Source organism: Salmonella sp. 32100201201700099SM, from assembly GCF_017572645.1.
Classification (GTDB): Bacteria; Pseudomonadota; Gammaproteobacteria; order Enterobacterales; family Enterobacteriaceae; genus Salmonella; species Salmonella enterica.
In genome coordinates, this window is the sequence record NZ_JAGERQ010000014.1 from 1 (window position 1) to 52,919 (window position 52,919).

Consider the following 52,919-nt stretch of genomic DNA (forward strand, 5'->3'; position numbering starts at 1 on the left):
AGAAGTGGCAGGCTGGCGCGGATATGGTGCTGGCTAAGCGCTCAGACCGCTCAACTGACGGGCGCATGAAGCGTAAGACAGCTGAATGGTTTTATAAGCTGCATAATAAAATCAGCAATCCAAAAATCGAAGAAAATGTTGGCGACTTTAGGTTAATGAGCCGTGCGGTTGTCGAGAACATCAAACAAATGCCAGAACGCAACTTGTTTATGAAGGGTGTGCTCAGTTGGGTTGGCGGAAAAACGGATGTTGTTAAATATGCCCGTGCCGAACGCGTGGCCGGTGATTCGAAATTCAACGGCTGGAAATTATGGAACCTGGCGCTGGAGGGAATAACTTCTTTCTCAACATTTCCGCTCCGCATATGGACTTACATTGGATTGTTTATTGCAGGTATGTCATTCCTTTACGGTGCATGGATGATTATTGATAAATTAATATTTGGAAATAATGTTCCTGGCTACCCGTCTCTTCTTGTTTCTGTTCTTTTCCTGGGTGGCGTTCAATTGATAGGAATAGGTATTCTTGGAGAATATATTGGTAGAATTTACATAGAAACCAAACAGCGGCCTAAATACATATTAAAGCGTAAGGGTTTTAAAAGTGAAATTTAATAGTAATGACAGGATATTTATATCAATCTTTCTTGGATTGGCGATTATATATACATTTCCTTTATTGACACATCAATCATTTTTCGTTGATGACTTGGGTAGGTCTTTATATGGCGGGTTGGGTTGGTCAGGCAATGGTCGCCCACTTTCCGACTTTATTTTCTATATCATTAATTTTGGAACCCCAATTATAGATGCTTCTCCGCTACCTTTAATGCTAGGGATAGTTATTTTAGCATTGGCACTATCCTGCGTCAGGGAAAAGCTGTTTGGAGATGACTACATCACAGCATCTCTTTGTTTTATGATGATTTTGGCAAACCCATTCTTTATTGAAAATCTATCATATAGATATGATTCATTAACAATGTGTATGAGTGTGGCAATATCTATTATCTCATCGTATGTCGCTTATCAATACAAGCCTATAAATATCATAATATCATCCATTTTAACCATTGCATTCCTTAGTCTTTATCAGGCTGCGCTGAATACTTACGCAATATTCTTGTTGGCCTTTATAATTTCAGATGTGGTTAAGAAAAACTCAATTTCAAATATCACAAAAAATACAGCATCTTCTGTCGCTGGTTTAATAATAGGATATTTTTCCTATTCTTACTTTATTGCAAAAAGACTTGTAACAGGTTCTTACAATATCGAACATAGTAAGATTATAGAGATAAACTCAAGTTTATTTGAAGGGATAATTTCTAACGTCTTATCATTTTATAGAATGTTTAGCACGATCTTGAATGGCGATAATTACTTAATCTACTACTCGCTATTCTTTGCGCTAATCATTTCTTTGATAGTCATAGTTTTAAAAGTAATCAAAAGAGATGAAAATAAGAAAACAAAGTTCTTGCTAGTAGTTTTAATTTTATTAGCATCAATGTTTTTCATCATTGGACCAATGATTTTTCTAAAATCACCAATATACGCACCGAGGGTATTGATTGGTATGGGTGGCTTTATGTTTTTTTGTTGCCTATGCGTATTCTATGCTTTTGAAGATAAGCAGTTAATATCAAGAATATATTTTTCTTTTATTCTTTTAATATCAACAATATTTTCTTATGGTGCTTACAATGCCATAAATGCACAGTTTCAGCTTGAGGAAAGCATTGTAAATAGAATATCTCAAGACATAGATTATCTTGGATTTGGAAGAGACAAGAAAAATATAAAATTCATTGGCACAGAACCGTATGCATCAATAAATGAAAACATAGTAATAAAGCATCCTTTAATGAGAGAGTTAATACCACGCATTATTAACAATAATTGGATATGGTCAGAGGTGTTAATGCAAAGAAATGTGTTCTCCAGAAATTACAGACTATATGACAAAGAGGTGAAACTTGAAAATGGGTGGAAAAAATCTGGTAATAACGTATACGATATTGGTGTTGTAGGGGAAACCATAGTTGTTAGGTTTAATTAGCTATAGAACATTTACCATAAAATAAAAATGGGTGTTTACACCCATTTTTATTACATATCTAAAGTGTTGCTAAGGTTAATCTAACTAATTCTCCATTGGGTTTTTTCACTAAAGCCTTTAAAGAAGTAGAATTATTTTCCCAATATGGCAAAAAACATGAGGAATCCTTTATAAAATCATCTGACGCGATGTCAGGGACAAATGGTATCTCTGCCCCCCTGCAATCTTTGTGGTTAACTTTTAATGATACAGCGTCAGGTGTGTTACCTGAAATAGCAGTAAGTTGAGTCCACGCTGAGCCAGAACCGGGCCCCCCGTTAATGTGGGAGTACAATGCTCCGCTATCTAAGGTCTTTGATAACTTATGAATCCGCAGTTTAATCGCTGCGCTATCATAGCCGAAACTATTAGCGCGGATATTACCTAACCCTTCTTCTGCCAAATTAGCAACATTAATTCTAGAGGGGTCTACCATCCCGGTGATACCGCTTACGGTAGAGTTAGGGGCGTCTATGGTTAGACCCTGCCCATCGGTTGAGCGGATCCCAATTAAACGTAAACCGTTCACACGGCAAGCCCCAGATATATAAATCTGATTAGCCTGGAAATCCTTAGTATTGGTGTCAATTATGGCTATATTGGTAAATACTGATTCATGGGTGAGTAGGTACGCGCCAGAGCCAGCGCAATCTTCTACGGTAATATTAGACACATACATGCCCTTACCATCCATACCAAAACCTACACCTAACGCCCCGCGAACCAGAAGATTATCAATCAGGTGATTTAGGGGTAACTGATGCAGTGGGTATTGGGTTATAGGGTAGTCCCCAGGCCTGTCCAACTCCGGATTCATGTCAGTGTCAGCACCTAAATCGAATCCGTCCCATACGGGGTAAATAACGACCGAGTCGCGGAATTGCAGATTATAGTTGCGAGAGGTTGTCGAGCCCACAGTACCTTGCCAAGTTTTAACACCACTCTCCCCAGCGCGATATGAAGTAAACCCAATAACTCCACCATCACGTTCAAAGCCACCATTATTACGTAAAAATTGGGCGCTACTTACTGATCCATAGCTGGTTCGTCCGCCAATGACATAGTTACCCTTACCCCAATCGCCGCTAAGGTTTTCGAAGGTTATAATGCCATCTTTACCTCCGCTTGGATTATTGGCGTCTACCATCTTGCAGAAGTGACACCCTCTAAACAAAAAACCAGCCATTAGACCGCTAGCCCGATGAACTTCGACCCCTATACATTCTCTAATTTCTAACGTAGACGTTATATTTTGCCCTTTTGCATTAGGTGGGAGTAACGTTTCTATTCCTGGGAATTTAACGTAATCGCTTACGGTTGGCTGATACCCATCGGTTTTCGATTGTTTTAAAGTGGCAACGACCGCTGCGGCATCCGTTAGCCACTGATTGTCATCCGTCCAAGGCTTGATAACCCATGGTGTTGTAGTGCTTTCCATAAAAACCCCGGCAATGCGGGAACCTTTGCCTAATTTCGTAAAAATAAGATTTCCATCTCCTATAAACTTAGCTTTACATTCTATAGTCAGAACCTTACCACCAAAATCAACTTTCTCTCCATTATAAAAATGATAATCAACATCGATAAGAAGGCCATCAACCGCAGCAGATGCTGCATCCTGCAATGTTGGATAATCTGATAATTTTACTGAATACTTAAATTTTTTATCAGCTTCTATTGAATATTGATCTGGATCGTACTTCAATACGTTAGCAATATAGTCAACCTGAGAACCATTGGCATCATAGATAGCCATGCTATGACCCTGAACGGTGACAATTTTCACCAGTTGGCCGTTGTATACGATTTTACCGGCTGCGTTGATAATTAGCGGCTGAGCAATCTGGACGTGAGAGCCATCCTCATTTTCAATGTATACGGGTATCTGATTGGCAGGATTAACCGGATCGGTATCAATCTGACCAATGTAAATTTTCCCATTAGCAACAGCTTTAAACGAACGGGATTCAGTAAAGATTGGACGAGGGTTAGAAACAACTACGTTGGCAGTGATATCTGTCATTTAATGTGCTCCAGATGCAAGGAATCGCCGCAGCGTGGCTACGGCAATGCGTCATTAAGACCACGGTGGTCTTATTGTGGATACAACCAGTAGATCATATGATGCCGATCCACTTACAAAAGTGAGGCATCAGAAATGGGAAGAGATGACCCGCAATTTAACCTCAGGCTACCCTACGAGCTGAAAGAAAAGGTTAAGCAGAGGGCAAAGGCAAACGGAAGGTCACTAAATGCAGAGCTAGTGCAGATAGTGGCTGATTCACTTGAAAAGCCTACGCCTGTAATCGGATACAGGGATGATGCTGAACGCGAAGCAGACATCGTATCCAGAGAAATTCAAGAATTAGTATTCGAAAAGTTGAAAGATTTCTATCGAAAAAAATAGCCCGGCGAACCGGGCTTTACTCATTTTTTGCAAGCTATATACATGCTTCTTGATATGGTGTTTGTTGCAAATGCGTTGCCAGTACTTCCGTCAATGTTTGCAATAGCTCCCTGATCACTACCAGTGCTAATCAGGTCATAGCCTTTTGAACCACAAAGATCTCCGGCCTTGGCCTGACACATAGCCCATGAACCACCTACTCCAGAGCATTCTATGGTATATGCCTCTCTTCCATCTGGAGCATACGTTTTTGTTGCTGTAGCGCACCCAGCGAGAAATACACAAAAACAGCCAACCATCACACCTTTTTTCATTATCATCACCCAATTAAGTAAGGGATTCAGATAATATATAGATCAAAGAATGATCTCTATTGGTTCCTACGAGGATTTATGAACAGAGACTTATTGAACTTTGCATTCCTTATCTTCGGCATCGTAGTTGGTAGACTGCTATTCGCTTAATGCATCTGATTTAGCGCCTTGAGCAACAGAGTTAACAGCCCGCTCAACTTCGGCTAACGCTTTCTCGAATGCGGTAGAACCACGTGGAGTATTAGCCAGGCGAAGCATTGCATTACGTGCTGGTTCACTCTCATACATTCTTGCCAGCAAACCATACCCGCCACCAACACCTACCAGTGCAGGGTTAGTTACTGTTCCAATACCTAGGATGAACGGTATAGTTTGCTGACCTGTAGGCGTTGTTACTCCTGCCTGACCGGCACGCTTGGTTGCCTCAAGATAATTCTTAATCCCCTTCAGATACGCAGCATCACGGCCTTTGAATGCTATACCGGTCTGGTTAGACATCAGGTTAACCTGTCTCAGGAACTGGTCAGGTGAGCCTCCTGATTTCTCCATGGCCTTTCCGATTATGCCGTTGCGCATCTGAGCGCGCCCCACCTGACCGACTGACCGGTACAGATTCTGAACTTCTGATTTGTTCTTGCTGAATAGCATGTTGTTGACCACTTCAGGGGTCAGGTCTCCTTTCATGATCACGTTCTTAAGGCGCGTATTCTGTAGCTTATTTGCTTCGTCAGCGTAGATGGCGTTAGCTTGCTTATAGCGACGCAGTGTGTCATTACCAAGATTCTGTCCGATGGCGCTATCGATATCACTAGTCATTGCGTTGTAAATGCGCTGAATAGCTGCGTCAGATCGGTTTGGCAAGACCGTTCTCTCTCCTTTAACATCCTGCCTAAACTGGCTTCTCAGTCCGCTCAACTGCTGCAAATCCATTGCCACTGGACCGCTTGCGCCAGCATTGCGGGTAAGCTCATCGCGATAGGCCTGAAGCTTAGAAATCGTATCGTTATCCGCAACCTTTCCAAGTTTCTGCAAACTGGCTATTTCAGTATCAATCTGCTGAATTGCCTTTGACGGCTGAATGTTTACGCCTGCCATTGCGTTTTGCACTTGTTCCAGCCTATTCCCCGCTGCGCGCTTTATTCCTGACGTTTTTGCTTTCAGACTACCAACTACAATCGACGGATCGTATTCACCAAATCGCGATGCAAACTCATCTACCAACTGACTGCGAGCTTCTTGCTGATTAGCTCGCATAGTGCTTGTCCCGGCAAATGGGATGTTTTCAGCTGTGGTTTGTGCCATGCGCCCGACGCGGGAATTTGGCTGCAAAACGTCAGTTGTATGCAAAGGAACATCTGCAGCATTAGCGAACTGAATAGCCTGCTGCGCTTCTGGTGCGATCGTCCCGCGAATACCACGATAAGCAGCTCCAGCGGCTCTACCTAACTTATTGATTGCCCCGCCTAATGCAACACCAGTTCCTAAGTCTGTTGCCAGTGCTTCTGGATTATCACGCTCACTGTTTGCAGCCAATGAACCAACAGCGTTCTCCGCCAGCAAGCGTGATGCACCCTGAGCAACTCGACCGGCAATAGATGGTGCCTGCGCTGCAATTCTCTCGACCCCAACAGGAGTCAAATATGGCAGTGCTTCAGAGAAGATTTTACCTTCTGTCGTCTGTGGAGTAAGCGCACCTTGTTGCAAGACAAAGCCCTGCTCAAGTCCTTGTGTCGTGACGCGAGGCGCTGGCTGATAAGTTCCGTCACCAATGCCAAGCTTCTGACCAGCCCATGCCCCAGCGCTGGCGACAGCATCAGCCATTGATGCCGGGATATTTGCCAGATTAACGCCAGCCTGTAGTAATCCACGCCCAGTCTCTGCAGCAGCATTGCCAAGGTCAGAAATGAAGCCGCCTTGTTGCTGTGGCTGGCTTCCTGGGGTCATAGATGTGCCCTGCTGTTCCTGCTGTGCAGACTGTCCAGAAAAATACTCATCAATAGCCGATCCAATATCCTCAGTGCTTGTTCCTTCTGGGAATGTGAATGTCTTACCGTTGGCTGTAACTTTCATTATTCCACCGTGAATTGAATTCCAGATTTAGACGTGTAGCTTACTCCGACTGATTGCTGAGTCGCTGGCTGCTGCCTTGATGATTTCTGCCCACCATTATCAACATTAACGTTGTACTGCTGGTTATAATTGTTGGTGTATTCCTGAATCTCACGAATAGACTGCTGCATAGCCTCCGGGCTTGAGTAGTCAACCTGCGGCATCCCCTGAAAATACATCTTCACTTCTGCAATGGTGTTGATACCGCTAGCGCCCATATCTCTTGCTGCTGCCACGCCCTGATTCTGCATTCTTCCCTGAATACGTTGTGCGGAGTTATATAACTGGCGTTGCTCTTTGCCTGTGAGTCGGCTGCGAACATCTGCACCAATTGCCGGATTTCCTGCTCCGCCAGTCATGCCAGTCATAAAATCGAGAGCAGAAGCATCTGCATTTGCGATTGCGTCAATGTCTTTCTTCATCGCGTAGTTCTGTGCGCTTGCCGCAGACGTTGGAGGTGCTGCAATAGCACTTGCCGGTACGCGAACCATATTGCCGTTATCGTCAATGCCTTCGTAAAATGCATTAGCCCCTGCGCCGTGAAGTTTTCCGTCAATGTTGACTGTTCTACCATCTGCAAGCTGAACGACCCGATTCCCGTCGACTCCTGATATCGTTCTGGCGTTTGCCCTTTGCATTGCCAAATCCTGACCGCGGCGGGCTGTAGAGGCTGACATGTCTTGTCCGCGCATAGTAATATTTTGCCCGCGAGCCTGAAGTCCTTCCCCTGCTTTATTGCTGCGGATTGTTTCAGCAAGTCGACCTCGGTCAATCTCGCGACCTGTCAACTTGTCCTGAATATCAAAATACTTTTCTGGTCCTACCGCGTGCATTCCAATAAGGTCTGTTAACTGCGTGAAGCCTTCAGGGCTTTGTTGATATGTCTGCCACGCCTGTTCAGGAGATACGCCAATTTGCTGCAGCGTATTCTGGTGAGTGGCAAGCTCTCGCATCACCGCTTCTGGCCCCTGAGCGGCGGCAATATTCAATCGTGCAGACATATCGCCCATCGCCTGATTTCTGTCAGCATCAACAAACCCCATGCCCTGACGAATTGTTTCAATCTGGTCTGGATTGGTGGCTGCAAGTTGACGCAAGGCGTCGCGATCACCTGCCGCATAAGCCTGACCGAAAGCTTTTTGAAAGTCAGAAAGCCTCTGAGCAGCCTCATTCTGCTGTATTGCCTGGCCAACTGCGCCAAGCCCCTGAGCAAGTTGAACTCCAACGTTTGGGCGCTGGCTGAAGTCGTAACTGGATAATGATGGTTGTCCGGGCGCGTTCTGGTTCGCTACCTGCATTGATGGCAACCCGGCGAGTTGAAATGTAGCCACGATAACTCCTTAGAAGAGTGAGCCAAGCAATCCGATACCTGCGCCAATACCAGCACCCCATGGCGTCGATGCACCAAGCATCCCGGCAAGACCAGCTCCTGCAAGAGCACCACTTGTACCACCGCTAATGGCACTTCCAAGCGTTGATTGACCAGAACTCTGAGAGCGGATCGCCGCCATCTGTTGCGCAAGATTACCTGCGTTATTTGCATAGTTCTGTCCTGCCGATGCCTGGCCTGCTGCCGCAGACTGACCAACGTTTAACAGGTTGCCATAGTTTTGCATCTGCCCTGACAACCAGTTCTGCCCGAGCGTTGGTGCAATGGATGCAATTTGGTTTGATGTTGCTGTAGAGCCAAGACCTCCGGTGGCTTCCGCTGCATTCAGGCTTTGATAGCGAGCCTGATCAGCCAACTGTTTATACTGGTCTGAGTTGTAATACTGATTGAGAGCGCTGTTCTGACCTTCCAGCGTTGATAGCTGCTGAATCTGCTGGAGAGCCGGCAAACCTGCGGCGGCGTAAGGTGCCAACTGTTCCATCACGCGATTGAATTGTTGGTTTTGCAGGTCTGCGGCGTACTGTGTTGCTCTTGCGGCCTCTTTTGCTCCGCTGCTTGATGAGCCGCCTTTACCGCCTTTTTCAGGGTAAAGAGGTTCCTCACCGCGCAGTTTCCTGCCCAGCTTAAATGCATATAACATGGCTATCTCCCGTGATTCAGGAAGTCGATTAGTTCTTCGCGTGTGGCGCTGTAAAACGTCACGTCATCCACGCCTTTGAAGTATTTCTTGATGGTTCCTACACGCTTAAGGCCAATCATTGCGCAGTACATTTGACCGTGGCGAAATTTGCGTGCAGCAAATGATGTAACGCACTGAACGGTGGTGTTGGCGAGAATGTATCGCCAGAACGTCAGCCCGATTTCCTTACTGAATCCTCTAATCTCAGGCAGATACATGGCGTGGCAGTCAAAGGTCAGCGGCTGAATCTCGTTGTAATACACGATGCCACCGAACTGACCATGTACGTTCACTTCGAAATAGCGGCACTCAGGCTTGTAGTCGTATCCGTCACCGTTGTTGCTCCCGGCAATAATGTCAGGATGGTTGCCGACAGTTTCTATCAGGTCGATGTTGCGTGTTGGAGTAAATGTAATCATTAATCAATCAACCCATGTGCACGCAAGGTGTCTTCCAAAGCCTTAGTGCGCCGACGCTCAGCAATTAGAGCATTGGCTATAGCCTGTATTTCAGATTGCGTGTAAGTATCGCTAACGGTGAATGTCAGGTCAGCATTGAATACGCCTTTATTCGCCGTACCTGTTGCCGCGGTCCATCCAGTCTGGCGAGCGCCAACAACTTTTGTACCGTTAACAGAATAATTTCCTGATACGCTAAGGGATGAGGAAAGAGTTTGAGTTCCTGTTCTGCTGAGTGAAACATAATCAACGATTATCTCTGATACCTTACCCTCGATATCCTGAACTTTTATTTTCAGGCCATTAACATCATTCTCTATTTCAAGAAGCTTTACTTTTATTCCTGAAATATCCTCTTCTGTTTTTGCAATTCTTTTTTCGTGCTCATCAAGAATTAAATCCTGCTCATCATTTCTGACCTGCGCATCATAAGCACCGCCTCCTGCCTGATTTGCCTTTTCTGCAATGGAGCCAACATCAGTACCCTGATTTATGACATACAGAAGGTAAGACTGACTGAATATGTTGCGAGGGAGAATAGATGCATCAATGCGTGTAGCCTGAACCACGACAGGCTTATTAAGTGACGGGTCTGCCATATGTTACTCCAGACGAATTTGACACCCGGATAGTGTTACTGGTGATTTGGTGATTACCCGCAGTTTGAATCCGATTAATCGACGAATACGACCTACACGCTTCCATAAAACTCTCTTGTCGTACACAAACGGCTCATTCTGCTCAATCATCTGTTCGCGGCCGTAATTGATTCCGTCTGTGGTTGCAGACAGGAACAGGCGGCCAGCGTACTGCGCAACGCCTGTCGAGGATTCAACTTCCAGATCGAAGCATCTGGCGTTATCAGCCTTGAAGATGGGAGTAAACAGCAGATGTTCTTGCTGCTTGTCGTACTGACTACTAATGTCGAATTGCAACTGCCCTGTCACCGCTTCTGACTTGTCGCCACACGTAATCTGGTTGCCTTCGTACATGAAATCGATGGCGCGATAAACATCGTCGTATAAACCGGTTTTCAGTACGCACCATTGCGGCCCGTTCTGGCTTGATGAGGCATCGTAAACCAGCACATGACGCGGGAGATGGATAATCAGCAGTTCATGCGAATCGAACCTCAACGCCTCCATCACCCCGGTTGCCAGTTCATCAGCCGTGTATGAGCGGATAATTTTCTCAATACTGGCCGTCGCAATTGGTGAAGCCTGCCCTGACCCGATGATGTAGACGGAAGGTGCGCCAGTAGCCGGGTGACTGATGAATGCATATGAATCAGCGAATGGCGTTTTACAGTATGTTCCGGCAATCCCCTTCTGTACCATTAACGATGGCTGCGCGACATACAACGCAGCGCCAACGGTGGTTGCGCCTGTCAGGGAGAAATACTCTATCGTCGACGAGCCAAAGCAGACGATGAAATCTCGCCATGAACCTATGCCAATTATCCCGTCAGGCTGCGATTCTGCGCGATATTCTGCACTGTAGCGGTCAGGATGCGATTCATCTTCAAGGTCAGTGATAAACCATGAATCTGTACCGTCTTTTGACCATGCATAACGCCCACGTAAGCGAGTAATGTCACGGACTGAGCCTAACTCATACTGCGTGAATCCGCTGTCTGCAGGCCAGTTTGAGACGGTTTTAACCGCGCCATCATAGCGATACTCGATGAGCTGACCATTAACGCCTACCGCCTGTGATGTGCGACCATGTGCCATTGATACGCGACCGCTTCCGGCAACATCACCGACTACGGCTTCACCTTTGTAGAGCTTGCCGCCACAAACACGATATACAGCGTTCTGAGCGGTGTTATACTCAACTCCGCGCGATACTCCATTTACATCGTTGCGCTTCGCTATGCCCGGGAATGAGCGTAAATAACCCGATGAGTCGAGGACTTCTTTTGGTGTGGCCAACATGTTGATTGGTAGGTAATCAATGTAGTCGGCATTCTTGAAGTCCTTACCCATTCCCTTCATCATGGGGAGTTGTTGAATCGGCATTCTGCTCTCCGGGGAAATAATGCCATTCGTTCAGATTGGCGAAACTGTTTCCACTGCCAGTTGGCATACGTGACGGGTAAGGCGCTCGTTTAGCTCTGGCGATGGCGGTCTGCTTATAGAGAAGTTCCTTCCCATATTTAGCGGTTGCGATAATTTTGGCGGTAGCCTCAAGCGCATAATCCGGAGCAATTCTGCAGGCCAGATTGTGGAATACTGCGCTGACTGCGCTTGAGCGAAGACCGTGATCATCACCATCAGCGGGAGGATTATCATCATCTGAGAATACATAGCCGGTGATGATTCCCTTTCCGTCCTGATACCACTCAGCCATCATCGCTTCAAGGTCGTCAACAGCATCCTGCATAGACTGAGGTTCGATATCAGTGAGAGTTGCATCTGATGCTACACCAAGCTTACGCAGCGCCGCCCTGGCCAGATCGCCTTTAGTCTTTATCTGCATCGCTTTCCGCCTTAGGCTTTGGTCCTGGCTTTTTGCGTTCTTTGGTTGCCGGTTCTTTCGGTCGCAGGCTTAGCAGACGATTCAACACATCATCTGCCGTGTGGCCGTCCCATTCCTTGCCAAACTCAATTTCTGTGCCTTTAGGCAGATGTTCAATTTCACTCTCTGGGAGGTGGTATGTTACCGCGCCTTTTGGGGTGTCGATGCCAGCTAACACCCATCCATCCCATTGCTCGCCGTCATGATGCTGGAAGCTCCACCATGCGCTTTCTGGGAAGGCATTCATTAGTGTTGAAAACAGGCGCACTCGATGTGCATATAGTTCGTTAAAGGTGTGGTATCCATCAGATACTTCACCCATGTCTTTCTTGGCCACTCCTGACTCGCCGATTGGTTCGTCATTAGTCTCCGGCACCTCATTTGGGTGCTTAACCCAACCATCGTCAAGGTGATCTTCTACATCGCTGTCGTCGACAACTTTAGCCTGAACTTCCTTGCCCCATACCTTCGTTCCACGACCCTGCTTATATAGCATTACGCCCATATGTCACCTCAAATAAGAAAGGGGCCGAAGCCCCTGTTAGTTACGCAGTCTGACCAGGCAGGCCAACACCGATTGCTTCCGGTCGTGTCGCGTTTACGCCGTACCACAGCGCAATACGGCACAGGCCGGACAGGGTGGAAATATCACCCTGCGTAGCGAAGATACCGTTAAGGCCGACATCCGGGATGCTGAATGAGGTAGTTTTCATACCTGCAAACAATTCGTGGTTAGCAGGAATGGGCTGAGACACAATACGGATGGCGTCATCAGCCCAGAACACGTTGGTGCGAGCATCCTTAACGTTCAGGATGTTCACCGCCATCGCATCAGCCAGCGAGGTGTTAACGTTGGCGTATGCCCGTTGCTCAGGAGAAAGAGAAACATCATCCAGTGCTACAGGCTTCGGCGTGATTTCAACGTGAGTACCATCAACAACGCGAACTACGGAGAAAGTCGCGTCCTGCGCCAGTACGTTCTTAGCCATCTGACCAAGGAACTTCACGCCAGCAAACGAAATTTTGTCGCCGCGTTTCAGGCCGGTGGTTGCAGACAGGGTGACGGTAGCAAAACGGTTATCAACGTTAACTTTGTTGCCATCGTTATCCAGTTGCCATGCGACAGGCTTGAAGGACTGCGCACCGGATACAGTGATGCCAGTTGCGGTGGATTTGGTCAGCACAGGAAGTTTCGGAGAGCGCAGGACATCATCGAAGCCAGCAACCTGACGCTGAATGGTGCCATCGCGGTATGCTTCTTCAGGGATGCGCCCGAAGATATCACGCTTGGTCAGGTCATAACCCGCCTTTTTGTAGTCCTGCGGGTTGAAGAAGTACGATGTTCCCATGTCGCGGTTAAGTTCGCGGGAGAACATCAGTTCTTCTGCATCGGCCACAAAGTTCCATGCATCTGCGGTATTAGTGCCGATTGCATCCGGAGAAGTGATAACCAATGACCCCATCTCGGCGGCCATGTTTGCGACTTTCAGCTCAACGTTATTCGCCAGCTTGCGAGCGGCGGACTGGATGCGGTGACGATACGCAGTCTCGTCTCGCAAGTCATCGGCGCGTAACTGGAAGAAGTCGTTATCCGGCTCTCCCATGTTTACCGCGACGTTGAGTTCCAACAAGCCTGTCGCTTTATCAGTTAAATCCCAGCCCTCCTGAGTGGGAGACTCCTGCTCTACAGGCATCCATATGGTATTACTGGAGCGCTGCATAGAAGCGGCAGGCGGGGTGTATTTCTTGGCTTTCTGCGCCATTGGAGTGATTGCGGAGATGGTTTCAATAATCTCATCCACCGCCAGTGTAACAATTTGACCTTCGTTCAAAGCCATTATCGGATTCCTTTAAGTTTTGCCTTTAGCTTGCGGTAGGTTTCCACATCTCCCTTGCTCGCAGCAGCATCCATTTGTTTACGAATGGCATCTTTATTTGCTGCGCTGACATCACCGGTAATCGGCTGGTCAGCAGGGGGAGCGGAAGAGATTTGTTTACCGCGAGGCTTGAGAGTTAAGCGTTCGGATAGTCGAGTGAGTTCAATCAGCGCGGACTGCCCATCCATCGCCAGTAACTGGCGGGCTTTCTCCGGGTTTGCCCCCAGGTGATACATGAGCGCGGCGGACTTCTCCGGGAACAGGCGCATAATGTCGGCCCCAACCGCAGGCGGAACCAGTTGCATAAATGCGTCTTCTTTCTCCTGATAGTCAGGGATGTTGAGCTTTTCCGCCGCGTCATAGTGTTTGCGGGCAGCTTCGACGTATTGCGCTGATTGCTGGGTAAACTCCTGAGTCTTGCGGCCCTGTTCTGCTACGGCATTGCTGCGGGCGTCCTGCGCTTTCATTAGCCATTCGGTATTAGCAGCATTGAAAGCGGCAAGCGCACGGCTGTTGTCGTAGTCATATTTAGCCAGGCCTTCTTCTGACAGATAGGCGTTAATGTCTGGCTGAGGAGGAAGGTCAGGGTTTACCCGTAAACTCTCCGGCAATTCTCCGCGTTTAACTGCCTCCATCTGCTGCTCAAGCTCGCGCTGTCGTTTGCGCTCGATGCGGCGGCGGGCGAATTCTGCGTTCTTTGCCGGGTCTTGTTTTGGTGCTGTCTCATCGTCCTTCAGGACAATCTCAAAGCCCTCTTCCTGACCTGCATTGTCGTTGGCATTATCGACAACTAAGCTATCAGCAGATGCCGCTGCATGATCGCCGGACAGGGTTAAGTCTTCAGTTGCCTGAATTTCGGTGGTTGGTTCCATGATTAACTCTCTCTTATTGAGGTGTCTCGGCTACACTGCCGGAAGGTTGATTTTGTCTCTGCGATTGCAGGATATTGGCAATGTCCATTCGCTGCTTGTGCGTCTGTTCATCGCCTTTAAGGAGTAACTCAGCATTTGCGCGAGCGTCTTCGCTGCGGTCCTGCTGGAATGAGGCAACGGTTTTAAGGAACTCTCTAAACTCAGATTGTTTACTGAGGTCCATGTTGTTGAAGATTTCTGCGATTCTGGCAGCGTTAAGCTGGTTCTGCGCTTCGACTTTAGCTGCATCGATTTGCAGGGACAGCGTCTGGTTCTGAGCTTTAGCCAGTTCAGCCTGCCCCTGCAGGAGTACGCCCTGAGCCTGAACCATTGCCGGGTCTTGTTGACCTTGTTTGGCTTGTTGCGCCTCTACTAACCATTGCTGCTCTTCGGGCGTTTCTGGCTTCTTAACGCCCATCTGAATAAGCTGCTTGTTGGCATAGTCACGCATCATCTCAACACCTTTACCATCAAGCAGGGTGAAGTACTGAAGCAACAGCAGTTGATATTCTGGCGTTCCCTGTGGCGTCTTGCCGAGCAACTCAAGAATTTCTGCGCGGTTTTGCTGCTTCATGGACTGGAATGATGGTCCAACATCCGTGTAGCACTCATAGCGCCCCCTGATATCGTTCAGTACCTGCCGCTCACCAGTGGCAAGGTCAACAACCTCAGCCATTAGCTGAACCTCTTTTTCACTGCCATCCTCAAGGGTGATTGTCACGCTGCGAGGAACATCGTAGATGTCGTTAACTATCGACTGGTAAATCTCACCGTCACGGCGCATAGCGGTAGCCAGATTATCCTGAAACACGTATGTCTCAAGGTCAGCCCGCATATTGAGTTGGTTTACGGTATCGAATGCAACCTGATTACCATTAACCGACCCAGCATCTACACCAAGAGTGGCAACCTCTTTTACTGCGCTGGTTGCAGCTTCCAGCATATAGGCATTGGCCTGTGGAACTTCAGGATTTTCATAGTATGCCAGCGGCTGAGTTGGCATTTCTCCGTTGTTCTCATCCGTGCGATTGAGCAGGTAATACGGGTAATCGTCGTTACCGTCATACATATGCTCAAAGCCTGCAATCTGTTCAGGCCAGAAGAACGGCTTCTTCTTCGGAGTACGGGCCACGATGTCGGCGTTGAACGACATAATCATGTTGCGCAGACGCTGACCGTCTTTTGTCAGGCGGACGACACCCTCATACACTTCTTTATCTTCAACGAAGCCCCACTCTCCGAATACCGGAACAATTGGGATATGTTCGCCAGCAATGAGCTGCTTGTCTTTGAGTACAGCAGTGCAGGTGATAATCGATTTGTATACTCGGCGACGCTTAATCTGGCGCTCTGCAATTTTGATAAATCCACTATCAGCCAGGTCGTCGATGACGTCTTTAATATCGCGCTTAAAGTAGCTTACCGGCTCACCCGTAACCGGGTCTTGGTAGATAAACGCCGTCTCTTTCTTCTCGACCACTTCGTAAAACTCAGCGATCTGAATTGTGTCCTGCGTCAGCCATGGAAATACCCAATCGTTTGGGTTCTGGAATGATGGAATATCATCCGCATCGAGGTCGTATTTTTCTGCGAAACCTTCCCAACCATTCTGGCTCATTGAGTGGATAACTGTGCAGTGACGGGCGTCAGACTTGTCCATCAGTTTGCTGTTGCTGTCCCAGATAACATGGGAGCAGGCACTATGGATAGGCTCTCGACGGATAACCTGATTGTTGCTCGTCGGACTTTGATCTTCGTAGTCAGTGACCAGACGCCACGCACCTACGCCAGATTCAATCTGCTCACGAACAGCGACGTTGACCGCGATTTTTGCCGTATTGTGTCGCATGTCTGTGCGATACATGCCCATTAGCACATCAGCAGCGTCAGGACTTGCTCCATCCTTTGGGCGATACAGAACATCAACAGGGTTCTGACGCATCTCAGAAACGAGTTTGCGCACCACAGGACGTACCACATCGAACTGCCCGCGATATTGTAGGGTTGTGTATTGTGATAGCCAGTCATCCCACTGAGATACGCGGGAGAAGAAGAGATCATTCTTGGCCTCCCTTCTGGCTTCATCGCTGGCTGTCCAGTCCGCATCAAAGCGCGACAGGATGCTCTCCAGCCTGTTTTCATTGTCGGCCATTATCGTCCTCTGCGTACTGGTCTAATAGGTGCGGGGATTTTCTTTTCTTTCGGCTTTCTGATATCGCGCATCATCCTGGCGAAGCGGCGCATCATGTAGCCGTAGCGAGTAGCATCGAGCACATCATCGTTGGTCTTGACAATCTTGCCGTTCTCGTCGCGATGATATAGACGGAACTCTTCAAAAAATGGTTCGCATGTGTTGAATACTTTGAATCTTCCTTCAAGCATCAGGTCACGAAGTTCACTAATGCCTGACTCTACTGAGTTACCGCCATCCGGGAACGTTGCGTGTTCGGGAAGCATAGAGAACCCGGCGTCCGCATATTGGGTTTTAAGTTGCTCACCACCGCCCTTTTCGTGTTGGTGACCGTCATGAGGCCACGCGACAGGTATTTTGTTAGCCCACGACTTAACAGCACCCCATGCCTGAACTGCGGTGTTCTCTGATTTCTTCCACACACGCGCCAGATAGAAAACATCTGCGTCTTTGTCCCACCAAAGCTGAATGTGAGCTTGCGGGTGGTTCCATCCGAAGTCCTGAGCGTCGATAACATAGAAGTGATCGGGGCACTCAAACGGCTGGCACTTAATCGTCTCTTCTGGTATCTGGAAGATTCGCCCGCTACCCATCGTAGGAATACCACGAGCACGTGCCTCTCTCTCATGCTCAGGATAGGATGCTATGATTTGCTCTTTCTGCTCGTCGGTGTAGTGCTCAGCATCATAGATGGTCATGTTGACCACTTTCTGAGACTTGCTGGGATTCTTCAGGAACTTGGTGACAACGTCAGACATCCCCATCAGCGGGGTAAACGTCAGAATAGAGAATTGCCCGTATTTGTTGGTACGGGTAAGACCTTCGCCATAGATGCTATATGGCGGCTCTTCGTCAAACCAGACGCCGTGAATTGTGTCGCCCTGCCAGCGGGCGCGGCCCTGTGAGTAAGGCTTGAAGTAGCATATTGAGATGCCATCTTCGACGCCTTCTGGCGTGTGGTGCTTAACAAGAAGGTGATCAACAAGATTAGGGAAGAATGGTGACTTCTTCCAACTAATGATGTCCTCTTTCGGGATTGATCCGTAGCCGGGTTCATCATTCTCTTCGATACGCCCGCACAGGATTCGTTGAGTCGTTTTGGTTACAGTCTCGTTTGTTTCACCGCCAATCCAGAAGACAACTGGCTCATAGAAACGCTTACCTTTCCACTCTCCGCCATATTTACCATCAGCCGGATAGCCTTTTGTTCCCGGATAACGCCCGGTAAGGTGAAACGCGACTTCAGCAGCACCAGTAAATGACTTACCAAGCTGGTTACCAGCCATAAAACATCGCTCTGGATAGTCATGCCCGGCATCGATGAACTCACGCTGTTTGCTGTATGGCGTAAATTCATATAGCAGGTGTGTATTTCGGTAGTTCTCTTCTTCTTCGAGTAGCTCGAGCAATTCGATTTGCTCTTCGTCGCTCAGGCTATCAAGAATCGCGTCCAGTTCCACGGTTGAATAGCTCCTTGATACGAGAGCGGCGCTTATCGCGATCTCCCTTATCAGGTGTCACGTCTTCAACTTGCGACTGCTCTTTGAGGCCCAAATCTCGGGCGATGATGTTAGCGTTGAGAAGGTCAGCGGCTGCGCCGGAGAATTTTTGGTCGTAGATGATTTGCTCTGCTCGCGTAACGACCTCAGATAAATCTTCTCGCATTCGATATGTGCGCCATGTTTCAAGCGTCACATCGAGGAATAGAGTCAGGCCAGTGATGGTCATTGCTCGCATCTTGGCGATTGGCTCTTGTGTCACCTCACCCTGATATGAGAACGCCTTCATCTCCCATAGTGGGTTAGCTTCCACCCATTCGAAGTATTCACAACAAGCAGCCCACAGCGCCTCAGGCGACTCGAATTTCGGGTTACGCCCATGGCTACTGCGGGCCTCCCAGAATCGGTTGCCCTTTGGTGCTGCCATAAGTTAGCTTCCTTGGGTAGTTGCGATAGTCACGTTAGCCGAACCATCAAATGACGTTGAACCTGTGACAGCGCCGGTTAGTGTGATAGTACGGGCCGTTGACAACTTATCCGCCGTATCTGCATTCGTTACTGAACCGCTTGCGGAAGTGTACTTAGCTTCAAATGCTGTCTTGCTCATATAGAGCAGCTCGCCGTACTGGCTTCGGAACAGATATCCACCGACCTCCGGCTTGAATACGGCCACTGTTTGCGCTGACATGTACTGGTCAGCATACGGACCATCGAATTCTGCGCTTGCACTTCCGTCATTAGCGTATTTGATAGCTTTAATCGGAAGAGCAGACACATATGCACCGTCAGCATCTTTGTAGAGAGGCCACGATGGCGTGAAATTTGGATTTGCCATGATTATACTCCGGCAGTGAACAGGTCTAACGCTTCTTTTGCCTCACGAATAGCCTTTTCTGCGCGAGCTAATGCCGTTCCTTCACCCTGCGCCAAAACCAGTTGGTCTTTGAACAGTTCGAAGTTCAGCTTACTTCCAGCAACGAATGCGATCGCTTTCTCTGCTGCTGCGGTATCGCTTTGAACTAAACGGAGGATATCGAGGTTCATCTGCTGTAATTCTGTCAATGCTGTAATCTCTGCCATTGTGTTGGCTCCGGTTGTTGGGATAAGCCATTGTCTAGACCACTCATTGAATGGCCTCTGCAATAACCGATGTCTTTCCATCAGTCCGCCACCACAAAGAATCTTTTTTGCCATAAGGCAGGAGGTTCATCTTTCAGTGGCTGCCAGTGTTATTTCCCCACTTACTGGCTTGGGTTGTTTCGTGGTACTGCCGTAACTGGTTACCCAGAATAAATTCCGGTTTCATTATCAAGCCCACCCGTAGATGGGCTTTGTAATGGATAGCTGTTGCTCAGCTCTCGTAATGCTTTGATTTTTCCGATAACGCAGTTTTGCGTTTGCCATCAGCACGCGATATCGAGAGTCAACTGCAGTTGCTCGCGCCAGTACTCAACATTTGCTTCAATAACCGGCTTATCCCATCGCCAGCGAGCCATCTCTCTTGCCCCATTGCTGGCTTTTGATTTCCGGTCATCGCGAATGCGACATGCTTGCTCATATTTCTGCTGCTCAGTCAGTTCACCGCGAAGCAGACTATCAATGTGCAGGTCGCACCATACGGAGAATTTCGGATCGCACCATCTTGCAAAGGCAACTGATAACTTTGGATGCAGCCATGTTCCGCCGCCCCTGTCCTTTCGTGCCTTGCTTGTTTTTACATACCCGGAATCACGGGTATGTAGAATTTTCGATGGCTCACCTGAATAAACCTCATCCAGAGCTCTAACGTATTCGAGAGTTTCAGTGTTGGACAACCAGTGATCCAGACGCTTCCCGAAACGTTTTGCAATATCAGTGGCATTAATCCAGCCATCAGTATTGAAGCGGATAGGTTCGCCTTTGTAATTTAGTGGAACGATATTCATAGCGTCTTACCTTTTAGAAAGATGAGCCTGTTCGCACAGAAAAGCCGCCCCGAGATGGTCGCCACCATATACGGCAGTTCTCAGGCTCAGCTTTCTGAAAGACTCGGGATTGTTACGCGCTGCGATGCGCGGTTTACTGCAGATGTAAAAAAGCCCCGCAAATGCGAGGCATTTTCCTGAAAGTCACTTGTTAAATTTCTATGTGATGGAAATTACTTCAGGCATTGCGTCCTGATGTACTCCTGAAGCGTTCTCAGTGCTGTTTGGTCGCTGATGATTCCATCCCGGATACCGAGAACGTTTCGTCCAGCAACTGGAGAGAGTTCGACGGTGGCATCATTGCCCATGCCGGAGGCGCTGGAGGTTTCGGCTGAGGATGGCACAGGACATTTGCCTTTGACGAGCACCCGACCACCATTATCAAGCTTGCGCCGAAGAGCATCATTTTCAGCTTTCTCATCAGCTAACTCCTTCGTGTATTTAGCATCGAGTGCATCAGCATCAAGCTGGCGCTGCTGCATGTCAGTAATGGTGGCGTTCGCCTTCTCCAGTTCACTGGCCTTGTTATCGCGCTGCTCTTTGTAGGAGATGGCGTTATCACGGTAATGATTTGCCAGCCGACCGGAAACAATTAGCGAGACGAGCAACAGGCCAACAAACATCGTTTTCCAGTTGAACATCATGACAGGAACAGCGCTCTTTCTCGCCGCCTCCTAGGAAGGAGAATATCAGGGTCCTTACCAGCTTTTTTCCATAACAGGAAAGCATCTGCTGCTGCCTGGTAATTCTTTAAATTCAACTGGCGCAGAACGGTAGATCCAGCAAATGCTGATTTACCTATATTGAATATAAGGCTACATAGTGCATCATATTGGTTCTGATTCAGCGTGACGCGAACAAGACTACTTATCGCATCTTCAACCCACTGCAAATCTTCTTTAAGCAGTTCAGACGATTTTTCGGATGTGATTGTCATCCCTGATACGACAGGATTACCATCCACTTTTCCGGTATGTCCAACCCCAATGGTTGGTATCCCCCTGCTATCTGGATAGGCTTTTAGTCTCTCGCCCTCTTCACGTTTTAATCTGGTGATTCCGTTACTGCTGATTTGCATCATCGACTCCGGCTTTTTTAGCAGCGAAGCGTTTGATTAGCGAACCAATCGAGTCTGTGCCGATATAGCCGATAAATACACTCGCTATGTAAGCAAGATTGCTACTCAGTCCGGCGAAGACTAAAAGGTCACGAATGAACCAGGCGATAATGGCGCACATCGTTGCGTCTATTAGTGTTTTCTTAAACGCACCGCCATTATACCGACCGCGAAGGTACGCCATTGCAAACGCAAGGATTGCCCCGATGCCCTGTTCCTTTGCCGCCATCATGGCGGTTAACAGATCATGTTTTTCTGGCATCTTTTTCATGTCTTACCTCACGACCGTGAGGATTTGTTCAATGTTATGAATTGGTTGATATTGGAAAGAACAAATCCAAGATACAGTGATTAGTAACGTGGTTTGTTCGTGACTAAAGGCATGAGCAAATCAGGCAGGAGGCTGTTAGCGCAGTCTCTTGCCGCCCATTTTCACGAATCCCAGCCATAGCGCTGGGTTTTCTTTTGTGTAAAACGCCCTACCCCGTCGCCACGAATGAGCAAGGGTATCTGGATGTGTTCTGGTGATTGGTGATAGGGCGCTTTCAGAAATGTCGTGCTTAAAACGCAAAATGCCCCGAGCGGTTAAACTCAGGGCTTTATTTAACGAGTGCATTTATCCATCGTTGAGTCAAATTTACCCAACTTTATTCAAAAAGTCAATATCATGCTGTTAATATGTTGCCATCCGTAGCAATCATGCTATTAACGCGTGACCGCATTCAAAATATTGTCTGCGATTGACTCTTCCTTGTGGCATTGCACCACCAAAGCGTCATACAGCGGCTTAACAGTGCGTGACCAGGTGGGTTGGGTAAGGTTTGGGATTAGCATCGTTACAGCGCGATATGCGGCGCTTGCTGGCATTCTTGAATAGCCGACACCTTTGCATCTTCCGCACTCTTTCTCAACAACTCTCCCCCACTGCTCTGTTTTGGCTATATCAACCGCACGGCCTGTACCGTGGCAATCTCTGCATCTTGCGCCCGGAGTCGCGGCACTACGGCAATAATCCGCATAAGCGAATGTTGCGAGCACTTGCAGTACCTTTGCCTTAGTATTTCCTTCGAGCTTTGCCACACCACAATATTTCCCCGATACCTTGTGTGCAAATTGCATCAGATAGTTGATAGCCTTTTGTTTGTCATTCTGGCTGAGTTCGTGCTTGCCGCAGAATGCAGCCATACCGAATCCGGCTTGTGATTGCGCCATCCCCATAGCAGCCATCACATCAGTACCGGAAAGAGAGTCAGAAGCCGTAGCCCGTGGTGAGTCGCTCATCATCGGGCTTTTTGGCGAATGAAATTTAGCTACGCTTTCGAGTCTCATGGCCTTCCCCTTTTGCCCTGTTTGACCATCAGGACGCCGTTAACTATTACGTGACGCTCGCCTTTGCTGTCTCGGTTGTACTTGAGCACTGTTCCTCTTGCGCAGGAAAGCATCCTCGCCACTTCGGTCTGATTGCCTCGTGTCTGGATAAGAAGCTCTGGTATCGTTTGAATTGTGGCGTTCATGCGTTCTCCAGTTCGGTGATTTTTATTCCAAGCCTTCCGCCTGGTACTTTCACGCCACGAATTACGCGAATGTCATCGAATTGCTCGTCATCTTCCGCAAATCCGGCGTGGATAAGGGAGTCGAGTAAACCTTTCAGGATGTTGTCGAGGTCGCGGCGGCGGGAGTCTGGAACGTCTGCGATAACTTTGATGCGGAGTCGTGATTTGGTGAAAATATCTAACTTGAGTTGGTGGATGATTTGCTGAACGTCTTTTCGGTATTTCTGGCCTTTATCGCTGATGTAGTATTGGCTTCCTCGTCTTCGCCAGTAGGTATTCACCGACGGCGGGTATGGAAGCACAAACTGATATTTGTTCATGACTTAATCTTCCCCTCCTTCAGCAGTATCGCCTGCGTCCTGATCACGCCTTCGAGGTGGTAAAGTCTGGCGTCTTTGTTGTCGAGATTATGGGTGCGTCGGTCGATTTCATCGTGACACGCGCTACAAGCCCATGCGCCGATCAGGTCGTCAGGCTTCATTCCAGTTCCGCAAATTCCAGCCATCCGGTAATGTGCCAGAACTGTAGTTTCAGGATTGCCATTGCATACACCGTAAATACGTACCTGGCATTCTCTGCCGCGCGCTTCTTTGCGTAGGTTAGCCATTTACCTTCCCTCGCAATTGAAGAATTGACTGAAGGTCTTTTTTAATAAATATGCGAGTGCGAATTGAGCAGTAGTTTTCCTTCATTCTGGCGTAGTAATAGTCTTTTCTTTGCTTAAGCTTGTTGGCATCCGCTGTCATCCAGTCTTTTACAGCATACTTAATTAACCAGCGGTGGCAGAGATACCATTTCAGGTAATCACTCATCGTCTTCTTCCTCGTACATTGAGCTATTCGGATCGCTCATCAGTTCTGCGCAGCAGTGCTCACACACGTGAACTTCCAGCACATGCAGTTTCTGACCGCAGTTAGCGCACGTTAAAGCCCGCTCGACGCTTTCTTTCTGGTATTGAAGGGATTGGGATGGACTAAGCATTATTGGCGTCCTGCATCATGAGAAAGACAATCATGGCGGCGCGGAGAGGTCTGGTATCAAATATTGGGCTTACGCCTTTTGCATCCACACACCATTCAGTTAACTGGTCTAAGATAGAAATCCTGTGTTTCTCAATAATCGGCCATGAGGCACTCGGATCATTGCAGTAATCAGGTAAATGGTTTAATGGCTCAAAAGTTGTATCAGCGTTTCCGTAATACAATTTGTTGGTGTTATTCCCTGACGTTTCCGGCTTACATGCCCAAAGGCCTTTAAAAATTATGTCTCCTACCATTCGGTTAATTTCAAAATCACTTAACTGTGAATAATCCATTGTCATTTCCTCGCACGTTCTCTAAGCCACCGGATATCCCACAGGTGAGCCGTGTAGTTGAATGTTTTTACGTCAGATTCTTTTGAGATTGGCTTGCGTTTATTTCTGGAGCGTTTCGTTGGAAGGTATTTGCAGTTTTCGCAGATTATGTCGGTGATACTTCGTCGCTGTCGTGCCATACGTCCTCCTTCGTCTCTGGCAGCGGGAAATTACCTACTGGCGACCGCTCACATCTGATACACCATTGGTGCCAATAAGGTTGATTTGGCCGGAATCGATAATCGTCTTTGCTTTCTCCGCAGCGGTAGCAGTGTTTCATGCAACTCTCCCTGTTCGTTTTGACCACTCGTACTCTCGCCGGGAATCATCACTCCATCTCACGTTACGTTCTGAGCCGAACCAGAACATAATTTCGATAAGCTCTGTCATGCTCGCCTTCCTCATCTTGCTGGTACGTACCCCAAGAAGAACAACACCGCCATCAATACCTGGTACGCTTCTTTGCTCCAGCTTTTTAGTCTTGAGCCACAGCGCGGTGAAGATGTCTTTCCAGTCTTCCGGAGACAGTCGTTGACCATGCCAAAGCACCTGACGGGAGACGTCCTGAAGCATCAGCCACATACGGTCGTTCTGCGCTTTGGTTCGCTTAGGTTCCTTGACGTGGACTTCGTGGGGTGACTTGTCGTCGATGGGTAGTGAGAGAATGGCGTCTATGGCGTTATTTCTGATTGCTTCGTTGCGAAGCAGGAATAATTGCTTCACTTTCCCTCCTGCTCTTCTCCTTGCGCTTATCCGCGTAATACCGGTTTAATTCGTCAGACATCCTCTCTCCGATAAGCGGCCATGACTCAAACCTCGCATTCGCAAAATTCTCAAGCCATCTCGCAAAATCATCCAATTTATCTGCTAACCAATAAACAAAATCTGACAGCCATACTGCTGAAGCCAAAAAGATACGATGCGGATTAAGGATGAAAATAAGCGATATTTTCATTCCTCGTGATACTTTGCTCATACTCACTCCTTCACTTTGATTCCGGCGGCGCGGATGGCTTCTGCGCATTCCTGAATACCAGCGTTTCTTCCATCATCCCAATCAACCAGGTCAGGAATGGGGTGGTCATCGCCGGAAATATCATTTTTTGCTGGCAACTCAATCTCGATAGCTGCGCGAGATGCGATCCAAGCCATGTACATAGCCTGAAGCATTACATACAACTGCTCATCATAGATTTCCCCGGCAACATATTCTCCATCTTCAAATTCAGGAAACTCTACATCTGCGCCAACAATTTCATCAGCAAACCACGACTGAAACTGCTTTCTTGATTCGTCCATATTCCTCTCCATCACTCGCCTAACACTTTCAGTGCATTAGCGATTTCTTCAATCTGGTCATCTGCCTGATTAAATATTTCCCATACTGAGTCATCTTCTTCCACTTCGTAATACGCTTTAAGCGCGTCAAAAATCACTGAATAGTTAATCTCGGATATTTTCATCATCACTCTCACTTTTAGTTGATAAAACACCACGCCATTTTTGCTATCGCTACAGGCACAATTCCGATAAGTACCCAGGTAAACGCAGCACCAAACAACATAGAGAATGGGTCTTTACCGCCATTAACAAGGCTAATGTAGCTACGCAGAACAATAAAAAACGTCAGAAGAATCCATCCAACGCCAATGCATTTGATGGCGGCGAGCATCCAATTAACCATGCTTCCCTCTCCCCCAAATAAAAAGGCCTGCGATTACCAGCAGGCCTGTTACAAGCTCAGTGATGTAGATGGTCATCAGAATCCTCCTTTCTTCTTGGAGTGCGGTTCCTCGCGTTCACGGCGGCGCATTTCAGCAGACTGTTGGTCTGTGTCATAAATAGCGCCATTTGCCTGAATGCAATACACCGTGCCGGTATTGCCATGACGATTGAGACGAAGGATTAGTTCGGTTTCACCAGGTGGAACACTGTCATCAAAAGCACCTTCACGATGGATCCCAACCCAATAATCGCAATCCTGTTCAATCTGCCCTGTATCTCGTGAGTCACTTGGTAATGGGCGTTTATTGGTTCGGTTTTCCAGTGCGCGGTTAAGCTGCGTCAGAAGCACAACAACGCAATCAAGCTCTTTGGCAAGGTTCTTCAGTCCTTTGGTGATCATGCCGTAGGCAAGGTCGTTGCGATCGGCCTTTTCAGCGGTCATTAGTGTCAGGTAATCGACCAGAATCATGCCAACACATCCTTTTTCTCGCTTGATTCGACGGCTTTCGCTGACGATTTGAGCCAGAGATAATCCCGGCGTGTCGTCGATGTAAAGCATGTCAATTTCACTCAAGCGATTGGCTGTTTCGATCGCCCTGTTGAAGTCACCATCGTAATCACCCTGATAGCCGTCATCAGCGTCATTTGTCGCCGGAAGGTAAAAAATATTCGGGTTAACACCTGACTTTTGCCCTACCAGTTTTTCCAGTATCTGGTCGCCTGGCATTTCAAGGCTGAACATCAGGGCAGGTTTTTTCTCATGCACTGCGCAGTTGATTGCCATCTGGCTGTATAGCGTCGTTTTCCCCATCTTAGGGCGAGCGCCAATGACGAACAGAGAGCCTTTTACCAGACCTTTAGGTGACAGCATCCTGTCCAACGATGGGATCCCTGTGCTCATTCCTCGTTGTTCGCCTGACGGGTCAAATCGCTTCTCAAGGTTACCAACCCAGTCCTCCATGACCTCACCAAATGAGCGAAGGCCGCGACGCGATCCGGTTTTTGCATGGTCTGTCAGTTGCGTGAAAATCGCCTGAATAGCTTCGTACTTCTGCGTTGCAGTCATTCCGTTGCGGGAATAGAGCAATTCCGTCGCTTCAGTCATGCGGTTGATGGCGTAGCGTTCCATTGCGGTTTCGCGAACCTGCATTGCATAGGCAACGATGTTTGCTGCGCTTGGCGTGTTCTTTGCGATATCAGCGATATAAGCAAAACCGCCAACTGACACCGTTAACGATTTACGCTCCAGTTCATCGAAAAGCGTCAGACCATCTACTGGCTTTTGCTCCCGGTGCATTCTGGTTATTTCTTCGAAAAGGATTTTGTGTGGTCGGCTGTAAAATGAATCAGGCTTCAGCATCGCCAGAACTTTCTGGACGCGCTCACTGCTGTCATCATCCAGAAGCAATCCACCAATCACCGCCTGCTCCGCCTCGATGCTATGTGGCGGCGCGTAAAAATTATCGGTCATCGTGTTCACCCTCACGAACTTTCAGGTAGGTATTATCGTTAAGCAGGAAATCAAATCCCTTTTTGTGCCAGACGGTTCCGCGTTGATGGTTTTGGCGCTCTTCGAACATCCATCGGCAATTTTCGCCTACGTAGCTCAGATAATTTCTCCAGTCCTGCATCGTGAACCCATGCCCGTCAAGTTGGCGTGTTATCACTCCGGCTTTTCGCCAGAAAGTTCGGATCTGGTTTTTACGTTTGTCATTCAGTGCGCGAACCCTGGAAGCTTCAGGAAGTAATTCGTGGTAAGCATCGACAACATCCTGACAACTGAGAGCTGATTTTTTCTTGTCAGGATTTTCGTCTGCTGCGGTACTCTCTAATACGTTAGTATTAGAGATATTATTTATATTATTGTTTATGGACAATCGTTGGACACCCGTTGGACAACATTCGCTGTGAGCCGCGTCATTACTGTTGTTTGCGTTGGACAATCGTTGGACATCCGTTGGACAATTTGGAGCCTGAAAATCATCATATTTCAACACTGTTATCAGGCTGAATTTTCTCCCTTTCGACTCGATACGAATCATTCCATTCCCTTCAAAAGAACGAAGCAAACTTTTTACTTTGTTATCCGGGATGAATGTTTCACTTACCAGTTTTGGCCGTCCGGTAATTAGCTGTCCTCGCTCAACCAACATCTCACCAATGTCGGTATTTACGACTGCCGGAGAGTGATTGGCTTTCAGTATCAGGTGCAGGAAAAGATGCACAGCCTGAGAATCCTTGTATAGCTTGCTATCCATGAATTGGCGGTGAATCAAGGCAAACCCCTTACCGCCATTTGTACGCGGCTTCTGGAGCCTTCTGGCCTCTCTGGCTTCGGCTAGATTGGATATGTTACTCATGACCTTTCTCCTTCTGCATCAGCTTCACCTTTTCCAACTCAGCCCGGAATCGACCAGGCTGCTTGAAGCTGGACAGGAAGCGATCACGTAGTATGTTTTTGTGTAATTTGTCCTGGTCAGGACTGAGTTGTTTTGGCATAATTACTCCTGTGGATTGATCCAGTCTTTCTACATCAGGCCTCGAAGAATTCGCCGTTCTTCGGGGCTTTTTCTTTTGTCAGGTAGATAGCAAGTCGCCTGGTGAGCTCTGCCATTTCCTCGTCTTCGATTCCATACTCCAGAACCGCAAGCATCATGCTGACCTGAGAGAAGAAACCGTTCTTCCATCGGCTTACCTGGTATTCAGGAACACCCATAGCTTTAGCGAATGTTTTCTGACCCATCATGGCTAACTTGTTGAGTAAAGTGGACTCAATGCGAGCCGCCTTCTTGCTTTTAGTTGCAACTACGTTCATTCAAAATATTCCTTAGAAATTAGATAGAGTTGGATTCGCAAATACACGCAAATCCGCTTAATAGATTTACCGCGTTGTCGGCGGTTCAGATTGGTAAAGAGCGTTGATACTTAACTTGCTGCCAGTAAGTCGGCTAAATCAGGACGAAGTTCTCTGGCTTTAATTCTTCCTCCTGTAGCTTTTACGATTGCTGCCACATACTTAGCGTCAATGCCGCCACCATGTAACCAACGCCATACAGTTGGCTGCTTAACTCCACACAAAGAGGCGAGTTTTTGCTGGCTTCCTGCAATGGCAACAGCTTTTTGTATTGCTTTGTTAGTCATTGCTTATTCCCTTTCGTATAACACACAACAAATAATAGCAATGAGTATTAACCAAAGCAATAGCAAAACGTGTTTTGACCATTAATACGCAAGCGTATAAATTGAATATTATGAAAAAAGAAACTCTCTCTGACCGTCTCAACAAGGCAATGGAACTGGCTGGTATGTCTCAAGGTGCTCTCGCTAAAGCGTCAGGCGTTGCTCAGCCAACGATCTGGCGTTTGACAAGTGGAAACGCTCGTGGGTCAACAAAGATTGTTGAAATAGCAAACGCGTTAGGTGTTAATTCGGAATGGTTGTCTACCGGGATTGGTCCTATGAAAAAAGATGGAACTACTCCGATAAACGCATCTCCATCTTCGAACACATTTAAAATCGATATCCTAGATCTTGAAGTTAGCGCGGGTCCTGGCGTTATCAATCGAGAATTCGTGGAAATACTCCGCTCGGTTGAGTATTCGCAGGATGATGCCAGACACATGTTCGATGGTAGAAAGGCTGAAAATATCCGCATCATAAATGTGCGCGGGGATAGCATGTCAGGAACTATTGAACCAGGAGATTTGTTGTTTGTAGACGTAAGCATCAAAAACTTCGATGGAGATGGGATATACGCCTTCCTCTATGACGATACTGCACATGTTAAGCGGCTCCAGAAGATGAAAGATAAACTATTGGTCATATCTGATAATAAGAGTTATTCAGCTTGGGACCCAATTGAAAGAGATGAAATGAATAGGGTTTTTGTCTTTGGAAAGGTGATTGGAAGCATGCCGCAGACATATAGGAAGCACGGTTAGCCAGCCAATGGCCTGATGAGATATTCGGGTGATGATGGATAAGGGATGTTTGGGTGATAGTGATTGTGTGAAACAGGTCGCAGAAATGCGGCCTTTTTATTGGATGGAATTACAGGTGTAAAAAAACTCAGCTATAAGCCGATCAATTTGTTGAAGTTTTTATTTATCCTGGGCAGGATCCCGCCGTTGTGCGATCGTTTTCTGTTCGCCAACAACGGAAAGGCCCAGAAGGCGGCAACCTTCTGGGCCCACAAAAACACTGGCTAGAATGTTTTCTTGAGATCTCGATTGGGGAGATTACCTCAAGCGTTTTCCCCTGTAAAGCATTCGATGCCATCTTTTTTAGAAGGTATCAGGATGAAGCATATCTGTAAGAAAGACCATCGCTATGACCCTCGCTTTACCTCTCTCCCAGAAAACCAAGGCAATACCGGACGCCACAAATGCCCAGGATGCGCATTCGAGCTTGCAATGGAGCTAAAGGCTAAGGGCATTCCAATGTACAACGACGATTCTATTCTGGCCGATCTGCCAGAGAGCCAAGCAGGAACCGTTCGTCATAAGGATGCTTTTGAAGCGTATAAGATGGCGTATCAGGCTTAACTAACCCAACCCGGCCACAGTGCCGGGTTTTCTTTGCCCTACTCTTCCAGTAGCTTCACGGCAAGTTTCATGCACTGCAACTGGTCGTCATCCCACTTATCCAGACCTTTCGCTATCTCCGTACGAATAACGTCAGCTATAGCCACTCTTTTGGTCTCATGACCCTCCGCAACCATAGCAAACACGACATCACCGACAATCCTGCACATTTCCTGATAGCGCAACTGCGCCAGTTCCTCGTTTTTCACACAGATTCCTCGCTCGTTTTTTGTTCAGAACAGTATTGCATAGAGGATTTATAAAAATAAATTCATTTTGCTATCAACAACATAATAACAAAAACCATTAATTAATAGCAAAACGTATTGATATGAATAATACTCAATGCTATTGTTTAGCCATCAGCAGGACGCTGGTAGCCAAACGGAAAGGCAACGCTCTTTAACTTCGATGATGCGCTGACAAAGCGCGAACAAATACCAAACGAGATGGGTTTGGGTTGCAGGTAGAAGCCAACCTCTTCGGCGGAGGCACTCGGCAATGAGTACGCGGTCAGGGTTAGTCGCCTGGCTATCTGCAACACCAAAGCCATTTCACATGAGGATTAAATCATGACGGTTATTATCTACGGGAAGTCAACGTTTGCAGGCAATGCTAAAACTCGCCGTCATGAGCGGCGCAGAAAGCTAGCAATGGAGCGCGACACCATCTGCAATATCATTGATTCAATTTTTGGCTGCGATGCTCCTGATGCTTCTCATGAGGTTAAAGCCAAAAGAATTGACCGCGTTACCAAAGCCATTTCGCTTGCCGGAACGCGTCAGAAGGAAGTTGAAGGAGGATCTGTACTTCTTCCAGACGTAGCACTTTACGCGGCTGGCCATCGTAAGAGCAAACAAATAACAGCGAGGTAAAACATTTGTCGGTTAAGTCGTTATTTTTTTGAGCTGTTCGTCCTGTGCAATAAGTTCATTCATAAGAATGTCTGACTTCCCGGCAAATCTCATGTAGCACTCATTAAAATACTTTTCCGGGATAACAAAACGGTCAATATCAGGATATCCAATAACAGAAGGCAAGCGAGTGATAAGTCCTTTTTCGAGCAAAGAAATTGATTCAGGGCTTCCTTTTTCCGTCTTTAGCTGATTATTGGCGGCTACGGCGAAAGCCAAATACGCTCTTTCGCCAGGAGTTAACGAATCAAACAAATCCCGGACGACTTTTTCTTCTCTGGCCTTACGCCGCTGAGCAGTTAATGCCTCAATTCTTTCAGTAACAGCGTGATAAACGGAATTAAAAACACCGTTCAGCACATAGCTAACACAGAACAGCAGGATGTAATACATCCAGTAATGAGGAAGGATTTCTGGATTATGCAGGTTTACCCATTCTTTCACACTTACCGGCATAACGACAATCAGTAAAATCAGGATGATGAGCATATGAATCAATTGTTTAAGTGTCATTCCTTGCAGGAAAAAATGCTTTAGTTCCTGCCACCATGAGTTGTTCATCGGCGATTCTCTTTTGCTCTCTGTAGGGGTGAATAGAGTTTATCCGATTTCTCGCTGTAGGGGTACACGAGAACCACCGAGCCTGACGTGGTTAAAAGACAGGCACAATCTTTACTACCGCAATCCACTATTTGAGATGAGATATGGAAGAAGAATTTGAAGAGTTCGAAGAGCATCCTCAGGATGTGATGGAACAATACCAGGACTACCCATATGACTACGACTATTGATACAAATCAATGGTGTAGTCGTTTTGTGAAATGCAAAGGCTGCAAGCTTGATGCTGAATGTATGGTAAAGCCTGAGGAAATGGCTCTGGTGAGAGAAGATGGAAAGATTGTCGATAAATGGGCAATCAGAACCACGGAAATGATTGCCAGAGAGCTGGAAAAACTAAAGGCTATATAGTCTGTCTTCTTTTGGTAGCAAGCCACAGAGGTGAATATGGGATACACGCCGGGCCCATGGAAATGGTGGACAAGTAACAGCTTTCTGCGATTAAGCAGTCAAGCTACAGGTAAAGATGGTGGCGTCATCGACTCTTATGTCATGAAGGATGGTCACTCATCACTAATCGTTAGCAAAGAAGATATGAATCTGATAGCAGCAGCTCCCGAATTGCTCGAGGCTCTGTTAAACATTGTCGATATGGAATATGACGTCAGCGAGTGGGACGCTGTGTACGCGAAGGCTCGCGCAGCCATCAGCAAGGCTCTTGGGGAGGAGAGATGGAAATAAATAAAGAGCAAGCATCAGAAATTATCAAACTTATCTAACAAGCATTACTTGATGGGTTTGATGATGAAATTTTAGTTTCGCAACACGAAAGTCTTACCAAATTTGTCAGCGAATAAGCACCTAATGACCATTTTAATAGTGGTCATTGTGAGCAATATCGCTCGTAACCAAACGAGGACGACGACTCGTTCTGGTTAATCGAAAAATCATCCCTTGATGTTATTTGCCGCTCGCAGTCAGGGCGGCTTTTTTCGCATACCAACAACGCTTCATTCGAGGCATTTTTGTTATGCAAATTAACTAAGGAGCACGCCATGCAATATAGTTTTGCCGGGTGGCCCATTGCTGGCTGCCCTTCTGAATCACTTCTCGACAGAATTACCAGAAAATTACGGGCCGGATGGAAACGTCTCGGTGAAATTTTTAATCAGCCAGGAGTACCACGCCATGACCATTACGCCTGTTAACGGAACAATTCTTGTTCAGCAAGGAAACAGGGAGTTCAACAAGCTATATGAGAAAGTATTTCCGGATACAAAACAGGGAATATCTGACGCGTATACATGGGCTGCCGGAATAGCTCTTGGTTGGGATAAGTGGCAGGACGAAGACTGGGAGAAGCGTCATGTTGCATGATTTTGATGATGACGAGTTTATTGCTCTCATATCTCCAGAAATTGAGGAAGAAGTGGAGCAGCAAATTAACTTAGCCGCAGAACGGCAGAATCCGGTTATTAGCTGGGATGAATTTGCGTGGTATTACTCATGAATCTGGATCAGTTAGATGAACCGTTCGCAGCTGAAGATATTGAGTGGCGAATACAACAAAGTGGGAAAACAGGAAGCGGAAAAGTGTGGGCCATAGTTCTGGCATACGTGACTAACAGAGCAATCATGAAACGCCTTGACGATGTTTGTGGAAAAGCTGGATGGCGTAATGAATACCGCGATATTCCCAACAACGGCGGCGTTGAATGCGGCATATCAATCAAGATTGGTTCTGAATGGGTAACCAAATGGGATGCTGCTGAAAACACACAGGTAGAAGCCGTCAAAGGTGGTCGCTCCGGCGCAATGAAGCGTGCTGCCGTTCAGTGGGGAATTGGTCGGTATCTGTATAACCTTGAGGAAGGTTTTGCGCAGATATCCAGTGATAAGAACCAAGGATGGCACAGGGCCAAACTGAAGGATGGAACAGGATTTTACTGGCTCCCTCCATCGCTGCCGGACTGGGCCATGCCAGCATCATGCAATCAACCATCACCAGAAAATACCAACCAGAAATCTCCATCGGTTGACTGCGAACAAATCCTGAAAGACTTCAGCGATTATGCAGCAACAGAAACTGACAAGAAAAAGCTAATTGAGCGTTATCAGCATGACTGGCAATTATTGGATGGTCACGATGATGCGCAGACAAAATGCGTTCAGGTAATGAATATCAGAATAAATGAGCTTAAACAGGTGGCTTAATGAGAAGATTAAACATAACTCCAGCGGAGATGGAGTCAGTTTGCGGTCGCATGGTAGCTTGCCGTGCAGCAGAACATCTGGGCCTAAACATAAATCAGTTTTATTACATAGCAAAAAAACTGTCATTAAAAACGGCATTCGTTAAGCCAAGATGGAGCGACGACGAAGACAAAAGAATGCAGACGCTTATCTCATCAGGCTATACACAAAGAAATGTAGCAAAAATTCTCGGGCGAAGTGAAGAGTCGGTAAAAAGCAGGCTATCACGTTTACGAAAGAAATAACCCTATACGTACCACATTATTCGGATAACCTACCCTGGAGTAAATTATGCCAGCACCTCTATATGGTGCGGATGACCCGCGCCGCTGTTCCGGCAATTCCGTATCGGAGGTGCTGGAAAAATTCAGAAAGAACTACGACCTGATAATGTCGCTACCGCAGGAAACGAAAGAGAAAAAGAAATTTCGTCACTGTATATGGCTTGCAGAGAAAGAAGAACGCGAGCGAATTTACCAGACATCCATCCGGCCATTCCGCAAAGCCACTTACACCAAATTTATTGAAATAGACCCGCGCCTTCGTGATTACCGTTCGCGTTACGGCGCTATCAGCAATAACTGAGGAATTCATCATGAGAGGTTTGTCCTACGACCCCGGAATCCTTCCATCGGAAATGATTATTCGACACCGCTTCAAGCCCATCAACGATATTCCACGCGAAGAAATGCTGGCGAGAAAGAGTTTTCCATCAGTGAATGAAAACAAATATCTGAATGCAATGTTTAGGAGGTGGAAGAAATGAAAGAAGTTAAAATATACACGATTGTCAGTGACCAGTTATCACCACCAATAACAGGGGAATCATTCTGTACTGATATGGTGCGTCATAGTGATTATGCGGAACTTGAGGCTAAATACGCGGCGTTAGCGGCGGATAACGATAAAGCAATGGAGTCACTTAGGCAGGCTAATGCAGTTGTTAAGTTGGCGCACGAGAAGTTTTCGGCACTGGCCGCGGAAAATGAGACGCTGAAATACCAAGAGCCAAAGCTGGCAGCGATGATGTCATGCCTTGATGCGTTCTATGCTGACGATGACGTCCCGGAACGAGCCATGATGACCGCCTATAACATTCTTCGCAAGTCGGTAGGCACCCCAGCCACCGACGCGTTTCTGGCTGAGGTGCGGGCAAGAGCAATCCCTGAAGGTTACGCGCTTGTCCCTCAACAAATTTTCCTTGAGCCATCGGACATTGAGTCAATTTGCTCGCAATGTGGTGACGGTCATGAATCCGGGTACGGTGATTTTACTGACGGACTGCTGTGGGTTGGCAACATTCAACATGACGACGGCAGCATTGTTCATGGCCTTCATATCTCGTCAGCAGATTACACAGAAGAAGGCGGTGTAACAGTTTGCGAGTTCGCCGCCCAACCTCGCAAAGGCGTTGCAGCATGAACATCGACAAACGGACGCTACGTGAAGTGGCGGAGAAGGCGACACCAGGCCCCTGGAAGGTATTTTCTGATATCGATACTAAAACTTTTTCCATCCACACCCCGCGAGATAAGCGCTGTGAAAACGTTATTAAGTGGGGTGGGTTTGATTGTCAGCCGAATGCTGAGGCCAACGCTGAATTTATTGCTGCATTTAACCCGAAAGTCGCGCTGGCGCTGCTGGATGAACTGGAGCATTACAAATCACGCGAAGAGCGAGTTACAAAGCTGGTTCTGGACAACTCGGCAAGCTGGGATGCTCTCTACAAGAAGCTGGAAGCCGCAGAGAAGCACATAGCAGAACTGGAGGCGCGGAAGGTCAACCTGTCAAAACTCAGCGTTGGAGAAGTCATGCACATGAGCGGATTCAGCCGGGATTATGCCGAGGGTTGGTGTGCTGGTAATGACAATGCGATACACGAAATACGCACCGCTGGCATCAAGGTTAAGGAGTCGTGATGATTCACTATCATGGCGGCCCTATTACCCCTGATACGTGTGCTATGAAGGCATGGAAAGGACGCCATGCGTTTATCAGTTTCGCGCACTCCGGACAAATTAACCTCGCGGCTGAATACTGCCAGTCATTCGCGCTGGACAACGGCGCATTCACTGCATGGAAAGCAGCCGGTAAAAACAAAATCGACTGGAGCGATTATTACGAATTTGTGGCGCGCTGGAAGAATCACCCTGGATTCGATTTTGCCATCATCCCGGACGTCATCGACGGCGTCGAGGATGAGAACGAAGCTCTTCTGGATGAATGGCCGCACGGGGAATTTTATGGTGTCCCGGTATGGCATATGAACGAGAGTGACGAGCGGTTTATCAAGTTGTGTAACGAATATCCGCGTGTAGCGATAGGAAGTTGTGGAGACTATGACGTTAAGCGCCCAAACCTTGCGGTTGCCAGAATGAAAGACCTGATTCGCCACGTAATTGATGAGCACGGCCAACCGGTTACGAAATTACACGGATTGCGCATGCTAAACCCGCTAATTTTCACAAAGCTACCATTAGCCAGCGCTGACAGCACGAACGTCGCCCGTAACATCGGAATAGACAAAGCATGGTCTGGTGCTTACGCGCCAGCTTCAAAGGATACCAGGGCCGCATTAATGGTCGAGCGCATTGAATCGTATAACAGCCCCGGTTCTCTCGCGTACTGCGAACAGCGTGACCGGTTCAATATGCAACTGCAATTGGCAGTTTAAGGACTAACCCATGACCACTATTACCAAAGAATGGCTACAGCAAACCATCGCTGAATTTGAAAACACTCGTGACGATATTCCGTTTGGCCTGAGCGATGACGACGCCAAAATTCTTATTGTGCTGAAGCAGACACTGGCATCGCTTACCGCTGAACCTGTGGCGTGGAAATACAGACTTGTCGATATTGATTCAGGCGCAGAGGATCATTGGAAATATTCAACTCAGTGCATAACACCTGCATCTGGAAAGACGTACCGTATTGAGTCTATTCCTCTCTACACAGTCTCGCAACCAGTACCAGTACCAGAACGCGAACGTATTCGCCGTGAACATGCTGAATGGTCTGATGCCACATTCGGCGATGTTGGCCCCATCGGTCCACTGAAGCACCTCTCAAAAGAGGCATTGGAAACTGCCGCAGAACTTGGCGACCTCAGCGAATGGGCTGATATGCAATTCCTGTTATGGGATGCGCAGCGCCGTGCCGGTATTACTGACAAGCAGATTACCCTGGAGATGGTAGAAAAGCTGGCGGTGAACAAGAAGCGCGAATGGCCTGAACCGAAAGACGGCGAGCCACGACTGCATATCAAAGAGCAGCCAGCGCCGGTAGTTCCGGATGAGTGGACTATTCAGGATGCTGTGAAGTTTTGCAGGGAGACTGGAAGACAAGATGCTGGCTCAGCCATGGAGGCATGGAATGCCTGCCGCACCGCCATGCTCCAAGGTAGCCAACCTGTAAGTAATCGTGATGAGTTGCCATACGCACAGGTTAAGGCAGTCGCTGACCTGTACGCCCTGTGCTGGCAGTCGGGAGAAGTGGTTACTTATACGCCTGACCCAGAAAAGGCGACCATCTGGATAAATAACTACTCGGGAACTTGCGTTCAGGAATACGTGAAGCTTGAACGACTGCAAGAAGCGCTGGCAGGCAACTCTCCGGTAATTCCGGATGATTGGGTTATGGTGCCAAAAGAGCCAACTCAGGCCATGATTAAAGCGTGGCTATCAGAGGTTGCTAACTTTCGCGGTCATGCTGCTGGTTACAGGGCTGCTCTTGAGGCAGCACCACAACTGGAGGTTAACCGTGGCTAACCTGCAACTTGCCGTTAAAGGTGAATACTTCGATGCCATGATTCGCGGGGAGAAAACGGAAGAGTATCGCCTGGTAAATGATTATTGGTGGACGCGCCTTGTTGGTCGTGAATTCGACCGTTTGATTATAACGAAGGGTTACCCTAAACGGGACGATAAGAGCAGGAGAATAGAGTGTAAGTACCGTGGGTATGAGATTAAACAAATCACGCACCCGCATTTCGGCAGTGAACCCGTGGAAGTTTTCGCAATAAAGGTGAATATCGGCAATGAATAACAAACCTCGCACTCGCGGGGATTTTTTTCATATGAACTCGCTACGGCGGGTTTTGTTTTATGGAGTGAATGATGATTCTTGTGATCAGTGCCACCTATCTTTGTCGCCGCGGGGATATTGATGGCGGGGTTTACGCAGGTATAGCAATTTTCGGATTTATTGAGCTTCTTGTAGAGATTGCTCTTCTCGCTTCAGTATTAGGAAAGTAACTATGGAATCACACAGTCTCACACTCGATGAGGCCTGTGCATTTCTCAAAATATCCAGACCTACCGCCACCAACTGGATTCGCACAGGCCGACTACAGGCAACACGTAAAGACCCCACCAAACCGAAATCCCCTTACCTCACCACACGACAAGCCTGCATTGCGGCGCTTCAGTCTCCGCTGCATACTGTCCAGGTGAGCGCGGGTGATGACATAACAGAGGAACTGAAATGTCACTATTCCGCAGAGGTGAAACCTGGTACTCCAGTTTCACATTGCCGAACGGCAAAAGATTTAAGCAGTCTCTTGGGACAAAGGACAAAAGGCAGGCCACAGAGCTTCATGACAAGCTGAAGGCAGAAGCATGGAGGGTAAGTAAATTAGGAGAGACGCCTGACATGACTTTTGAGGAGGCCTGTGTCAGGTGGTTAGAGGAGAAGGCGCATAAGAAGTCGCTGGATGATGACAAGAGTCGGATAGGATTCTGGCTCCAGCATTTTGCAGGGATGCAGTTGAAGGATATTACCGAGACGAAGATTTACTCCGCCATCCAGAAGATGACTAATCGGCGGCATGAGGAAAACTGGAAGTTAATGGATGAAGCTTGCAGGAAGAATGGGAAGCAACCTCCGGTATTCAAGCCTAAGCCGGCAGCATTAGCCACAAAAGCAACTCACCTTTCATTCATTAAGGCACTCCTCCGGGCTGCTGAACGCGAATGGAAGATGCTGGATAAGGCTCCGATCATCAAAGTTCCTCAGCCGAAAAATAAGCGTATCCGCTGGCTTGAGCCTCACGAGGCAAAAAGGTTGATTGATGAATGCCCGGAACCGCTAAAGTCAGTCGTAGAGTTTGCGCTTTCTACTGGCTTAAGGCGGTCTAACATTATCAATCTGGAGTGGCAGCAGATAGACATGCAACGAAAGGTGGCATGGATACACCCGGAACAAAGTAAGTCCAATCAGGCCATTGGCGTGGCGCTGAATGATACTGCTTGCCGGGTGCTGAAAAAGCAAATAGGCAATCATCACAAATGGGTGTTCGTCTACAAGGAAAGCAGCACCAAGCCAGACGGAACTAAATCACCTGTAGTGAGGAAGATGCGCTATGACGCTAATACTGCATGGAGGTCAGCATTAAAACGAGCAGGCATTGAAGACTTCCGTTTTCATGACCTGAGGCACACGTGGGCAAGCTGGTTAGTTCAGGCTGGCGTTCCGATTTCGGTATTGCAGGAAATGGGTGGCTGGGAGTCTATCGAAATGGTTCGCAGATATGCTCATCTGGCACCAAATCACCTGACTGAACATGCTCGACAAATTGACTCGATTTTTGGTACTTCTGTCCCAAATATGTCCCACAGTAAAAATAAGGAAGGCACGAATAATACGTAAGTATTTGATTTAACTGGTGCCGATAATAGGAGTCGAACCTACGACCTTCGCATTACGAATGCGCTGCTCTACCAACTGAGCTATATCGGCCCTGAGAAGGGGGTGTTCACATGGGTGAATCACGGGGTAGAAGGTTAAAACTAACCGGGCGGTGCGTCAATAGCCTTGCTACTCAACCGGCTATTTTTGCACCGCTCGTCATTAATTACGCACGAATCGTACCATCGCCAAAGCCGATCCACTTATAGGTGGTAAGCGCTTCAAGCCCCATCGGACCGCGGGCATGTAATTTCTGCGTGCTGACCGCCACTTCTGCGCCAAGCCCAAACTGCCCGCCGTCGGTAAAACGGGTAGAGGCGTTGACATAAACCGCAGCGGAATCCACTTCGTTCACGAAACGCGCAGCATTATGCATATCACACGTCAAAATCGCATCGGAGTGCTGAGTGCCATGTTCGCGAATGTGGCCGATAGCGCCATCCATATTTTCGACCACCACAACGTTCAGATCCAGAGACAGAAACTCGTTATCCAGTTCTTCCGGTTTCAGCGGCACCAGTTTGGCAGGGCCATGCAGTACCTGCATGACGGTTTCATCCCCATGCAACGTTACGCCGCTCTCCGCCATCTGCTTGCTCAGCACAGGCAAAAAGCGTTCTGCGATGTCCTGATGCACCAGCAAGGTTTCCACCGTATTACAGGTGCTCGGGCGCTGGGTTTTGGCGTTGACGATAATCTTCAGCGCCGGGGCGATGTCTGCGCTGCTATCGACAAAAATATGGCACACGCCAATCCCGCCGGTAATCACCGGGATTGTGGATTGCTCGCGGCACAGTTTATGCAAGCCTGCGCCGCCGCGCGGGATCAGCATATCGATGTACTTATCCATACGCAGCATTTCATTGACCAGCGAACGGTCCGGATTATCAATCGCCTGAACCGCTGCCTCCGGTAAACCGCAAGCTTTCAGCGCCTTCTGAATGACACGAACGGTTGCGGCATTCGTGCGATGCGTCTCTTTCCCACCGCGTAGAATCACCGCATTACCGGTTTTCAGACACAAAGAAGCCACATCAACGGTAACATTCGGACGTGCCTCATAGATAACGCCAACCACGCCCAACGGCACGCGGCGGCGCTCCAGACGTAGCCCGCTGTCCAGCAGACCGCCGTCGATCACCTGCCCGACCGGGTCGGCGAGATTACAGACCTGGCGCACATCGTCAGCAATCGCTTTCAGACGCGCAGGGGTCAGCGCCAGGCGGTCCAGCATCGCTTCGCTCAGGCCATTGGCTCGCGCCTGCTCAACATCTTGTACGTTCGCGCTGAGGATACTTTCCATTTGCGCTTCCAGTTCATCGGCTATTTTTTCCAGCACGCGATTTTTTTCGCCGCTGGAGAGCAGCGCCAGCTTATACGACGCCGCTTTAGCAGCAATGCCCATTTGTTCCAGCATATGCCTGTTCCTTATCGAGTAATCATGTCATCACGATGAACAGCGACCGGGCCATATTCATAGCCCAGAATCGCATCGATTTGTTGAGAGTGGTGACCGGCTATCCGCCGCAGAGCATCACTGTTATAACGGCTGACGCCATGAGCAATATCACGCCCTTGCAGGTTACAAATTCTGATGACCTCCCCCCGCGAGAAATTGCCCGTCACGCTTTTGATGCCTTTTGGCAGAAGTGAACTGCCACGTTCCAGCATTGCCGCGGTCGCGCCTTCATCAACCGTAATTTCGCCTGCCGGCGGCGCGCCGAAGATCCAGCGTTTGCGGTTCTCCAGCGGCGAGGCTTGCGCATGAAAACGGGTGCCGACGGAAATCCCCTCCATCACATCGCCGATCACGCCCGGTTTACTGCCTGAGGCAATAATCGTATCAATACCCGCGCGGCAGGCCACGTCTGCCGCCTGAAGCTTAGTGCTCATACCACCGGTGCCCAGCCCGGAAACGCTGTCTCCCGCGACAGAGCGCAGCGCATCGTCAACGCCATACACATCTTTGATAAGCTCCGCCTGCGGATTGCTACGCGGATCGGCGGTAAATAATCCTTGTTGATCGGTCAGCAGCAGCAGTTTATCCGCGCCTGCCAGGATCGCCGCCAGCGCGGAGAGGTTATCGTTATCGCCCACTTTAATTTCCGCTGTCGCAACGGCATCATTTTCATTGATCACCGGCACAATATGGTTGTCCAGTAACGCACGCAGCGTATCGCGGGCGTTCAGAAAGCGCTCTCTGTCTTCCATATCCGCACGCGTCAACAGCATCTGCCCGATATGGATACCGTAAATTGAAAACAACTGCTCCCACAGTTGAATCAGGCGGCTTTGCCCTACCGCCGCCAGAAGCTGTTTAGAGGCAATTGTTGCCGGCAGTTCCGGGTAGCCGAGATGTTCACGTCCGGCGGCAATCGCGCCAGAGGTAACGATAACAATACGATGTCCCGCGGCGTGTAGCTGCGCGCACTGGCGGACAAGTTCTACGATATGGGCACGGTTCAGGCGGCGCGATCCGCCTGTTAGCACGCTGGTGCCGAGTTTTACGACCAGCGTCTGGCTGTCACTCATGATTCTCTGCCGTTCAAAATAAGAAATAAAGACCAAATGAACGTTTTAGCAGGACTGGCTCCGGTTGCCAACAACCTGTACGCGTAGCGTGAAATTTTGTTGCGCAGGATCAGCAAGCGTAGCGGCGGAATTTGACCATTTTATTACCGCAACAATTAAACATATTTTTTTAAAAAAACTCTCACTTTGTCATAAATCTTTCATTACCGAACGTTAAAAACCTTCCTGTTTTTTACCGGGTCTCCCGACAAATCATAGCGCGTAATTAAAACAGGAATGGAAATGAATAAGAGCACTCTGGCAATAGTGGTGAGTATCATCGCATCAGCATCTGTTCACGCCGCCGAGGTTTACAATAAAAACGGTAATAAGCTTGATGTGTATGGAAAAGTTAAAGCCATGCACTATATGAGCGATTATGACAGCAAAGATGGCGATCAAAGCTACGTTCGTTTTGGTTTTAAAGGCGAAACGCAAATTAACGATCAATTGACCGGCTACGGGCGCTGGGAAGCTGAGTTTGCCGGTAATAAAGCCGAAAGTGATTCGTCCCAGCAAAAAACCCGCCTGGCCTTTGCTGGCCTGAAATTAAAAGATATCGGTTCTTTTGACTATGGACGTAACCTGGGCGCGCTGTACGATGTTGAGGCCTGGACGGATATGTTTCCCGAATTCGGCGGCGACTCTTCCGCCCAGACCGATAATTTTATGACTAAACGCGCCAGCGGGCTGGCGACTTACCGCAATACCGATTTCTTCGGCATCGTTGATGGACTGGATCTTACCTTACAGTATCAGGGGAAAAACGAAGATCGCGATGTGAAAAAGCAAAACGGCGACGGCTTCGGCACTTCCGTGAGCTATGATTTCGGCGGCAGTGATTTTGCCGTCAGCGGCGCTTATACTCTCTCCGATCGCACCAGGGAGCAAAATCTGCAGCGCCGCGGTACGGGCGATAAAGCCGAAGCCTGGGCTACGGGTGTAAAGTATGACGCGAATGATATTTATATTGCGACTTTCTATTCAGAAACCCGCAACATGACGCCAGTTTCCGGCGGATTTGCCAATAAAACTCAAAACTTCGAAGCGGTTATCCAGTATCAGTTTGACTTTGGTCTGCGTCCGTCATTAGGCTATGTGCTGTCAAAAGGCAAAGATATTGAGGGCGTCGGCAGTGAGGATTTGGTGAATTACATTGACGTTGGCGCAATCTATTATTTCAACAAAAATATGTCCGCGTTTGTAGATTACAAAATCAATCAGCTTGATAGCGATAACACGTTAGGCATTAATGACGATGATATTGTGGCAATAGGGTTGACCTACCAGTTCTGATAAGTCGCATTGTGCCTGATGGCGCTACGCCATCAGGCATGGCAGCAGGGTTATGCCGACAGTTTTACCGGCTCGTCGTTGAAATCGTCAGACGGCTCCAGCGCCAGCTCCATAGAAATCAGCAGGTCGCGTAGCTTTTCATGAAACTCGCGTAGCGTGTATTCCAGTCGCTCCACCACTTCGGTTTCGTTAATCGGCACTACGGTCCAGTTGCCCTCTTTATCAAACAAACCAAACTGATAACGATAAGTGAAGCGTTTCTCTTGTGCTTCCAGCTCCATCCACCAGCCCCAAAATTCACGCTTCTCTGGCGCGGGCTTCACGTTGACGCAAACTGCCAGGCAATCGAAAAAAAAACGATTGTCTTCGCACTGCCCTTCCCGGATATAGGGGCCAAGCGCGGTAAATTTCTTGATCAATCTACTTTTCGGGTGTCCACTCGGTAACGTCATTGCGATCTCCTTTAATGAAGCAACTGTTTTACCAAATCAATAGAATTTATCAATCTATTAACACAATCTATGATTAATCCAGTCGGTAATTTCTTGCAGCGCGTGGTCAAAATTGCGGTACACCGGGTTAAAAGGGATCTCTATCAGCTTACCGTCTGAAGATGATGTTGTAATTAAGCGAGACTCTTCTTCCGGGCTGAAAGGATCGTTTTTCCAGAAGCCGGAAAGCATTGGCGTAGGACAACGTCTGCCCAGTAGCCCCTGTACTTTCAACGAATAGCGGTTGAGCTCCACACGCAGCGCCTCATCCGAAGCATCATGCATACCCAGACGGCTGGCCAGCACATCCAGATACATCTCCGGCACTGTGCTCTGTCGTTGCGGATCGCTAAGTAGCGCATGGACCACCGGCCCCAGGCAAGCCACCGCTTTCAAACGCGGCGCTTCCAGATAGGCCAGACGCACCGCAACGTTGGCGCCAAAACGGAAACCAAACGCCGCAACACGGGTATGATCCACCCAGGGGACATTAGGAAGCGCTTTTAACACATGCTGGTGGAGCAAGCTGGAATCCTGGGTTAATTTCCACTTTGATGAAAATCCAACCGAAGGCATATCAAGCGTTAACATCGCGATACCGCGCGGCGCGAAATAGCGTTCATACAGGGTGTAATAGTCGGTTTGCATGGCGTCCAGGCCGCCGCACATGAGCACCGTCGGAAACGGACCATCCCCTTTCGGCATATGTAAAAACGCGGTGACAGGCGAACCGCCAGGAACGGCAAATTCCATTTCACGTAACGAGCCTGGCAACCGCTGCGCGGCCTCTTCATAGGCGCGATTCGCCAGCGCCTGCGCCTGCTCCGCCAGCTCATCGCCCTTCAAATGCGGGTAGGCGGCAATGTTATAGAGCGTTGAGGCATGAAGCCAGTAGCGTCCGCTGCGCATGGCGTCCTGTTCCTGACAGGCTTTCTGCTGCCAGTCCATCGCCTGCTTTGCCCACTCATAAATCCAGTTGCCGCCGCGGTAACCGATGACCGTATCGTATAAATCATCATCCGTTCGCTCTGCGTCGCTCATCACAATGCGCGCCTGCACATCAAGGATTTCTCGTGGGTCAACGCCGCGCCAAATCCACATCAGGCGGTTTATCATGCGATACCAGTGCGGGACGTTCTTACCGTCCAGCGCGGATTGCATGGGCGGCTGCGACCCACGATTGAACCGACGGACAAGGGTAGACGTTTCAGTATGTTTAAAGCGGGGTTTGAACAGGGTTTCGCTGAGGTTAGCCTGTGTCATTCGTGCAGCCTCCTTGGATACTCATAGAGGCTTATTGTAACCAATAAAACAGCGCCCGGCATTGCCGGGCGCTCTGAAAAGCTGCTGATTAACGACCTGAAATCGGCGGTACAAATACCACACCCATATCCCAGGGCTGCTCTATCCAGGTGTTCTGAGGAATATCAATAACATAATCATCAACCAGCGGACGGCCCGCCGGTTTAGCGAAAATCGTGACGAAATGCGCTTTAGGGTACATTTCGCGAATCGCGACGGCGGTGCCGCCGGTATCGACCAGATCGTCGATGACGATAAAGCCTTCGCCGTCGCCTTCTGCACGTTTCAGCACTTTCAGTTCGCGCTGGTTATCGTGATCGTAGCTGGAGATGCATACGGTATCGACATGACGAATGCCCAATTCACGCGCCAGTAGTGCGCCCGGTACAAGGCCGCCACGACTTACGGCAATAATGCCTTTCCATTGTTCTGAAGGCATGAGGCGGCTCGCCAGTTTGCGTGCGTGAATCTGCAACATGTCCCAGGTGACGACGTATTTTTCGCTCATGTGAAGTGTCCCAGCCTGTTTATCTACGGCTTAAAAAGTGTTCGAGGGGGAAATAGTTGCGCGAGATTATAGAGACTTGACGCGCTAAAAACCAGTGTTTAGCGGAATCCACGCCTCTTTTTGTATGCTTTATACTACCCGCAGGCGGAGAAAGTGGTATTCTCAGTCGCATCTCGTAAGAGTTATTAATTCCGCTAACCCTGTGGCCTGTAAGAACGTTTTTCAGACCACCGCCAAGGAGACTTATCGTGTCTGAACTGTCTCAGTTATCACCACAACCTTTGTGGGATATTTTTGCCAAAATCTGTTCTATTCCTCACCCGTCCTATCACGAAGAGCAACTCGCGGAACATATTGTGAGTTGGGCCAAAGAGAAAGGCCTTTACGTGGATCGCGACCAGGTCGGTAATATTCTGATCCGTAAGCCCGCCACTGCAGGTATGGAAAATCGCAAGCCGGTCGTTTTACAGGCGCATCTGGATATGGTGCCGCAAAAAAATAGCGACACCGTTCACGACTTCACTACAGATCCCATCCGGCCTTATATTGATGACGAATGGGTTAAAGCGCGCGGTACTACGCTCGGCGCCGACAATGGTATTGGAATGGCTTCTGCGTTAGCGGTACTGGCTGACGATAATGTCGTCCATGGCCCGCTGGAAGTGCTGCTGACCATGACCGAAGAAGCGGGCATGGATGGCGCGTTCGGCCTCCAGTCCGGCTGGTTGCAGGCTGACATCCTGATCAACACCGACTCTGAAGAAGAAGGTGAGATCTATATGGGCTGCGCAGGCGGCATCGATTTTACCTCTAATCTGCCGTTGACCCGTGAAGCTGTACCCGCAGGATTTGCATGCTTTAAGCTAACCCTGAAAGGTCTGAAAGGCGGCCACTCCGGTGGTGAAATTCACCTCGGCCTTGGCAATGCCAACAAATTGCTGGCGCGTTTTCTGGCCGGGCACGCAGAAGAACTGGATCTGCGTCTGATCGATTTCAACGGCGGCACGCTGCGTAACGCGATTCCGCGCGAAGCGTTCGCTACCCTCGCCGTTGCCACAGACAACGTAGGCGCTCTGAAAACATTAGTGAACGCTTACCAGGATATTCTGAAAAACGAACTGGCGGAAAAAGAGAAAAACCTGACGCTGCAACTCAATGAGGTTGCCAGTGATAAAGCCGCATTGACCGCGCCGTCACGCGATACCTTTGTGCGCCTGCTGAACGCAACGCCGAACGGCGTGATCCGCAATTCAGACGTGGCGAAAGGCGTAGTGGAAACATCGCTGAACGTTGGCGTGGTCACAATGTCTGATGCGAATGTCGAAATTCACTGCCTGATTCGCTCTCTTATCGACAGCGGTAAAGATTATGTGGTGAGTATGCTGGATTCGCTGGGCAAGCTGGCTGGCGCGAAAACCGAAGCAAAAGGCAGCTATCCTGGCTGGCAGCCCGATGCGAACTCGCCGGTCATGCACCTGGTGCGGGAAACTTATCAGCGTCTGTTCAACAAGACACCGAACATCCAGATTATCCACGCCGGCCTGGAATGCGGTCTGTTTAAGAAACCCTATCCGGATATGGACATGGTTTCTATTGGGCCTACCATTACCGGACCTCACTCTCCGGATGAGCAGGTACATATCGAAAGCGTCGGCCACTACTGGACTCTGCTGACCGAATTGCTGAAAGCGATTCCTGCGAAGTAAGAAAGCGCTAAAATGCCCGTCCCATTTCTGGACGGGCTATCAATATGGAATATCGGGTATCCATTGCCAGATAAGCTCTCCTGGATGCGCTGAATAGCGCTGCGGCTACACGCGAATAGCCGGACAGCCCTATAACAGCGCTGGTAGCACCGAATTATTGTGGCGTAAACGCCATTCCTTTAAATATCCGTAGCGGATTGCCGCGCTCAATCTGATGATGGAACAGACGCCTTTCAGACTTCAACGCCGCACACTCATTTTGCCGTTGCTGTTCCAGCCGCCAGGCAATCAGCAGCCGGGCCAGACGCTTATTCGCATGTTGACTGCGCTCCGACTGAACCTTCACGCTAATCCCGCTCGCCAGGTGCGTGGCCCGCACTGCCGAGTCGCTTTTATTAACGTGCTGCCCACCCGGGCCGGAAGAGCGCAGAGTCTCGAAACGAATCTCATCAGACTGTATGTGTTCGTCGGCGGAAAAGCGCCCAATGCCGACGTACCAGTTTTTTCGCCCATGGTGCGGGCGATACGGGCTGGTACAAATCCACAGTAACGTGCCGCACCAACGTTCACTGAAAGCCATAGCTTTTTCGCCGTCCAGCGAGACCAGCGCGGAACGCAGCGTGTCTGGTAATCGTCCCGGCTCCGTTTCAAGTCGCGTCAACGATACCTTTTCTCTGGCGGCTTCTTTCGTCAGACAATCCAGCGCTTTTTTTACCGCCAGACAACACTCGTCCGGTCCCTGTGCGGAAGAAAGTTGCAGTAAGATCATGCGCTTTTCTCCCCTGAGGTTTTCAGCGTCAGCACCGGACGCAGGCAGGCAACTGGCGTAATCAGTCCGGCGTCTGCCAGACAATCCACAACGCTATCGATGGATTTATACGCCTGCGGCGCTTCTTCATAAATGAGCTGGCGATCGCGGCAAATCACCCGGCTACCCATCCCGGTACGGCAGAGCTGTCGCGGGGTAAATTTTGCCGATAACCGGTCTTTACACTCAGTACGCATCCATTTGCGTCCCGCGCCATGCGCCAGGGAGAAGAGGCTCTCCTCGCTGACGACGGGTTTCACCAGCCAGCTATAATCGCCGCGCGAGCCGGGGATAATCACCAGTCCCTGCCCATCTGGCGTAGCGCCTTTACGGTGCAGCCACCCCGCCTCACCCGCGACAGTACAGGGTTCAACGAAGTTATGCGCCACATCCAGCCGCGGTTCGCCCTCAGCCCTGAGCTGTTGCAGTATCCGGCGGGCAATCAGCGCGCGATTACTGCGGGCAAATGCCAGCGCATCGTCATGTTCTGCAAGGTAGCGGCGCGCATCGTCGCTATCTTCCGGCAAACCGTTATGCGAAAACGCTTCCACATGACGACGCAGGATAGCTTGCCCCAGACCGCGTGAACCACTGTGTACCAGCAGTAATAACTGCGTTTTTTGTAACCCCGACAAAGCGAACGAATCAGCATCGACGATGCGATCGACCTGTTGTAGCTCGGCAAAATGATTGCCGCCGCCAATGGAACCCAGCGCAGAGCGCCACGAATGATGCTGCATTGCGGCGGGGACATTCTCCTCCAGCCACTGCGCGTCCGCCACGTCAGGCAGCGACGCCAGCCGCTTCTCCAGTTTATCGGCGTTATATTTACGCCCTAAAATATCCGTTTGCCATAACGCCATGCCGCAGCCGATATCGTTGCCGACCAGCGCCGGATAAAAACGTCCACGTGAGAAAAAGGCTGCGCCAATAGGGTAGCCGCGCCCCGGATGCAGATCTGGCATCCCGATAACGCGTTTCATACCGGTTAACTTAGCCGTCGTATATAATTGTTGGATCGCGGAATCTTCGATCCACAGGTTATCCGATGCGATAGAAAATACCACATCTGATAAAGGACGAATATAATTGCCCATATACCATTCCATATATGAATTAAAAAATCAGGAAATGGCAGACTAATCCAGGGCAATAAAAGAAAATTAATCCTGGAAAGGTCTGCAAAGTGCGTTCAGAGAATAAAGTGTCATGATGAACCTCCTTTGCAGTTATTGAGAATGAGAAAACGCGGGTATAGTAATACTGAAATTTAGATGGCGCAATCGTAATAGTGATAAAATCTTAATGGCCTGACTTATAACCCTAACACCAACTGTCGTTCCAATTGAGGGTCGAGCAGCGTTACGTGTAGCCCCACCAGCCGTACGCCGCGCTCGCCGCGACGCTCGTCCCAGGTTTTACGGGCGGTGGTAATTAAGTCTTCTTTATTTAATTGCGGCCAGACATGTTCCTGAGTGGTTTGCTGAAAATCATTAAATTTTAATTTAACGCCCTGTCGGGCAATCAGTAAATCGGGCTTTACTATAGCCAGACGACGCTCCAGTTCCGGATATAAATGCTCAATAATGGCCTCGCAGTCCGACCACTCATGAATATCCTCCGCCAGAGTACGCTCAACGCCTACCGATTTACGCAGCCTTTCGCTGTTAACATCACGCTCGTCAATACCCTGACTACGCTCCCATAATACCCGGCCAAATTTACCGAAGCGTTTGAGAAGCATCGCCAGATCGCACTGTTGAATATCCCCGCAGGTTCTTAACCCCATATTTTCCAGTTTGGCGGCGGAAACTTTCCCCACGCCTGGAATTTTGGCTAACGGCAACGTTTTAAGAAAGCCGGGTACATCGGCTGGCGTAATAACATATTGTCCATTCGGTTTATTGAGATCGGAGGCTATCTTCGCCAGAAATTTCACTGGCGCAACGCCGGCGGAGGCGGTGAGTTGCAGTTCATTGAAAATAGTCTGACGAATCTCCCTGGCGATCAGAGTCGCCGAACCATAACAGTGCGGGCTGTCAGTCACATCCAGCCAGGCTTCATCCAGCGAGAGCGGTTCAATCAGTGAAGTGTAGCGGGAAAAGATGTCACGTACATGCCGCGAAGCCTCTTTATAGGCGTCAAAGCGGCCAGGCAGTAAGGTGAGATGGGGGCACAGCTTTAGCGCCATGGCGGTCGGCATCGCGCTACGTACGCCAAACTGGCGCGCAGGATAGTTGGCGGTACTGATAGCGCCTCTACGCTCACGACTCCCGCCAATGGCAATGGGAATATCGCGTAACGCCGGATTATCACGCATCTCTACCGCGGCAAAAAAACAGTCCATATCAATATGTATGATTTTGCGCATCGCTCGCCCCCACAATACTGTTTAAGTGTACAGTATGTTTTATTGCGCGCAAAGAGACATTCGCGTTAAAAATGCGACATATTCGAAGGTATGACGACGAAAGCGGCGGGAAAATTGTAAACGTACACACGGGGACTTGCGAAAAACTGCCGTGGTGCTAATGTGAGCGCTCCAAATCCAGATTACTCCGATTTGGGGACTCTTTTGCCGTTCTGGCGTGTGTAACCGTTTTATCAAGGAACAAGCAGTATGCGTAAAATCGCATTTTTTCTTGCGATGCTTCTGATGCCGTGCGTCTCATTTGCCGGTTTGCTGAGCAGCAGCAGCCCCGTCACGCCGGTCAGTAAAGAGTATAAGCAGCAGTTAATGGGCTCACCGGTCTATATTCAAATTTTTAAAGAAGAGCGCACCCTTGATCTCTACGTCAAAATGGGTGAGCAATACCAGTTGCTTGATAGCTACAAAATTTGCAACTATTCCGGCGGGTTAGGCCCGAAACGCCGTCAGGGCGATTTTAAAAGTCCGGAAGGGTTTTACAGCGTTCAGCGTAATCAACTCAAGCCAGACAGCCGTTTTTATAAGGCCATCAACATTGGTTTTCCCAATGCCTACGATCGCGCGCATGGCTATGATGGTAAATATCTGATGATTCACGGCGCCTGTGTTTCCGTCGGCTGCTATGCCATGACCGACAGCGGCATTGATGAGATTTTCCAGTTTGTCACCGCCGCGCTGGTCTTTGGTCAGCCGAGCGTGCAGGTGAGTATTTATCCGTTCCGGATGACCGACGCCAATATGCAGCGTCATAAATATTCATATTACAAAGATTTCTGGGCGCAGCTAAAACCCGGCTACGATTATTTTGAACAGACGCATAAGCCGCCAACTGTTTCTATCGTTGATGGACGTTACGTCGTGAGCAAACCGTTGAGTCACGAAGTCGTTCAGCCACAGCTGGCCTCAAATTATACGCTCTCCGAGGCAAAATAACGCCCATTCGCCTGGCATAATCTTTTGCCAGGTTTCATTCCCCGTTAGCGGCTGGGTAGCAATCACGGTAACCACGTCATTTGGCGTGGTCTGTGAACTGAAATCAATTTCCATATCCTGATCCACCAGCGTGGCTACGCCAAACGGCGCCCGGCGAGTGATCCAGTGCAAATGGGTTGAGCAAAACGCCATCACATATCGCCCATCTGACAGCAGCATGTTAAAAACGCCTTTTTCACGTAATACCGTCGCCAGTGTCGCAATATATTTAAATACCGCCGTCATGTTGCCCGGCGTGCGGGGATAACGCTGCGTTAATTTATGCAATAGCCAGCAAAACGCTTTTTCGCTGTCGGTTTCCCCCACCGGACGAAAATTACCGGTTTCCAGCGACTTATAACCGTTGAGCTGACCGTTATGAGCATAAGTCCAGTTGCGTCCCCATAATTCCCGGGTAAAAGGGTGCGTATTTTCCAGCGCCACTTCACCGCGATTAGCCTGACGGATATGGGCGATAACCGAGCAGGACTTGATCGGGTAATTCTGTACCAGTTTCGCAATCGGCGAATGGTAGCTCGGTTGCGGATCTTTAAACGTGCGACAGCCCTTTCCTTCGTAAAAGGTAATTCCCCAGCCGTCTTTATGCGGCCCGGTTCCGCCGCCACGCTGCACCAGTCCGGTGAAGCTAAAGCAGATATCCGTCGGCACATTG

The 52,919-nt window shown here is 48.7% G+C and carries 76 protein-coding genes and 1 tRNA gene (1 of these 77 running past the window's edge); 25 read left to right on the top strand and 52 right to left on the bottom strand.

Translation table 11 applies throughout. The features are described from left to right. Together J4685_RS19615 and J4685_RS19620 are read left to right on the top strand one after the other, a co-directional pair. Positions 1-614 (top strand): glycosyltransferase (locus tag J4685_RS19615; protein ID WP_208202757.1); only part of this gene is annotated, 614 nt, incomplete at its 5' end. After that, a complete protein-coding gene (locus J4685_RS19620; RefSeq protein WP_000671498.1) occupies positions 604-2,061 on the top strand; it encodes a glucosyltransferase domain-containing protein in 1,458 nt (485 codons plus the stop codon). The genes J4685_RS19615 and J4685_RS19620, both read left to right, overlap by 11 nt. Positions 2,062-2,119: 58 nt before the next feature. Here the strand turns inward: J4685_RS19620 and J4685_RS19625 are convergent, their stop codons facing one another. Beyond that, complete coding sequence (locus J4685_RS19625) at positions 2,120-4,123, bottom strand: tail spike protein (protein WP_000129927.1); 2,004 nt, start codon at positions 4,121-4,123, stop codon at positions 2,120-2,122. Positions 4,124-4,258: 135 nt separating this feature from the next. Between J4685_RS19625 and J4685_RS19630 the strand changes: the two genes are divergently transcribed. Next, the gene (locus tag J4685_RS19630) at positions 4,259-4,507 is read left to right on the top strand and encodes an Arc family DNA-binding protein (RefSeq protein ID WP_000532177.1); all 249 of its coding nucleotides are present in this window, start codon (positions 4,259-4,261) and stop codon (positions 4,505-4,507) included. A gap of 20 nt (positions 4,508-4,527) precedes the next feature. Here J4685_RS19630 and J4685_RS19635 read toward each other — a convergent pair whose 3' ends face one another. The 39 genes from J4685_RS19635 to J4685_RS19830 all read right to left on the bottom strand — a co-directional run bounded on the left by J4685_RS19635 (position 4,528) and on the right by J4685_RS19830 (position 29,309). Continuing rightward, positions 4,528-4,821: a hypothetical protein gene (locus tag J4685_RS19635; protein WP_071533035.1), complete on the bottom strand. Its 294-nt coding sequence runs from the start codon at positions 4,819-4,821 to the stop codon at positions 4,528-4,530. A 138-nt stretch (positions 4,822-4,959) separates the two neighbouring features. Then, positions 4,960-6,891 carry a hypothetical protein gene (locus J4685_RS19640; RefSeq protein ID WP_000868979.1) on the bottom strand — a complete coding sequence of 644 codons (1,932 nt, stop codon included), beginning with the start codon at positions 6,889-6,891 and terminating at the stop codon, positions 4,960-4,962. Continuing rightward, a complete protein-coding gene (locus J4685_RS19645; RefSeq protein ID WP_000190212.1) occupies positions 6,891-8,261 on the bottom strand; it encodes a phage DNA ejection protein in 1,371 nt (456 codons plus the stop codon). The genes J4685_RS19640 and J4685_RS19645 overlap by 1 nt, the downstream gene beginning before the upstream one ends. Positions 8,262-8,270: 9 nt before the next feature. Next, positions 8,271-8,960 (bottom strand): hypothetical protein, encoded by a 690-nt coding sequence (locus J4685_RS19650; protein ID WP_000964851.1) that lies wholly within the window; start codon positions 8,958-8,960, stop codon positions 8,271-8,273. A gap of 2 nt (positions 8,961-8,962) precedes the next feature. Continuing rightward, a complete protein-coding gene (locus tag J4685_RS19655; RefSeq protein WP_000627703.1) occupies positions 8,963-9,418 on the bottom strand; it encodes a DUF2824 family protein in 456 nt (151 codons plus the stop codon). Next, the gene (locus J4685_RS19660; protein WP_000774919.1) at positions 9,418-10,056 is read right to left on the bottom strand and encodes a hypothetical protein; all 639 of its coding nucleotides are present in this window, start codon (positions 10,054-10,056) and stop codon (positions 9,418-9,420) included. The genes J4685_RS19655 and J4685_RS19660 overlap by 1 nt, the downstream gene beginning before the upstream one ends. A gap of 3 nt (positions 10,057-10,059) precedes the next feature. Continuing rightward, positions 10,060-11,478, bottom strand: coding sequence for a packaged DNA stabilization protein gp10 (locus J4685_RS19665; RefSeq protein ID WP_001122416.1), 1,419 nt, complete (start codon positions 11,476-11,478; stop codon positions 10,060-10,062). Further along, the gene (locus J4685_RS19670; RefSeq protein ID WP_001166094.1) at positions 11,438-11,938 is read right to left on the bottom strand and encodes a packaged DNA stabilization gp4 family protein; all 501 of its coding nucleotides are present in this window, start codon (positions 11,936-11,938) and stop codon (positions 11,438-11,440) included. Before J4685_RS19670 ends, J4685_RS19665 begins: the two co-directional genes overlap by 41 nt. Further along, positions 11,922-12,482, bottom strand: a complete 561-nt coding sequence (locus J4685_RS19675) for a hypothetical protein (protein WP_000538674.1) — start codon at positions 12,480-12,482, stop codon at positions 11,922-11,924. The genes J4685_RS19670 and J4685_RS19675 overlap by 17 nt, the downstream gene beginning before the upstream one ends. 40 nt (positions 12,483-12,522) lie before the next feature. Further along, positions 12,523-13,815, bottom strand: a complete 1,293-nt coding sequence (locus J4685_RS19680) for a P22 phage major capsid protein family protein (RefSeq protein WP_001196936.1) — start codon at positions 13,813-13,815, stop codon at positions 12,523-12,525. Then, positions 13,815-14,726, bottom strand: coding sequence for a scaffold protein (locus J4685_RS19685; protein WP_000433852.1), 912 nt, complete (start codon positions 14,724-14,726; stop codon positions 13,815-13,817). Before J4685_RS19685 ends, J4685_RS19680 begins: the two co-directional genes overlap by 1 nt. A 13-nt stretch (positions 14,727-14,739) precedes the next feature. Then, positions 14,740-16,917: a portal protein gene (locus J4685_RS19690; protein ID WP_000774658.1), complete on the bottom strand. Its 2,178-nt coding sequence runs from the start codon at positions 16,915-16,917 to the stop codon at positions 14,740-14,742. Further along, positions 16,917-18,416 carry a terminase large subunit gene (locus J4685_RS19695; protein WP_000417866.1) on the bottom strand — a complete coding sequence of 500 codons (1,500 nt, stop codon included), beginning with the start codon at positions 18,414-18,416 and terminating at the stop codon, positions 16,917-16,919. Before J4685_RS19695 ends, J4685_RS19690 begins: the two co-directional genes overlap by 1 nt. Continuing rightward, positions 18,394-18,882 (bottom strand): DNA-packaging protein, encoded by a 489-nt coding sequence (locus J4685_RS19700; RefSeq protein ID WP_000729925.1) that lies wholly within the window; start codon positions 18,880-18,882, stop codon positions 18,394-18,396. Before J4685_RS19700 ends, J4685_RS19695 begins: the two co-directional genes overlap by 23 nt. Before the next feature lie 3 nt (positions 18,883-18,885). Further along, positions 18,886-19,290: a hypothetical protein gene (locus J4685_RS19705; protein WP_012532521.1), complete on the bottom strand. Its 405-nt coding sequence runs from the start codon at positions 19,288-19,290 to the stop codon at positions 18,886-18,888. A 2-nt stretch (positions 19,291-19,292) separates the two neighbouring features. Then, positions 19,293-19,535: a DUF2560 family protein gene (locus J4685_RS19710; protein ID WP_000808100.1), complete on the bottom strand. Its 243-nt coding sequence runs from the start codon at positions 19,533-19,535 to the stop codon at positions 19,293-19,295. 323 nt (positions 19,536-19,858) lie between these two features. Continuing rightward, positions 19,859-20,380 carry a KilA-N domain-containing protein gene (locus tag J4685_RS19715; RefSeq protein WP_001028469.1) on the bottom strand — a complete coding sequence of 174 codons (522 nt, stop codon included), beginning with the start codon at positions 20,378-20,380 and terminating at the stop codon, positions 19,859-19,861. Positions 20,381-20,592: 212 nt separating this feature from the next. Beyond that, positions 20,593-21,042: a lysis protein gene (locus J4685_RS19725; protein ID WP_011233123.1), complete on the bottom strand. Its 450-nt coding sequence runs from the start codon at positions 21,040-21,042 to the stop codon at positions 20,593-20,595. A gap of 17 nt (positions 21,043-21,059) precedes the next feature. Beyond that, entirely contained in the window at positions 21,060-21,497 is a 438-nt protein-coding gene (locus J4685_RS19730; RefSeq protein ID WP_001167374.1) for a lysozyme, read from the bottom strand. Beyond that, complete coding sequence (locus J4685_RS19735; protein WP_000738703.1) at positions 21,481-21,807, bottom strand: phage holin, lambda family; 327 nt, start codon at positions 21,805-21,807, stop codon at positions 21,481-21,483. Before J4685_RS19735 ends, J4685_RS19730 begins: the two co-directional genes overlap by 17 nt. A gap of 434 nt (positions 21,808-22,241) precedes the next feature. Further along, positions 22,242-22,865, bottom strand: coding sequence for an antitermination protein (locus J4685_RS19740; RefSeq protein ID WP_001235452.1), 624 nt, complete (start codon positions 22,863-22,865; stop codon positions 22,242-22,244). Beyond that, positions 22,862-23,050 carry a protein ninH gene (locus tag J4685_RS19745; RefSeq protein ID WP_000994515.1) on the bottom strand — a complete coding sequence of 63 codons (189 nt, stop codon included), beginning with the start codon at positions 23,048-23,050 and terminating at the stop codon, positions 22,862-22,864. Before J4685_RS19745 ends, J4685_RS19740 begins: the two co-directional genes overlap by 4 nt. Beyond that, entirely contained in the window at positions 23,047-23,409 is a 363-nt protein-coding gene (locus J4685_RS19750) for a RusA family crossover junction endodeoxyribonuclease (RefSeq protein WP_001046347.1), read from the bottom strand. Before J4685_RS19750 ends, J4685_RS19745 begins: the two co-directional genes overlap by 4 nt. Then, on the bottom strand, positions 23,406-23,696 hold the full coding sequence (locus J4685_RS19755; protein WP_000002244.1) for a DUF1364 domain-containing protein: 291 nt from the start codon (positions 23,694-23,696) through the stop codon (positions 23,406-23,408). The genes J4685_RS19750 and J4685_RS19755 overlap by 4 nt, the downstream gene beginning before the upstream one ends. Continuing rightward, entirely contained in the window at positions 23,689-23,901 is a 213-nt protein-coding gene (locus tag J4685_RS19760; RefSeq protein WP_001286918.1) for a hypothetical protein, read from the bottom strand. The genes J4685_RS19755 and J4685_RS19760 overlap by 8 nt, the downstream gene beginning before the upstream one ends. Continuing rightward, positions 23,894-24,070, bottom strand: coding sequence for a protein NinF (locus tag J4685_RS19765; RefSeq protein WP_000950962.1), 177 nt, complete (start codon positions 24,068-24,070; stop codon positions 23,894-23,896). Before J4685_RS19765 ends, J4685_RS19760 begins: the two co-directional genes overlap by 8 nt. Then, complete coding sequence (locus tag J4685_RS19770; protein ID WP_011233124.1) at positions 24,063-24,404, bottom strand: phage protein NinX family protein; 342 nt, start codon at positions 24,402-24,404, stop codon at positions 24,063-24,065. The genes J4685_RS19765 and J4685_RS19770 overlap by 8 nt, the downstream gene beginning before the upstream one ends. A gap of 2 nt (positions 24,405-24,406) precedes the next feature. After that, complete coding sequence (locus J4685_RS19775) at positions 24,407-24,583, bottom strand: NinE family protein (RefSeq protein WP_016504897.1); 177 nt, start codon at positions 24,581-24,583, stop codon at positions 24,407-24,409. Beyond that, a complete protein-coding gene (ninD, locus tag J4685_RS19780) occupies positions 24,550-24,723 on the bottom strand; it encodes a protein NinD (RefSeq protein WP_000679702.1) in 174 nt (57 codons plus the stop codon). Before ninD ends, J4685_RS19775 begins: the two co-directional genes overlap by 34 nt. After that, complete coding sequence (locus J4685_RS19785; protein ID WP_000811302.1) at positions 24,720-25,166, bottom strand: recombination protein NinB; 447 nt, start codon at positions 25,164-25,166, stop codon at positions 24,720-24,722. Before J4685_RS19785 ends, ninD begins: the two co-directional genes overlap by 4 nt. Then, positions 25,123-25,419 carry a hypothetical protein gene (locus J4685_RS19790; protein WP_000049340.1) on the bottom strand — a complete coding sequence of 99 codons (297 nt, stop codon included), beginning with the start codon at positions 25,417-25,419 and terminating at the stop codon, positions 25,123-25,125. Before J4685_RS19790 ends, J4685_RS19785 begins: the two co-directional genes overlap by 44 nt. Before the next feature lie 2 nt (positions 25,420-25,421). Further along, positions 25,422-25,742, bottom strand: a complete 321-nt coding sequence (locus J4685_RS19795; protein ID WP_000344579.1) for a hypothetical protein — start codon at positions 25,740-25,742, stop codon at positions 25,422-25,424. Between the two features lie 11 nt (positions 25,743-25,753). Beyond that, complete coding sequence (locus tag J4685_RS19800; protein ID WP_000975822.1) at positions 25,754-25,909, bottom strand: hypothetical protein; 156 nt, start codon at positions 25,907-25,909, stop codon at positions 25,754-25,756. Between the two features lie 11 nt (positions 25,910-25,920). Further along, on the bottom strand, positions 25,921-26,127 hold the full coding sequence (locus J4685_RS19805; protein WP_000248682.1) for a hypothetical protein: 207 nt from the start codon (positions 26,125-26,127) through the stop codon (positions 25,921-25,923). A 75-nt stretch (positions 26,128-26,202) separates the two neighbouring features. After that, positions 26,203-27,639 carry a DnaB-like helicase C-terminal domain-containing protein gene (locus J4685_RS19810; protein ID WP_000131495.1) on the bottom strand — a complete coding sequence of 479 codons (1,437 nt, stop codon included), beginning with the start codon at positions 27,637-27,639 and terminating at the stop codon, positions 26,203-26,205. Next, positions 27,629-28,528, bottom strand: coding sequence for a hypothetical protein (locus J4685_RS19815; protein WP_000065656.1), 900 nt, complete (start codon positions 28,526-28,528; stop codon positions 27,629-27,631). Before J4685_RS19815 ends, J4685_RS19810 begins: the two co-directional genes overlap by 11 nt. Further along, a complete protein-coding gene (locus tag J4685_RS19820; protein WP_001125982.1) occupies positions 28,521-28,667 on the bottom strand; it encodes a DUF2740 family protein in 147 nt (48 codons plus the stop codon). The genes J4685_RS19815 and J4685_RS19820 overlap by 8 nt, the downstream gene beginning before the upstream one ends. A 34-nt stretch (positions 28,668-28,701) precedes the next feature. Beyond that, positions 28,702-28,983 carry a CII family transcriptional regulator gene (locus J4685_RS19825; protein ID WP_001103491.1) on the bottom strand — a complete coding sequence of 94 codons (282 nt, stop codon included), beginning with the start codon at positions 28,981-28,983 and terminating at the stop codon, positions 28,702-28,704. A 110-nt stretch (positions 28,984-29,093) separates the two neighbouring features. Further along, entirely contained in the window at positions 29,094-29,309 is a 216-nt protein-coding gene (locus J4685_RS19830; protein ID WP_000182204.1) for a transcriptional regulator, read from the bottom strand. A gap of 110 nt (positions 29,310-29,419) precedes the next feature. On the opposite strand from J4685_RS19830, the gene J4685_RS19835 reads away from it, so the two are divergent. Both J4685_RS19835 and J4685_RS19840 read left to right on the top strand, forming a co-directional pair. After that, positions 29,420-30,109, top strand: a complete 690-nt coding sequence (locus J4685_RS19835) for an XRE family transcriptional regulator (protein ID WP_000712403.1) — start codon at positions 29,420-29,422, stop codon at positions 30,107-30,109. 357 nt (positions 30,110-30,466) lie between these two features. Then, on the top strand, positions 30,467-30,712 hold the full coding sequence (locus J4685_RS19840) for a hypothetical protein (protein WP_000680395.1): 246 nt from the start codon (positions 30,467-30,469) through the stop codon (positions 30,710-30,712). A gap of 38 nt (positions 30,713-30,750) precedes the next feature. Here the strand turns inward: J4685_RS19840 and fumD are convergent, their stop codons facing one another. After that, positions 30,751-30,960 carry a fumarate hydratase FumD gene (gene fumD / locus J4685_RS19845; protein ID WP_000786965.1) on the bottom strand — a complete coding sequence of 70 codons (210 nt, stop codon included), beginning with the start codon at positions 30,958-30,960 and terminating at the stop codon, positions 30,751-30,753. 363 nt (positions 30,961-31,323) lie between these two features. On the opposite strand from fumD, the gene J4685_RS19850 reads away from it, so the two are divergent. Further along, entirely contained in the window at positions 31,324-31,626 is a 303-nt protein-coding gene (locus J4685_RS19850; protein WP_000216028.1) for a hypothetical protein, read from the top strand. Between the two features lie 12 nt (positions 31,627-31,638). On the opposite strand, the gene J4685_RS19855 is transcribed toward J4685_RS19850, so the two are convergent. Beyond that, complete coding sequence (locus J4685_RS19855; RefSeq protein WP_001066166.1) at positions 31,639-32,226, bottom strand: superinfection exclusion B family protein; 588 nt, start codon at positions 32,224-32,226, stop codon at positions 31,639-31,641. A 213-nt stretch (positions 32,227-32,439) separates the two neighbouring features. On the opposite strand from J4685_RS19855, the gene J4685_RS19860 reads away from it, so the two are divergent. The 16 genes from J4685_RS19860 to J4685_RS19935 all read left to right on the top strand — a co-directional run bounded on the left by J4685_RS19860 (position 32,440) and on the right by J4685_RS19935 (position 40,125). Continuing rightward, entirely contained in the window at positions 32,440-32,634 is a 195-nt protein-coding gene (locus J4685_RS19860) for an antirestriction Ral family protein (protein WP_000213983.1), read from the top strand. Positions 32,635-32,670: 36 nt separating this feature from the next. Then, positions 32,671-32,964 carry a hypothetical protein gene (locus J4685_RS19865; protein WP_000542409.1) on the top strand — a complete coding sequence of 98 codons (294 nt, stop codon included), beginning with the start codon at positions 32,671-32,673 and terminating at the stop codon, positions 32,962-32,964. Between the two features lie 314 nt (positions 32,965-33,278). Next, positions 33,279-33,431 (top strand): protease FtsH-inhibitory lysogeny factor CIII, encoded by a 153-nt coding sequence (locus tag J4685_RS19870; RefSeq protein ID WP_001200114.1) that lies wholly within the window; start codon positions 33,279-33,281, stop codon positions 33,429-33,431. Beyond that, entirely contained in the window at positions 33,412-33,600 is a 189-nt protein-coding gene (locus tag J4685_RS19875; protein WP_000156730.1) for a DUF5444 family protein, read from the top strand. The genes J4685_RS19870 and J4685_RS19875 overlap by 20 nt, the downstream gene beginning before the upstream one ends. Further along, positions 33,590-33,733, top strand: coding sequence for a hypothetical protein (locus J4685_RS19880; RefSeq protein WP_000902088.1), 144 nt, complete (start codon positions 33,590-33,592; stop codon positions 33,731-33,733). The genes J4685_RS19875 and J4685_RS19880 overlap by 11 nt, the downstream gene beginning before the upstream one ends. Then, a complete protein-coding gene (locus J4685_RS19885; protein WP_001046982.1) occupies positions 33,730-34,437 on the top strand; it encodes a Rad52/Rad22 family DNA repair protein in 708 nt (235 codons plus the stop codon). The genes J4685_RS19880 and J4685_RS19885 overlap by 4 nt, the downstream gene beginning before the upstream one ends. A 330-nt stretch (positions 34,438-34,767) precedes the next feature. Beyond that, on the top strand, positions 34,768-35,061 hold the full coding sequence (locus J4685_RS19890; protein ID WP_001111312.1) for a phage anti-RecBCD protein: 294 nt from the start codon (positions 34,768-34,770) through the stop codon (positions 35,059-35,061). A 10-nt stretch (positions 35,062-35,071) separates the two neighbouring features. After that, a complete protein-coding gene (locus J4685_RS19895) occupies positions 35,072-35,242 on the top strand; it encodes a DUF2737 family protein (protein WP_001214769.1) in 171 nt (56 codons plus the stop codon). Continuing rightward, a complete protein-coding gene (locus J4685_RS19900) occupies positions 35,239-35,898 on the top strand; it encodes a hypothetical protein (protein WP_000665851.1) in 660 nt (219 codons plus the stop codon). Before J4685_RS19895 ends, J4685_RS19900 begins: the two co-directional genes overlap by 4 nt. Then, positions 35,895-36,395 (top strand): ead/Ea22-like family protein, encoded by a 501-nt coding sequence (locus tag J4685_RS19905; RefSeq protein ID WP_001017879.1) that lies wholly within the window; start codon positions 35,895-35,897, stop codon positions 36,393-36,395. The genes J4685_RS19900 and J4685_RS19905 overlap by 4 nt, the downstream gene beginning before the upstream one ends. After that, entirely contained in the window at positions 36,395-37,150 is a 756-nt protein-coding gene (locus tag J4685_RS19910; protein ID WP_000582227.1) for a hypothetical protein, read from the top strand. Before J4685_RS19905 ends, J4685_RS19910 begins: the two co-directional genes overlap by 1 nt. Positions 37,151-37,160: 10 nt before the next feature. Further along, positions 37,161-38,246 (top strand): DUF550 domain-containing protein, encoded by a 1,086-nt coding sequence (locus tag J4685_RS19915; protein ID WP_000208071.1) that lies wholly within the window; start codon positions 37,161-37,163, stop codon positions 38,244-38,246. Beyond that, positions 38,239-38,523 (top strand): ASCH domain-containing protein, encoded by a 285-nt coding sequence (locus J4685_RS19920; protein ID WP_000002128.1) that lies wholly within the window; start codon positions 38,239-38,241, stop codon positions 38,521-38,523. The genes J4685_RS19915 and J4685_RS19920 overlap by 8 nt, the downstream gene beginning before the upstream one ends. Before the next feature lie 68 nt (positions 38,524-38,591). Continuing rightward, positions 38,592-38,732 carry a hypothetical protein gene (locus J4685_RS19925; protein WP_157804913.1) on the top strand — a complete coding sequence of 47 codons (141 nt, stop codon included), beginning with the start codon at positions 38,592-38,594 and terminating at the stop codon, positions 38,730-38,732. A gap of 2 nt (positions 38,733-38,734) precedes the next feature. Continuing rightward, positions 38,735-39,085 carry a helix-turn-helix domain-containing protein gene (locus tag J4685_RS19930; RefSeq protein ID WP_000443634.1) on the top strand — a complete coding sequence of 117 codons (351 nt, stop codon included), beginning with the start codon at positions 38,735-38,737 and terminating at the stop codon, positions 39,083-39,085. Beyond that, positions 39,007-40,125 carry a tyrosine-type recombinase/integrase gene (locus J4685_RS19935; protein ID WP_223597257.1) on the top strand — a complete coding sequence of 373 codons (1,119 nt, stop codon included), beginning with the start codon at positions 39,007-39,009 and terminating at the stop codon, positions 40,123-40,125. The genes J4685_RS19930 and J4685_RS19935 overlap by 79 nt, the downstream gene beginning before the upstream one ends. A gap of 14 nt (positions 40,126-40,139) precedes the next feature. Here the strand turns inward: J4685_RS19935 and J4685_RS19940 are convergent. The 3 genes from J4685_RS19940 to proB all read right to left on the bottom strand — a co-directional run bounded on the left by J4685_RS19940 (position 40,140) and on the right by proB (position 42,696). Next, positions 40,140-40,215 (bottom strand) — tRNA-Thr (locus J4685_RS19940). A 115-nt stretch (positions 40,216-40,330) separates the two neighbouring features. Continuing rightward, a complete protein-coding gene (gene proA / locus J4685_RS19945; RefSeq protein WP_000893229.1) occupies positions 40,331-41,581 on the bottom strand; it encodes a glutamate-5-semialdehyde dehydrogenase in 1,251 nt (416 codons plus the stop codon). Between the two features lie 11 nt (positions 41,582-41,592). Continuing rightward, positions 41,593-42,696 (bottom strand): glutamate 5-kinase, encoded by a 1,104-nt coding sequence (gene proB / locus J4685_RS19950; RefSeq protein ID WP_001285277.1) that lies wholly within the window; start codon positions 42,694-42,696, stop codon positions 41,593-41,595. Between the two features lie 282 nt (positions 42,697-42,978). Here proB and phoE point away from each other — a divergent pair, with 282 nt between their 5' ends. Then, positions 42,979-44,031: a phosphoporin PhoE gene (phoE, locus tag J4685_RS19955; protein ID WP_001043666.1), complete on the top strand. Its 1,053-nt coding sequence runs from the start codon at positions 42,979-42,981 to the stop codon at positions 44,029-44,031. A 50-nt stretch (positions 44,032-44,081) separates the two neighbouring features. On the opposite strand, the gene crl is transcribed toward phoE, so the two are convergent. The 3 genes from crl to gpt all read right to left on the bottom strand — a co-directional run bounded on the left by crl (position 44,082) and on the right by gpt (position 46,332). Further along, positions 44,082-44,483 (bottom strand): sigma factor-binding protein Crl, encoded by a 402-nt coding sequence (crl, locus tag J4685_RS19960; RefSeq protein ID WP_000174696.1) that lies wholly within the window; start codon positions 44,481-44,483, stop codon positions 44,082-44,084. 57 nt (positions 44,484-44,540) lie between these two features. Further along, positions 44,541-45,785: an esterase FrsA gene (gene frsA, locus J4685_RS19965; protein ID WP_000189586.1), complete on the bottom strand. Its 1,245-nt coding sequence runs from the start codon at positions 45,783-45,785 to the stop codon at positions 44,541-44,543. A gap of 88 nt (positions 45,786-45,873) precedes the next feature. Beyond that, on the bottom strand, positions 45,874-46,332 hold the full coding sequence (gene gpt / locus J4685_RS19970) for a xanthine phosphoribosyltransferase (protein ID WP_001292018.1): 459 nt from the start codon (positions 46,330-46,332) through the stop codon (positions 45,874-45,876). 248 nt (positions 46,333-46,580) lie between these two features. Here gpt and pepD point away from each other — a divergent pair, with 248 nt between their 5' ends. Further along, positions 46,581-48,038 (top strand): cytosol nonspecific dipeptidase, encoded by a 1,458-nt coding sequence (pepD, locus tag J4685_RS19975; RefSeq protein ID WP_001292982.1) that lies wholly within the window; start codon positions 46,581-46,583, stop codon positions 48,036-48,038. 154 nt (positions 48,039-48,192) lie between these two features. Here the strand turns inward: pepD and prfH are convergent, their stop codons facing one another. The 3 genes from prfH to dinB all read right to left on the bottom strand — a co-directional run bounded on the left by prfH (position 48,193) and on the right by dinB (position 51,217). Beyond that, on the bottom strand, positions 48,193-48,807 hold the full coding sequence (prfH, locus tag J4685_RS19980) for a peptide chain release factor H (protein WP_000602084.1): 615 nt from the start codon (positions 48,805-48,807) through the stop codon (positions 48,193-48,195). Next, positions 48,804-49,943 (bottom strand): RNA ligase RtcB family protein, encoded by a 1,140-nt coding sequence (locus J4685_RS19985; protein ID WP_000528890.1) that lies wholly within the window; start codon positions 49,941-49,943, stop codon positions 48,804-48,806. Before J4685_RS19985 ends, prfH begins: the two co-directional genes overlap by 4 nt. A gap of 218 nt (positions 49,944-50,161) precedes the next feature. Then, the gene (gene dinB / locus J4685_RS19990; RefSeq protein WP_001226147.1) at positions 50,162-51,217 is read right to left on the bottom strand and encodes a DNA polymerase IV; all 1,056 of its coding nucleotides are present in this window, start codon (positions 51,215-51,217) and stop codon (positions 50,162-50,164) included. A 249-nt stretch (positions 51,218-51,466) separates the two neighbouring features. Between dinB and dpaA the strand changes: the two genes are divergently transcribed. Further along, complete coding sequence (dpaA, locus tag J4685_RS19995; RefSeq protein ID WP_001225658.1) at positions 51,467-52,207, top strand: peptidoglycan meso-diaminopimelic acid protein amidase; 741 nt, start codon at positions 51,467-51,469, stop codon at positions 52,205-52,207. On the opposite strand, the gene J4685_RS20000 is transcribed toward dpaA, so the two are convergent. Beyond that, positions 52,178-52,919, bottom strand: partial view of a class II glutamine amidotransferase gene (locus tag J4685_RS20000; RefSeq protein ID WP_000333387.1) — the 3' portion only. 26 nt of this gene lie beyond the right edge of the window; 742 of the gene's 768 nt are visible here — the last part of the coding sequence; its start codon lies off the right edge, out of view; its stop codon occupies positions 52,178-52,180. The genes dpaA and J4685_RS20000 overlap by 30 nt on opposite strands.

Excerpts from the sequence above, each read along its gene's own strand:
- J4685_RS19880 (WP_000902088.1), top strand. The coding sequence starts at position 33,590 with ATGTTGCATGATTTTGATGATGACGAGTTTATTGCTCTCATATCTCCA.
- J4685_RS19900 (WP_000665851.1), top strand. The coding sequence starts at position 35,239 with ATGAAAGAAGTTAAAATATACACGATTGTCAGTGACCAGTTATCACCA.
- J4685_RS19700 (WP_000729925.1), bottom strand. The coding sequence starts at position 18,882 with ATGGCAGCACCAAAGGGCAACCGATTCTGGGAGGCCCGCAGTAGCCAT.
- J4685_RS19680 (WP_001196936.1), bottom strand. The coding sequence starts at position 13,815 with ATGGCTTTGAACGAAGGTCAAATTGTTACACTGGCGGTGGATGAGATT.
- J4685_RS19985 (WP_000528890.1), bottom strand. The coding sequence starts at position 49,943 with ATGGGCAATTATATTCGTCCTTTATCAGATGTGGTATTTTCTATCGCA.
- J4685_RS19905 (WP_001017879.1), top strand. The coding sequence starts at position 35,895 with ATGAACATCGACAAACGGACGCTACGTGAAGTGGCGGAGAAGGCGACA.
- J4685_RS19875 (WP_000156730.1), top strand. The coding sequence starts at position 33,412 with ATGACCATTACGCCTGTTAACGGAACAATTCTTGTTCAGCAAGGAAAC.
- J4685_RS19890 (WP_001111312.1), top strand. The coding sequence starts at position 34,768 with ATGCCAGCACCTCTATATGGTGCGGATGACCCGCGCCGCTGTTCCGGC.
- dpaA (WP_001225658.1), top strand. The coding sequence starts at position 51,467 with ATGCGTAAAATCGCATTTTTTCTTGCGATGCTTCTGATGCCGTGCGTC.
- J4685_RS19885 (WP_001046982.1), top strand. The coding sequence starts at position 33,730 with ATGAATCTGGATCAGTTAGATGAACCGTTCGCAGCTGAAGATATTGAG.
- proA (WP_000893229.1), bottom strand. The coding sequence starts at position 41,581 with ATGCTGGAACAAATGGGCATTGCTGCTAAAGCGGCGTCGTATAAGCTG.
- J4685_RS19640 (WP_000868979.1), bottom strand. The coding sequence starts at position 6,891 with ATGAAAGTTACAGCCAACGGTAAGACATTCACATTCCCAGAAGGAACA.
- J4685_RS19665 (WP_001122416.1), bottom strand. The coding sequence starts at position 11,478 with ATGCCGATTCAACAACTCCCCATGATGAAGGGAATGGGTAAGGACTTC.
- J4685_RS19670 (WP_001166094.1), bottom strand. The coding sequence starts at position 11,938 with ATGCAGATAAAGACTAAAGGCGATCTGGCCAGGGCGGCGCTGCGTAAG.
- J4685_RS19675 (WP_000538674.1), bottom strand. The coding sequence starts at position 12,482 with ATGGGCGTAATGCTATATAAGCAGGGTCGTGGAACGAAGGTATGGGGC.
- J4685_RS19850 (WP_000216028.1), top strand. The coding sequence starts at position 31,324 with ATGACGGTTATTATCTACGGGAAGTCAACGTTTGCAGGCAATGCTAAA.
- J4685_RS19760 (WP_001286918.1), bottom strand. The coding sequence starts at position 23,901 with ATGAGTGATTACCTGAAATGGTATCTCTGCCACCGCTGGTTAATTAAG.
- J4685_RS19805 (WP_000248682.1), bottom strand. The coding sequence starts at position 26,127 with ATGGTTAATTGGATGCTCGCCGCCATCAAATGCATTGGCGTTGGATGG.
- J4685_RS19745 (WP_000994515.1), bottom strand. The coding sequence starts at position 23,050 with ATGAACGCCACAATTCAAACGATACCAGAGCTTCTTATCCAGACACGA.
- J4685_RS19690 (WP_000774658.1), bottom strand. The coding sequence starts at position 16,917 with ATGGCCGACAATGAAAACAGGCTGGAGAGCATCCTGTCGCGCTTTGAT.
- J4685_RS19895 (WP_001214769.1), top strand. The coding sequence starts at position 35,072 with ATGAGAGGTTTGTCCTACGACCCCGGAATCCTTCCATCGGAAATGATT.
- J4685_RS19750 (WP_001046347.1), bottom strand. The coding sequence starts at position 23,409 with ATGAACAAATATCAGTTTGTGCTTCCATACCCGCCGTCGGTGAATACC.
- crl (WP_000174696.1), bottom strand. The coding sequence starts at position 44,483 with ATGACGTTACCGAGTGGACACCCGAAAAGTAGATTGATCAAGAAATTT.
- J4685_RS19840 (WP_000680395.1), top strand. The coding sequence starts at position 30,467 with ATGAAGCATATCTGTAAGAAAGACCATCGCTATGACCCTCGCTTTACC.
- J4685_RS19865 (WP_000542409.1), top strand. The coding sequence starts at position 32,671 with ATGGGATACACGCCGGGCCCATGGAAATGGTGGACAAGTAACAGCTTT.
- J4685_RS19925 (WP_157804913.1), top strand. The coding sequence starts at position 38,592 with ATGATGATTCTTGTGATCAGTGCCACCTATCTTTGTCGCCGCGGGGAT.
- J4685_RS19860 (WP_000213983.1), top strand. The coding sequence starts at position 32,440 with ATGACTACGACTATTGATACAAATCAATGGTGTAGTCGTTTTGTGAAA.
- J4685_RS19715 (WP_001028469.1), bottom strand. The coding sequence starts at position 20,380 with ATGAATATCGTTCCACTAAATTACAAAGGCGAACCTATCCGCTTCAAT.
- J4685_RS19770 (WP_011233124.1), bottom strand. The coding sequence starts at position 24,404 with ATGGATTATTCACAGTTAAGTGATTTTGAAATTAACCGAATGGTAGGA.
- ninD (WP_000679702.1), bottom strand. The coding sequence starts at position 24,723 with ATGAAACACTGCTACCGCTGCGGAGAAAGCAAAGACGATTATCGATTC.
- J4685_RS19630 (WP_000532177.1), top strand. The coding sequence starts at position 4,259 with ATGGGAAGAGATGACCCGCAATTTAACCTCAGGCTACCCTACGAGCTG.
- J4685_RS19835 (WP_000712403.1), top strand. The coding sequence starts at position 29,420 with ATGAAAAAAGAAACTCTCTCTGACCGTCTCAACAAGGCAATGGAACTG.
- prfH (WP_000602084.1), bottom strand. The coding sequence starts at position 48,807 with ATGATCTTACTGCAACTTTCTTCCGCACAGGGACCGGACGAGTGTTGT.
- J4685_RS19870 (WP_001200114.1), top strand. The coding sequence starts at position 33,279 with ATGCAATATAGTTTTGCCGGGTGGCCCATTGCTGGCTGCCCTTCTGAA.
- J4685_RS19800 (WP_000975822.1), bottom strand. The coding sequence starts at position 25,909 with ATGATGAAAATATCCGAGATTAACTATTCAGTGATTTTTGACGCGCTT.
- J4685_RS19725 (WP_011233123.1), bottom strand. The coding sequence starts at position 21,042 with ATGTTTGTTGGCCTGTTGCTCGTCTCGCTAATTGTTTCCGGTCGGCTG.
- J4685_RS19740 (WP_001235452.1), bottom strand. The coding sequence starts at position 22,865 with ATGAGACTCGAAAGCGTAGCTAAATTTCATTCGCCAAAAAGCCCGATG.
- J4685_RS19705 (WP_012532521.1), bottom strand. The coding sequence starts at position 19,290 with ATGGCAAATCCAAATTTCACGCCATCGTGGCCTCTCTACAAAGATGCT.
- J4685_RS19660 (WP_000774919.1), bottom strand. The coding sequence starts at position 10,056 with ATGGCAGACCCGTCACTTAATAAGCCTGTCGTGGTTCAGGCTACACGC.
- J4685_RS19625 (WP_000129927.1), bottom strand. The coding sequence starts at position 4,123 with ATGACAGATATCACTGCCAACGTAGTTGTTTCTAACCCTCGTCCAATC.
- J4685_RS19910 (WP_000582227.1), top strand. The coding sequence starts at position 36,395 with ATGATTCACTATCATGGCGGCCCTATTACCCCTGATACGTGTGCTATG.
- proB (WP_001285277.1), bottom strand. The coding sequence starts at position 42,696 with ATGAGTGACAGCCAGACGCTGGTCGTAAAACTCGGCACCAGCGTGCTA.
- J4685_RS19755 (WP_000002244.1), bottom strand. The coding sequence starts at position 23,696 with ATGGCTAACCTACGCAAAGAAGCGCGCGGCAGAGAATGCCAGGTACGT.
- J4685_RS19730 (WP_001167374.1), bottom strand. The coding sequence starts at position 21,497 with ATGCAAATCAGCAGTAACGGAATCACCAGATTAAAACGTGAAGAGGGC.
- J4685_RS19915 (WP_000208071.1), top strand. The coding sequence starts at position 37,161 with ATGACCACTATTACCAAAGAATGGCTACAGCAAACCATCGCTGAATTT.
- J4685_RS19710 (WP_000808100.1), bottom strand. The coding sequence starts at position 19,535 with ATGGCAGAGATTACAGCATTGACAGAATTACAGCAGATGAACCTCGAT.
- J4685_RS19775 (WP_016504897.1), bottom strand. The coding sequence starts at position 24,583 with ATGGCACGACAGCGACGAAGTATCACCGACATAATCTGCGAAAACTGC.
- J4685_RS19735 (WP_000738703.1), bottom strand. The coding sequence starts at position 21,807 with ATGAAAAAGATGCCAGAAAAACATGATCTGTTAACCGCCATGATGGCG.
- J4685_RS19825 (WP_001103491.1), bottom strand. The coding sequence starts at position 28,983 with ATGAACGTAGTTGCAACTAAAAGCAAGAAGGCGGCTCGCATTGAGTCC.
- frsA (WP_000189586.1), bottom strand. The coding sequence starts at position 45,785 with ATGACACAGGCTAACCTCAGCGAAACCCTGTTCAAACCCCGCTTTAAA.
- J4685_RS19650 (WP_000964851.1), bottom strand. The coding sequence starts at position 8,960 with ATGTTATATGCATTTAAGCTGGGCAGGAAACTGCGCGGTGAGGAACCT.
- gpt (WP_001292018.1), bottom strand. The coding sequence starts at position 46,332 with ATGAGCGAAAAATACGTCGTCACCTGGGACATGTTGCAGATTCACGCA.
- dinB (WP_001226147.1), bottom strand. The coding sequence starts at position 51,217 with ATGCGCAAAATCATACATATTGATATGGACTGTTTTTTTGCCGCGGTA.
- J4685_RS19930 (WP_000443634.1), top strand. The coding sequence starts at position 38,735 with ATGGAATCACACAGTCTCACACTCGATGAGGCCTGTGCATTTCTCAAA.
- J4685_RS19795 (WP_000344579.1), bottom strand. The coding sequence starts at position 25,742 with ATGGACGAATCAAGAAAGCAGTTTCAGTCGTGGTTTGCTGATGAAATT.
- J4685_RS19820 (WP_001125982.1), bottom strand. The coding sequence starts at position 28,667 with ATGCCAAAACAACTCAGTCCTGACCAGGACAAATTACACAAAAACATA.
- J4685_RS19790 (WP_000049340.1), bottom strand. The coding sequence starts at position 25,419 with ATGAGCAAAGTATCACGAGGAATGAAAATATCGCTTATTTTCATCCTT.
- J4685_RS19635 (WP_071533035.1), bottom strand. The coding sequence starts at position 4,821 with ATGAAAAAAGGTGTGATGGTTGGCTGTTTTTGTGTATTTCTCGCTGGG.
- J4685_RS19830 (WP_000182204.1), bottom strand. The coding sequence starts at position 29,309 with ATGACTAACAAAGCAATACAAAAAGCTGTTGCCATTGCAGGAAGCCAG.
- J4685_RS19655 (WP_000627703.1), bottom strand. The coding sequence starts at position 9,418 with ATGATTACATTTACTCCAACACGCAACATCGACCTGATAGAAACTGTC.
- J4685_RS19765 (WP_000950962.1), bottom strand. The coding sequence starts at position 24,070 with ATGCTTAGTCCATCCCAATCCCTTCAATACCAGAAAGAAAGCGTCGAG.
- J4685_RS19685 (WP_000433852.1), bottom strand. The coding sequence starts at position 14,726 with ATGGAACCAACCACCGAAATTCAGGCAACTGAAGACTTAACCCTGTCC.
- J4685_RS19855 (WP_001066166.1), bottom strand. The coding sequence starts at position 32,226 with ATGAACAACTCATGGTGGCAGGAACTAAAGCATTTTTTCCTGCAAGGA.
- J4685_RS19810 (WP_000131495.1), bottom strand. The coding sequence starts at position 27,639 with ATGACCGATAATTTTTACGCGCCGCCACATAGCATCGAGGCGGAGCAG.
- phoE (WP_001043666.1), top strand. The coding sequence starts at position 42,979 with ATGAATAAGAGCACTCTGGCAATAGTGGTGAGTATCATCGCATCAGCA.
- J4685_RS19815 (WP_000065656.1), bottom strand. The coding sequence starts at position 28,528 with ATGAGTAACATATCCAATCTAGCCGAAGCCAGAGAGGCCAGAAGGCTC.